The organism is Sporosarcina sp. Y1011 (assembly GCF_057669885.1).
In genome coordinates this window covers 291,587-349,257 of sequence record NZ_JBYHFP010000003.1, presented here as the reverse complement: position 1 = coordinate 349,257, position 57,671 = coordinate 291,587, and the positions used below count along the sequence as shown (strand labels likewise).

Here is a 57,671-nt window from a genome sequence, read left to right as displayed (position 1 = left end):
TCCGGCTCGCTTACGGCGAAATAATTACGACACTATTACCGAGGGGGCAAGTATGGCTAGAAGTGACTTCGTCACTTTTAGCCACACTCTTTTCGGTTTTCCTGTTGTGAATATTAGCCTGTCGCGTTCCTACAATATTCAAGTGAAAATTGCAGCTGCTTTGAAAAAAAGAATAGATGACTTTCTAATGAGGATGTAAGTGCCCGAAGATACAATTTCGGGCACTCTTGCATGCTATAGATTGTATTCTCTGCTTTGAACTATAAAAACGTGACACTTCCCTAAAATATAATAGAGAAACTATAGTAGAAGGCATGAGCGTCCAAAATTGTATCTTTGGACGCTTCTCTCCAGGTGAGAAGCAAGCCATTCTTTCGTTCCATTAAGCTTCGGTACTTCTTATAGCTGTGTTTTTGGAGAGCAACGGATGAACAACCACCATACGATTATCGAAAAAGTAAGTAGGGATGCGGCGAAGTCGCATCCCTACTTATCAAAAGATCTGGATAATGGTATAGAAGTTGTATAATCTAAAGCGAACCAAAAGCAATTCTACACGTAGTGCCCAGTGGGTGATCAAGTTATTTATCGTTTATTTTTGGTTAATCAACAGAAGCGATTTTACATATCAAAAAATCTGTCTGATCGATTTAACGATCAGACAGATTGGGCATTGCAGGGTAATAAAATTAATCTTCGTCACAGTCGATAAATACGTCCTTAACACACTGAATACCACAGAAACATTTTAAGTCCACAGTTATACATGAACCTGTTGCTTCAAAACGATCCACGTCACACAACGCATCCAAATCGATTTTTCCGTGCTTGATAAGGTTTACACCATGTCTACCTTTACGAGGTTCTAGTACTTCTAATGTAGCACAGCAATTATCAAATACGTTTTGAACTCTGAAAAAGACTGACCAACAGCCATCGTGATCCTTATCTTTATCTGATTGATTTGCACCTAAAGTATCTCTTCGTCTTCTGTTTTCCTTATTAAACATTGCTTTGAATGGATCGCCATCTTTAGTTAATAGCATAAATACACGTGTATTTGCACGTTGACGTGATGGGCTGACAAGAGCTCCAAGTGGAGTCAAGAAACAGTCGGTACTGCAATCGTCACAGTCCCGATCATCCCTAAGATCTTGCACCCGTTTAATTGCACGGACGACTTCACAAATACAATTATCGTCTCGACGATTATCATTACTATCATCATTTCTTCCACATCCCATTACTTCCACCTCCTTTTTTCAATTCTTTATACTTTATGCGACAAAGTTCGGAGTGTAAGGGCGCACCGGTATTATGAATAAAGATTAGAGTGAAAAGGCATACTGTAAGGAAATGGAGGGGACGCATATCCGTAGATTTGGTCAATTGCTACTCGCAGCTGTTTTACTATCAGGTTGTTCAGAAAATGGGTTTCGTATGGACAATCATTCTGACGAAGATGCTGCAAAAGCAGAAGAGGTCTTTAAAAGTGACGAACGACTCACTTCAGCTGTTACTGTTTTTCATGAAAATGATGTCATTGCCGGAGTTACACTTAAAACGTTTTCGAGATTCAAAAAAGAAACAATTGAAAAGGAACTTAAAGGGAAACTGGAGAAGCTATACCCTGATTTGGATGTAACAGTATCTGCAGATGGCAAAATATGGATGGAAACAAAAAAACTCATGAAATTGGAAAGTGAAAAGAAGAAAGGTGAAAAAATCAAAGAGTTAAAATCACTCATAAAGGAAGAGACATGATGGATGAAAAAAAGTATGCGAAATTAGAAAAAGAAATTTCACCTAAAACCCCTTTGTTGCGAAATATGATTTTTGCGTTCTTGACTGGAGGAACTATTTGTTTGGTGGGTCAATTTGTTTCATTATTTTATATGACGTATTTTGATTTTACGGAACGAACGTCCAGTAATCCAACTGTGGCTACAATGATATTCTTTGCGATGCTCCTAACGGGTTTTGGATTATATAAAAAAATTGCACAGTTCGGAGGGGCTGGAAGTGCAGTTCCGATAACTGGTTTCGGTAATGCAGTCATTTCCGCTTCTATCGAGCATAAGTCCGAAGGTTATGTCCTTGGGGTGGGCGGAAATATGTTTAAACTTGCGGGGTCCGTCATATTATTCGGTGTTTTTTCGGCGTTTGTGGTTGCTCTTATTAAAACGATTCTGGTTAAGTTTGGTGTCGTGTCATGGTAGGGCGCGGTCTGTTGACTTTCAAAACGACACCTTCCATTGCTGCGACAGGTGTAACAGTGGGACCTCTGGAAAGAAAAAGCCCTTTTGCGGATAAGTTCGATAAGATGTACGACGATGAACGTTGCGGTTTGAAGACGAATGAACATGCGAATGCAAAAATGATAGAAGACGCATGCATGATTGCTCTGAGTAAAGTTGAATCCATTCCTAGTGTTGCTGACTTTCTGTTAATTGGTGATCTGGTCAATCAAATGACGCCTTCAAATTTTGCAGCTGGTACATTAGGAATTCCATACATCGGTTTATTTTCAGCTTGTTCGACATCTGTATCCTCACTTTTACTCGCAGCATTGTTGACTGAGTCGGGGATGTCTACAATGGCCATTGCGGGAGCGTCTAGTCAACATAATGCGGTTGAACGCCAATTTCGCTACCCAGTTGAATACGGTGCGCAAAAACCCGAGACTGCTCAGTGGACTGTCACTGCCGCGGGGGTAGCGACTATCACGCCATATAAAAAAGGATTACCTTCTATAGAGTGCGGGACGATGGGATGTGTAATAGACCTCGGAATGACTGATCCATTGAATATGGGTGCTGCGATGGCACCCGCGGCGGCGGATACGCTATCACGCCATTTAAAAGGCCATGGGAAAGATGTAAGTGACTACGATGTCATAATGACTGGGGATCTTGGGAAAGTCGGATTTGAGTTATACAAAACGCTCGCAGGTAATCAGGGGATTGATGTATTTGAAAACTTTCGGGACGCAGGTAAAGAATTCTACGGTGATGACGCCTCCTTTTTAGCAGGGGCAAGTGGAGCCGGTTGTTCGGCAGCTATTTTTTTTACGGAAATAATCGATAAAATGGTGGCAGGTGAATATAAGCGTGTCCTTCTCATTGCGACTGGTGCGCTCTTATCTCCGTTATCATTCCAACAAGGAGATACGATTCCGTGTATCGCGCACGCAATCGAATTAACGATGAAATGAGTGTGGCTAATGGTTTCGATTTTTATTACCGCCTTTATTGTAGGGGGTCTTATCTGCGTTGTTGGACAGCTTTTATTCGACGTCGCAAAACTGACGCCTGCGCATACATTATGTATTTTGGTTGTGGCAGGTTCAGTATTAGACGGTTTTGGATTGTATGAGCCTTTTATCGATTTTGCCGGGGCAGGTGCAACTATACCGATTACATCGTTTGGCAACTCGTTGACACATGGAGCGATGGCGGAGGCTGAAAAACATGGTCTCATTGGTGTAATGACAGGAATGTTTGAAGTGACAAGTTCAGGAATTAGTTCTGCTATTCTGTTCGGTTTCATTGCTGCTATCATTTTTAAAGCAAAAGGAAAGGTTTAATAGTCATTTAGCCCTCTACCTTCTAGTTGTGTCCGCATAGGATATATAGAAAGGAAGGGGGTATATTTATGTTCGGATGCAATTCGCATGTAGGTGGTTATGGCGGCGGTGGTTGCGGCGGTTATGAAAGCGATAAAGGCGGTAATTATGGTGGTTCGACATTTGTCCTCATCGTAGTTCTCTTCATCTTGCTCATTATTGTGGGCCGCAGTTTTTATGTTTAAGAAAGGGGATATTAGATGAATGATTCATTTTTCCGGAAAATCGAATCAAAGACAGGCGTCCCGATGGAAGAAGTGTTTGCACTTGCAAATGCAATCCAGTATGCGGATTTCAGTGATGAACGGCAAGTAAGGAAGATCATACGAAAAGTGGGTAAACTCGCTAAAAAAGATGTTCCTCAAGCTACTGAAGATGAGCTTGTCAACTCTATCTTAAAGAATGGTAAAGCCGTAAATATTAAAGATATTCAAGATATGCTTGGGCGGCAATAAAATAAAAATACAGAAAAGTAGAATAATAGGTTTAACGGTTGCACTCTAAGGATATACTAATAGAAAATGTGGAAATGGGGTGTTAACAATGGGGTATATATTACCGATTCAGCCAATACAATCTCAAATGTACGCAAACCGATTGAATATGGATCTCCACGATTTCGCATTTATCGAAAAGGTCGGCAGGGTTAAGCTTGATTCGGATTTTTCGGATGAATTGAATGGATCCTTTTCTCAGGAACAAGAAAAGGATAAGGGAGATGTAAAAGGTAAGCCTATTGTTAAAATACCTCCATCATATCAAGGATTCGTCTATCCAAATCCTGTTAATCTGTCACCAATCATTGCTCAAGTTGTAGGAAAAAGTATATCGGTAAATGCATATATCTAATGAACAATAAGAAAAAGGTTCGCATTGCTATCTAGCAATGCGAACCTTTTATGATTCAATAATAATTTTCTCCATTGCACGGTGCGGAATGTCCGCATCCATAAACTCTGGTGAAGTAATAATATATCCTAATTTCTCATAGAAAGGAACAGCGTATGCTTGAGCATTCAAAGTTACTTTCTTCATATCTACGTTTATTGCATGCTCTTCAAGTGCATTCATTACGAGATTACCCAGATGTTTACCGCGGTAGTCTTTTAAAACACAAACCCTTTCGACCTTCCCGATTCCGTCACTGATTTCTCTGATTCGACCTGCTCCGATTGGTGTTTCGGCCGAATAGACGACGAAATGCACTGCAGTCTTGTCAAGAGGATCTAGTTCAAGATTGAGGGGTACTCCTTGTTCTTCCACGAATACTTTTCTTCTGACAAAAAATGCGTCTTCTCTTTCAAGGTCAGAAGTTGCGATTTTTACTTCGAACAACGGTCAGTTATCCTCATCGAGGCGGAATGTTTCGTAGACCGTCCAAGAGCCGTCTTCAAGCTGGTAAGTTAGGTGAAGTCGATCAATCGTTTCAGTATGATCGACACCAATCATTTTCAATTGACCTATGATATCGTCGTGCTCGCCGGAAGATAACTTTTGTGCAATCGTCACGTGGGGAACGAATGCATATTCAGGATCTTTACCGAAAAAGTTGAAATTCAAATCTTTATGCAATGCAGCCAATTCATCGTTTAGAGTGGCCTTGAAGTAAATCGTATTCGTAATAGGGGCAAAAGTACCCACTTTCGAAACATTTAATTCGAATGGACCGTGTTTTTTAGTTATTTCTTTGATGGCTTTAGAAACTTCATCAATTTCCTGGTCGTTCGCTTCGAAAACACCTTTAACCGTCAAATGTGGAGTAATTAGTGCGTAATGCGGGTCGTATCTTTTCCGATAGCCGTTCGCTAAATCTTGAAGTTTCTTGGATGGAAATGCAACAACGCCATAATTCAAAATGAAAACCTCCTAGGTAAAGTTATTGTTAAATGCTTCATATAATCGATTATAACAGAATATCCCGCAAATTGTCCGTTTAGACTGACTTAATGGCCAAAAACCATTTTTATAGCGCGTGGGATATCGGGTTGCCAATGCTTCCAAGTATGATTTCCGTCGAATTCTTCATAATAGTATGGAAACCCTTTTCGTACAATCAACTCGTTTAATGTCCGGTTGGGTGTAAGAAAGTCCTGGACACCGTCAACCTGCGTGGACACTTCATTCTCTCCTGTTCCAATCACATGATAAATCGAGAAACAAGAAGAATCTTTTGCAGCTTCCACTTTTTCCAGTACCAAATCATCGACATAAGGGGAATGGAGAAGTACTCTTCCGAATATATTAGGGTATTTCAAAGCAGTTAATAGTGAGATCGTAGCCGCAAGTGAATCTCCTATGAGTGCTCTGCCTGTGCCTATTTGATAAGTCGGGTAATTATCATCAATAAAAGGGACAAGCTCGTGGGCCAAAAATCGGATGTATGCTTCTCGTCGATCACCTTCAGGATGATACATGCGCCTTCGTTCCTGGACGCTCTTGTAAGGGACGCCAACGACAATCACGTTCTCTATTTCTTCTTTTTCAAGCAACCCATCGATGACTCGTCCAATTCGTCCATACTGAAAATAGTCTTTTCCATCGGATGCGATTAGAACTGAGTACTTATATAGTGGGGAATAGTTATGCGGTAAATGAATAAGTAACTGCATTTCCTCATCAAGTTCCTTACTATAGATTGTTATGTCCTCTATTTTACCGTTCTTCAAGATGAAACCTCCTAAAAATGCGTATATAGTGAAATTGTATCATATCGGCAAGGTCAGGTATAATGGTTGTGTTAAGTTTATATATTACTTACAAAAGGGGTTGAACAGTAATGCATGACGATAAAAAGGTAGTTCATTCAAAAGTTGTAACTGATGCAACGAAAGCAGCTTTGAACCGACGCGGTGTAACGCTTGAATCGGTTGCAGAAATTGTCTACGAAATGCAATATCCTTATAATAAAGGCCTCACAATGGATCACTGTATTGAATCTGTTGAAGGTGTACTCCGAAAACGTGAACTCCAACATGCAATCTTAGTGGGAATCGAGCTGGATGAACTTGCTGAACAAGGTAAGTTGTCCGCACCCTTACAACAAATTGTTGAATCGGATGAAGGACTCTTCGGAGTCGATGAAACAATCGCACTTGGTGCCGTATTTACATATGGATCCATTGCAGTAACGACATTCGGTCATCTTGACAAAAATAAAATAGGAATTATTAATGAACTGGATACAGTAAAAGGAAAAGCAATCCATACGTTCCTTGATGATCTCGTTGCCAGTATTGCTGCTTGTGCATCATCAAGAATTGCACACAGAACGCGTGATTTACAAGAAGCCGGCGAAACCTTCGAAGATATCAGACCTGATGAAACAATGCCTGAAACGAAAGTGAAAGGTGCACAAACATAACGAAATGTATATGAAAGCCCGAAAGGTTTAAACCAACATTTCGGGCTTTTTTGTATTAAGGAGGGTCATTCAATAGAATAAGATATAACTTTGAAAGTGTACTAATCGTGTTTTATTTTTATCGAATGTAACCGTTTTCAAAAAATCAAGTTGACAACTAAATTGTGAATAGATAGAATGGCATACATGCATGACAATTTAGAAATTGGAAATGATTCAATGAACTCAGTTCTTTTTGAGTTCGAAGTTGTTAGAAAGGGGTAAGGCATGATTTCATTTAAACAAGTCAATAAATATTATGGAGATTTTCAAGTTCTTAAAGATATTAATCTCACTATGAAAGATGGAGAAGTAGTTGTCATCATCGGTCCATCGGGCTCTGGTAAAAGTACGTTACTTAGATGCATAAATAGGCTTGAGACAATTACCGAAGGAACGCTTACCGTGAATGATACCGTAGTCAATGACAAGAAAACGGATATTAACAAATTAAGACGAAACATTGGAATGGTTTTCCAGCACTTTAATTTGTATCCACACAAAACTGTTCTTCAAAATATTACACTTGCCCCAATGAATGTCTTGAAGCAATCAGCAGAAGAGGCAAAAAAGACTGCGATGTATTACTTAGAAAAGGTAGGAATTCCTGACAAAGCATCTTCCTATCCATCGCAATTATCTGGAGGACAACAACAACGCGTCGCAATTGCGAGAGAACTTGCTATGAAACCGGACATCATGCTTTTTGATGAACCTACATCTGCTCTTGACCCGGAAATGGTCGGTGAAGTGCTGGATGTCATGAAAACGCTTGCAAAAGAAGGTATGACGATGGTCGTTGTCACACACGAAATGGGATTTGCCAAAGAAGTTGGAGATCGAATTGTCTTCATAGACCAAGGCAGAATCTTAGAAGAGGCACTTCCGGTTGAGTTTTTCGAAAATCCGCAAGAAGAAAGGGCTCAAGTCTTTCTCAGCCGTATATTAAATCATTAAAAACAAAAGGGGAGATGTTGATATGTTTAAAACGAAAAAGATTCTTTTATTAACGATAACTGCAATTATGTCAGTTATGCTTTTGGCAGCTTGTAATTCGGAGGACGACAATGCAGCGAGTGATGCAACAGAAGGGAAAAATGTACTAGATACAATTAAAGACCGCGATAAAATTGTGTTTGGTGTAAAATACGACACGAAATTATTTGGTTTAAAAGATCCAGCTACAGGAGAAGTTGAAGGTTTTGATATCGATGTTGCTAAGCAATTAGCAAAAGAAATTCTAGGCGATGAAACGAAAGTTGAATTTGTAGAAGTAACATCTAAAACAAGAATTCCATTATTGAATAAAGGCGATATCGATGCAATTATTGCGACAATGACAATTTCAGAAGAGCGTGCAAAAGAAGTTGATTTCTCAGACGTATACTTCAATGCAGGTCAATCTCTTCTTGTGAAAAAAGGAAGTCCTATTCAAAGTACTGACGACCTTACAAAAGATACAACTGTAATTGCTGTAAAAGGGTCTACTTCTACTGATAATATACGTGAAGCAGCTCCAGATGCACCCGTCTTAGAATTTGAAAACTATGCAGAAGCTTTCACTGCACTTAAAGCTGGAAAAGGTGAAGTGCTAACAACAGATGACTCAATCCTTGCAGGAATGGCTTCTGAAGATGATTCATTTGAATTAGTTGGCGAACAATTTACAGAAGAGCCTTATGGAATTGCTGTGAAAAAAGGTGAAAAAGAACTTGTAGATGCGCTTAACACTGCGCTTGAATCACTAAAATCGAACGGTGAATTCGATACTGTTTATAACAGTTGGTTTGAAGGTTTGTTGAAGTAAAAGGGTGTTTCTATATTGGCAATGTATAGTTTCACAAAATAGTTTGATCAATCAGGATGGGCATCTATTGCCCATCCTGATTGAATTAAGTGAGGTGGAAAGATTGTGGATTTCTCAATTCTAATAAATTATTTCGATATGTATTGGGATGGGTTTAAAGTTACGTTATTAATTAGTCTTATCGCATTAATTGGAAGCTTTTTGATTGGTGCTATCGTCGCGGTAATGAGAATTATTCCGTTTGCACCGCTTCGTTGGATAGCCACAGCTTATGTAGAGTTTTTCCGGAATATTCCACTACTCGTTATTGTGTTTTTCTTTTATTTTGGGACTCCGTCCTTGGGACTACAGCTCTCAGGATTTACTGCAGGAACAATTGGATTGACTATTTATACGTCTGCTTTTATCGCAGAAGCGATTCGTTCAGGTATTTTGTCTGTTCCCAAAGGGCAAATGGAAGCTGCAAGGTCGTCAGGTTTAAGCTATGCTCAAACAATGAGAATAATCATCCTACCTCAAGCTATTAAAATTGTAGTACCTCCTATTGGCAACCAATTTATTAATTTAGTGAAAAACTCATCTATTTTGGCGCTCATAGCCGGTACGGAACTGATGTATCAAGCAGACCTAATTTCGGCCAAAACTTATGTAGTCTTTGATGTGTACATATTTGTCGCTTTGTTTTATTTAATCATAACCATTCCATTAAGCTTAGGCGTATCTTATCTTGAAAAACGTCTTGCTAATAGCCATTAAGGAGGTGTCATAATGGATTTTTCAGGTGCATTTAGTCCAGATAATCTTAAATTTTTAATGGAAGGTTTTTATGTTACGTTAAAAGTTGCTTTTATTTCAATTTTTTTCAGTTTTATAATAGGTGGGGCAATCGGAACTTTACGATTTGCTAAAATACCTATCCTTTCAAAATTACTAGCGGTTGTTGTGGAAACAATCCGGAACTTGCCACTACTTCTGATCATATTATTTACTTATTTTGCACTGCCAGAGATGGGTATTAATCTCAGCATAACTGTTTCCGCTATTGTGGCATTGACTGTTTTTGAATCAGCGATGTTAGCTGAAATTGTCCGTGGTGGATTGAATTCTATTGAAAAAGGGCAAATGGAAGCAGCACGTTCATCAGGACTTACATATGTTCAAGCGTTGAGAACTGTTATTTTGCCGCAAGCACTTCGAAGAATGGTACCAAACCTTGTTAGTCAGTTTATATCACTTCTAAAGGATACATCGCTTGCAGTTGTTATAGCGCTTCCGGAGTTGCTTCATAATGCAAAAATCATTCAAGCACACTTTCCAAACGAAGTAATTCCAATCTTTATATTAATATCCCTTATGTACTTCGTTGTGAATTACGCTTTGTCTCTACTTGCACAAAGACTAGAATTGAAAACCACATAAATGTTTTTTTAAGTGGAAATCCCTTCGCTAATAGGCGAAGGGATTTTTTTGCGTTCGCAATCCAATTCTTCATTGGGTGAAAATTCCTTGTGTTTTTTGAAGATATTACCATCTGCGTTCAATCGATTTAATGCAGTGTTGTAGATATATTTCGGAATAGGAAAAGAATCGGGCGTGGAGCGGAAATGAATGAAATTATAGTGAATACGATAGTAATACAGGCCATATCTAACTCTCGTGTTAGTGGGTCTTAGAATTATAGGATAAAGGAGGTATTATAATGAATGCAGAAAAACTAAAACAGCTTGTCGCGTTATTCGGGGGATGGCTGTCAGCGTTACTCTTATATTTGGGTACTCTAAACGTCAAATTCGAATGGTTTGACCAGGAATCGATAACGGCACTTGAAACATTTCTAATGGCATCAATTCCATTTGCCATCGCATTATACGGTGTATACAAAAATAGCTATCGGTTAAGTAAGAAAGCGAAGAAGCAAGAGGAGACCTTAAAGAAAAATGGATTGAAATGATATAGTATAGAACTTTTTCAGTTCCCCAGAGGCATCCCTAAAGCGCTAAGCGATCTAAAATGTACACTCTGAATTACAGCTCTATCAATAATGGAAACTCTAGCGAAGGCGCGGCAAAGGGGTAGCCGAAGCCCTGAGACTGGATGCGAAGCGCTAATCCAGGCTCATGGCGAGAGGCATCCCCAAAGCGCCAAGCGATCTGCGAATTCACACTTCGAATTTTTCAATTCTCTCGATATCGAACTCCCCAGCGTGGGAAGCGGTCTACACTCCATACTCCATACTCCGAACCCGCCCCTATATATAAGGAAGAATTTAAATATTATTCTCAAACACAAAAAAACACCATCCAATGAAGGATGATGCTTTTAGAAAAACCTTTGTTCCTAAAGGTTTTTTTCGGGTTTAACACCCAATGGTCCCGACTGGGCTCGAACCAGCGACCCCTACCTTGTCGAGGTAGTGCTCTCCCAGCTGAGCTACGGAACCGGGAATTTAAGTAGTGCTTCTGCTTACTGCACAAGTTCTATTATAACCAATCTGTAGAGGAAGTCAATACTTTTTTGGAAACTATTTTACTAGCGTATAATGAACCTCCCACGACTGAAGACACGGGTTTCAGGGTTGGTGCTATCGCACATTGACCACTTGAGGCTGGGAACACACAGCCGCTATACCGTTAGCGAATGCTTTCGGCACTACTTTTCTTAGGATGTTTGCTGCACCGTTAACATCCGCATTTATTAAAAATTTATTTTTAGTACGGTAAATACCGCGTTTTAATCGTTTTCCACTGAAAATGTGATTTGCATTATTCCCCGATTTGTAGGTCGGAATAATGTCTTCATCTACAAAACTTGCCTGTGATGTGTAGCTTTCTTCAGTTACAATTACTGAAATACCCTCGGCATTCGCTTTGTAAGTAATTAATTCTATTAACAATGAGTGTGGTACTTGAACGAAGTTTTGATTATTTCTTTTCCCTAATTCGATTTTTTGTTTCCAACCCACATTTTTACCGATGACAATCGTATCAATGTTATTTTCCACCGCTATTCGCACGATATTGAAACTAACTTTATGGAAAAAGTCTTTGATTTGTCTGTGCCTTATGGAATCTAACTTCATCAATTTCTTCGAATGATAATGACCTTCTTTTGGCTTTTTTCCATTACGAAGAGCCGCATAGTAGTAAGCGCGCATTTTGTTGTACCATTGATTGATAGATTTAATTTTACCGCCTTTAAATAGGACCGGCTCATGTTCTGTATTAAAAACTAGCGCTGCAATGTTATCAAGTCCTAAATCAATGCTCATGCATCGTTCCGTTTTGTCGGATATTTGTTTTTTTAACTCGATTAAAAACACTAATTCAACAGTAAAACAATTGTGCTTGGGTATGATTCTCACTTGTTGAAACTTACCGTTGAAATTTGCTAACTTACCGATACTTATTTTTCTTTTAGTTTTTGGGAAGCTTAGATATTTACCGTCTTTAATTTTGCAAATTTGATTCGATAGAGTTGATTCTTTCCTGCTTCCTTTTGGTAGGTAACCAGGAATAGAAGGTCTTCCTTGATATTTCCCTGGATTCTTTTTGATGTCTTTCAAACTTGCGAAAAAACTAGTCCAATTTTGCACGACATTTTTAAGAACCTGTTGATTTATCTGACCTGGTAATGAATAATAGTCTTTTTGTTTAATTGTTTTAAATAAACAATCCAGAAAATTGTAACCTAAGAAGGACTTTTCTTTTGAAGGCAGCTCAAATAGATTTACCTTTATTTCTTTTTGTTCGTCTCTTGGTTTCATTTGTTCTTTTTCTATTTTTTTTAGATAAGCTTTTTGTTGATTGACATTCATTTTATTGATGTTATCAAGAATTACTTTTATTACTTCTTGTTGTAAAGGTTGTAATACACCTTCATTGTTTAAAGTAGTATAAAATTGCCTGATAAAGAAGTTTGTCGTGTTATATAGGTTGTTACTATTTAGACAAAGTTCATCGAAATAAGTATACATTTTATGGCCATTTTTAATGTTAATTTGAAAAGTTCGATATTCTTTATTGGGCTCCATAGTTTGTCACCTACCTTATTTAAGAATATTCTATCAAATGGAACAGGTGTTTGTATAGTGATATCACCTTAGAACAAAAAAAGAAAGCCAATTCATCCCACGACTGAAGTCACGGGTGTTCTTGGCTTAATAATAAACGATAGAATCATGAAGAAAGAGGTGTTTTTAATCGACGTTCAATTCTCATTGCCGTTCGTTTACGATTTTGATCGAGCAATTGCGCGACTGGCAAGGGACCCTGTAAATACGGTGGATTTGCATAGTTGTTCAGTTCGTATTCCCATGAAGGAAGGGAATATTATCCACTTACAAAGTACAGGCACAAAACAATTCCCTTCATTTAACATAGAAGATGCGATTGATGAAAATCAAGTTAAAACGGTTAAGTCGATTTTTCACTTTGATAAACCGCTGGATGCCATCGGAAATCATTTTGCAAATACGGACCTTGGAGCACTTTTCCTCGAATATGAAGGAACGCCGCTTATAAAAAGTTTTTCTTTGTACGAAACTTTAATGAAAAGTATTATTCATCAGCAACTAAACCTTTCCTTTGCGCATACATTGACCAAGCGTTTCGTGGAAACGTTTGGTAGTGAGTTGGATGGTGTCTGGCGCTATCCCACACCTGAACGTATTGCATCCCTAGATGTCTCCACTCTGCGTGAATTGCAGTTTAGTTCACGTAAGGCTGAATATGTCATCGGACTGTCGCAAGCGATTGCAGAGGGCAAGCTGGACCTTGAGCGATTTACCTTAATGGATGATGAAGAAGTGACATCGGAATTGGTTGCTTATCGTGGAGTGGGTCCATGGACGGCGCAAAGTTTTCTCATGTCGGGTCTTGGGCGTCCGAATTTATTCCCATTGGCGGATATTGGTCTACAAAATGCATTGAAAAAGTTATGGGGAATGGACCGCAAGCCTACGATCGAAGAAATGCTTGTTCATTTTCCTGATTGGACACCCTATTTAAGTTATGCTGCACTTTATCTATGGCACAGTATCGAGTAAATCATGTTTAAAAACAGCTTTCCCGGTAAATTACTGGAAAAGCTGTCGTATGGTCCATGTTAAATTAGTGTCATGAATTAGTATGTGGAATTCGTTATCAGTGTATGGGTTCTTCGATCTGTTGCACCTCATCAAAATAAAGGAAATTTTCTTCTTCAAGTTCAACCAGACGTTCTTTATTTATTCCCGATGAAAGATTACCTTCAAAGATTGTTTCCCACCAAGTATCAGTTGTTGTCATGTCCATTTCCTCCTTTAGATTCTTTGCTGTTTAAATTTTCTATTCCCTTCATTGCTGTCATTCAAAACGTGAAGGTGTGTAAAGGAATCCTAAGACCTATTTATATTAGCTTTGTAATATCGAACTTTCAAAAAGGGGTTGTCTAGATGAATAAGACTACATTTGCAATCGTCGGCACAGGAATTGTCGGTGAACGGATTATTAATCAACTGCGTAACAATGATGCGGCCCTAATTGTTGCGCTGTTCGATGAAAATGACAAACGTCTTCAAGAAATGGCGAATACATTCGGGCTTTATGCGGCATCCTCTTATGAAGAGGTACTCGCATTGAAACCGAACTGGATCTATATTGGGACTCCGCCTGTATCACATGCTGCACTAAGTACGGAAGCGCTTGCAAAAGGTTTGAATGTTCTTTGTGAAAAACCGCTTGCACACAACGTTGCTGATGGATTGGTTATGTCTTCAGCCGCGGCGGACAAGTCGATTCAAACAGCAATGCATTTTCCGCTGATCTACAGTCCGTCAGTCAGACATATGATGAAACTTGTTGATGAAGGTGAAATTGGTGAAATCGTTCGAATTGAGCTGCAAACCTATTTTCCACATTGGCCACGCATTTGGCAGCAAAATCCATGGATTGCTTCACGTGAACAAGGTGGCTTTACACGAGAAGTATTCCCGCATTATCTTCAGCTTATGTACAGGATGTTTGGTGAACTGGAAATCATCTCCCACCAGACCACTTATCCTATAGATGAAACGCTTGCGGAAACGAGCGTCATTGCATTTGGTGATACGGCAGGCGACATTCCATTCCTCCTGAACGGCATTTCAGGAATCGGCCAACAAGAAGAACTGTCTTATACAGTATATGGAGATAAAGGTGTTCTGAAACTGCGCAATTGGTCGGAACTTAGCATGGCATCAAAAGACAGTCCTTTTGAGATATTGACTTCTTCTGAATCAGTGAAAACGCTTGTAGATGAATGTATTGCAGCCGTAAATGGGGAAGATGCGTTGCTTGTTTCATTCGAAGAAGGTCTTGAGATACAAAAAGTGATTGATATTCTTTTAGCATAATGATTGCAACCTCTATCTATTATATTTAAGATTATAAGAAATAGAATATGGAGGGATAACATGAATTTTACTGCACAAGACGTAGAATCGATGATAACTTCCCAGCGCTCATTTTATTTTACTGGGAAGACACGGAGCGCTGCATTCCGAAAAGAAATGCTCGGTAAGCTGAAGGAAGCGATTACCGCCAATGAAGTAGAAATCACGGAAGCTTTGCATAGAGATTTGCGTAAAAGTTCTTTTGAATCCTATGTAACGGAAATTGGATTCGTCCTATCGAGTATTACTTATATGATTAAACACTTAGAAGACTGGATGGAAGAGGAATCAGTCAAAACGCCTGTCCACCATCAACCTGCGAAAAGCTTCATCGTTCACGAGCCTTATGGATCCGTCCTTATTATTGGACCTTTCAACTATCCATTTCAGCTCGTTATGGAGCCGCTTATCGGAGCGATTGCAGGCGGGAATTGCGCCATCGTTAAACCTTCTGAGACATCTGTTCATACTGCGCATGTCGTTAATAAAATACTGACGGAAACATTTGCGCCGGATTATATTCGAGTCGTAGAAGGAGAACAGGAAGAAACGTCAGCACTCATCCACGCTTCATTCGATTATATTTTCTTTACGGGAAGTGTGGCCATTGGGAAAGTTATTATGAAAGCTGCGGCGGAAAGGTTAACGCCAATTACGCTTGAACTCGGCGGGAAAAGTCCGGCGCTTGTTGATCAGACAGCTGATTTACAAAAAGCGGCTGAGCGAATTGTTTGGGGTAAATTTTTGAATACTGGACAGACATGTGTTGCACCGGATTATCTTCTCGTCCATCATACTGTCAAAGAACAACTAATTAAAAAAATTCAATCATCTATTCGTAAATTTTACGGAAAAGATATTTCGCAAAGTCCAGATTACGGAAGAATCGTCAGTGAAAAACACTTCAACCGACTCGCCGGAATTATTGATGCGGACCGAAATCATGTAATAAGCGGAGGGAATTCTGACCGTTCTGACTTATTCATTGAACCGACACTTCTTGATGATATATCTTGGAATAGTGCTTCAATGGAGGATGAAATTTTTGGGCCAATTTTACCGATTTTGACATATGATAACCTTGACGATGCGCTTCAACGGATTCGTCAATTGCCGAAACCACTGGCCGCATATTTCTTTACTGAGAATAGTCGAGCTGCTGACTACTTCATTGAAAACCTTCCGTTCGGCGGTGGATGCATCAATGACACAATTGCGCATGTTGGAAACATCAACTTACCATTTGGCGGAGTCGGTACTTCCGGTGTGAGTTCGTATCATGGAAAAGCTAGTTTTGATACATTTACGCATGCCAAGTCTATGATGAAAAAAAGTACAACCATTCCAATGTCACTTGCATTTCCACCATACGGCAATAAGCTGAAAATAGTAAAACCGCTCATCCGATAATGGATAGCGGTTTTCTATTCTTTAAGGTGTGAGAAACGGCAACAATCAAATGTTAGCTATTGACTATGAATGGTACTATGAATTGAGAAAAGTAAGAACAAAAGTATTCCATTAGGCACCTCGGTAAATCTACATTATACTTAAAATACATGATTCAAAACTTCGAAAAGCCGACTACTTTTGAAGGGGAAGAAAGGGGACTTGAAAATGCAAACTGTATTTGATGAAAAACAGATTGTTACGCTACTTAAAAGACTTGTTGAAACACCTAGTCCATCGGGATATACACAAAAAGTGATGGAGCTAATTGAGCAAGAACTGAGCGATATCGGGGTATCCTACAAGAAGACAAATAAAGGAGCTATTATCGCAACGATTGAAGGTTCTAATACTTCACGTCATCGCCTGCTCACAGCACATACGGACACGCTTGGCGCAATGGTTAAAGAAATTAAAAGCGATGGTCGTTTGAAACTGGATATGATTGGCGGATTCAAATGGAATGCAGTGGAAGGGGAATATTGTCTCATCCATACAGCTTCAGGGAAAGAAGTACGGGGAACGATTCTAATGCACCAAACCACTGTGCATGTGTATAAAAATGCCGGAACAGCTGAACGAAGCGCAGATAATATCGAAATACGTATAGATGAAAAAGTGACGAAAGCAGATGGAACACGTGCACTGGGTATCGAAGTTGGCGATTTTGTTTCATTTGACCCGCGTTTTGAAACGACAGTAAGTGGATTCATTAAATCACGTCATCTTGACGACAAAGCGAGTACAGCTCTCTTGCTTGGATTGATTCGTTCATTAAAAGAAGAAAAAGTACAACTTCCGCATACGACGCATTTTTATATTTCCAATAATGAAGAAATCGGCTATGGCGGAAACTCTAATATTCCAGAAGAAACGGTTGAGTACATAGCGGTCGATATGGGCGCAATTGGAGACGGTCAAACTTCAGATGAATATACGGTTTCAATTTGTGCGAAAGATTCAAGCGGACCGTATCATTATGCATTGACACAACACTTATCGAACTTGTGTAAAGTAGGGGATATTCCGTTCAAACTCGATATTTACCCGTATTACGGATCAGACGCGTCTGCTGCAATTCGTGCGGGATTCGACGTTAAGCATGCGTTATTCGGTCCAGGAATCGAATCATCTCATGCTTTAGAACGGACACATACCGATTCACTGAAAGCGTCTGCGCAGTTGCTACGAGCATACGTGACTTCAGCAATGATAGATTAAATGGAGGGTTTTTATGAATACAAAAAATTTACTATCAATCTTACCTATTAAACAAATAACAGGGACACTCCCACCAACTGTGACGGATATTGCGGTAGATTCACGTTCGGTAAGTGCGGGAGGGGTTTTCATCTGTATCGAAGGGTTCACGGTGGATGGTCATAAGTTTGTGGATAAAGCCATTGAAAATGGAGCACGCGTTATCGTTGCTTCGAAACCCGTCAACGTCGATTTGACTAAAGTTGCTTGCGTCATGGTTGAAAATACATCACGGGCTATCAGTTTGTTGGCACCACGGTTTTACGGCTATCCTTCAAAACGGCTGACGATGATTGGTGTAACAGGGACGAACGGAAAGACTAGCGTGAGCGGCATCATACAAGCAATACTCCAGCAAGCAGGTGAAGGTTCAGCAGTTTCTGGAACAATCGGCTTTGAGTTGAATGGAACACTATATGAAACTGAAAATACAACAGCAGACGTACTGACGACACAAGGAATGATTGCCCGTGCAGTGGAAGAAGGCTGTACAACAATGACGATGGAAGTTTCCTCACACGGACTAGTAGAAGGTCGTTTAGCAGGAACGGAATTCGATATTGCTGTTTTCACAAACCTAACGCATGACCATCTCGATTTCCATGGCACGATGGATCACTACGGTTATGCAAAAGGTTTATTGTTTTCACAACTAGGACAAGACATGGAAAAACGAAAATTTGCAGTCATTAACGCGGATGACGAATGGTCCAATAAGCTACTGGAAATGACTTCTTACCCAGCCTTTACATATGGCATTCAAAATGAAGCAGTATTTCGTGGATCGGATATCGAGCTTGCAGCAAACGGAACGGTATTTAAGCTAACTTCACCTGATGGGGAGTTCCGGGTTGCTATGAATTTGATAGGCGAATTCAGCGTCTACAATGCATTGGCTGTAATTGCTGCTTTATACGCTAAAGGAATGGTTATAGAGGATATCCTAAATTACCTAGGGAAGATTTCAGCCGTCAAAGGTAGGATGGAACAAGTACCGACACAATTGCCGTTAACGATGTATGTCGACTACGCACATTCGCCGGATGCGATTGAAAAAGCGATTGCTGCAGTCCTCCCATATAAGAAGGAAGGAAGCCGTCTTATCTTCGTCATAGGGACAGGAGGCAACCGCGATCGGATAAAACGTCCAATCATGGCGGAAAAAGCATCTGTTGCTGATTATGTTGTCTTAACGACTGACGATCCGAGAGATGAGCCGTACGAGTCAATCCTGTCTGAATTGGAAGCTGGCATGCTGCATAAGCAGTATGCATGTATCGGTGATCGACCAACTGCTGTGCGCCACGCAGTTTCAGTCGCAAATTCTGAAGACATCATCATATTTGCAGGAAAAGGGCATGAGGACTTTCAAATTATCGGCTCTATAAAATATCCGCATTCAGATGCAGAAATCGCGCTAGAAGAAGCGGAAAAGAAGTTTGGTACAGGGTTATTTATTAATTAATTGAAAGTTAGCTTGGTCCTGACTTTAGGAACTTTTTTTGCACTACCATCTCATTGGAACGTCCATCCGGGCGTTCTTTTTGTTTAAGCAATAGAAAAGTGATAGGCGGCTTTGAGAATATTTACAAAACATTTACGCTCAATTAAAAATAGCTTAATAAAAGCGTGTTAATCTTTAATTGTACCAATACTCTAGGAATAGGATGTGGTAATATGAAAATTAAAGATATGAAATTTAAAGTTGTCATCTCTTTTCTTGTGATTATGTTTCATACCCATCTGGCGTAGCGTATTGAACTATTAATAGTTATATCATTAAACGCTTCGGCGTTATTTTTTTATCTAAAATTGAACGTTTCTTAAAGATCGTTCATATAAATAGTGATCGTAACTAAAAAACATCTCTCACAAGATGCTTTTTATTTGCTTGTAAAGCGAACGTACATTCTTTATAATGAATGAAAAGGGGGAACGAATGTGCGTGGTCAATTATTGAAGTCAATGGAGTACAACGAGTCACTGGATATGATGTACATGGCTAAAGATGGTTCAATCAGTAAGCGAAGAATCAAAGTCCTACAGGTTGGTGAGGTATCCTTCCGAGCCTATTGTCATCTTCGAGGATCCAAACGTACTTTTATTATTGATAATGTACTGGCACTTGTTCCTATCATTCGTAAAGAGAGTAGGGTAATCTAATGGCGTTTATTCCATCAGATGCATTACCGCATTTTGAAAATATGATTTACTTACCAATGGTTATAACAATTTTAGAGAGAGACCGAGCTAGAATTGAAAGAGGCTCATTTAAATTGAAAAAGCCTTATGTAGAAATTATTGAAAGTGCACTAAATATCGTCCGAGCCGAATTAAAAGAAACGAATCTCTATGCCCGAAGTGAACATTTAAATTTAATTAAACAAGAGAAAGACGACACGTTTACTGAGTATGCCTTTTTCCATGGTGGCTATGAAGACAAAAGACGCTACATGAACATGCGGCTGCGCAACAGGACGGAAGAGCTAATATCTATTTACTTTGCAATGGTAGGAAATCAGAGCAGTAAAGGAGTGGCTACGAAGTGATAGATCAGAGCGCTGAGAAGCACGCTATGTCGCTGTTGTTTCGAGAACATTTAGCAGAATTAAGCTGGTATAAAAAAGTCGATGAAAGTGACGGCAATACGGAAACCACTAAATTTAAAAATAACGAATGCACAAGGCCCGAAGCTAACCGAAGTTGACTGATTATGAAAGTGGTTATAGATTTGTTGGTTTTTAAACAAAAGAAATACGACTAAGGAAGACGCGCGGATGGGGAAACAAGACATTTATGATTGCGTGCCAATGGCGATGATGTTAAAATCAAAAGTAATAGTATCGTGGTGATGGAGGAATAAAACGACCAATCCAATTACGGAAAGGTCGTTTTATTTTGTGTATTTTTGAGTGCGGGCCAGTTTAAACCTTTTATCTTTATTCAGCAGAAGACTCTCACCTCCATAGGTGGGAGATGAATGCGGTTTTTTTCCTGTTCAGCGGGTGTCCAAACGCCCGCTGAACAAAGATAAAGCCTCCGGCGGATGTCACAGATTTTGAAAGGAGTTAATCGAGCAAGCTCGATTCAAAATATGGACGCAATTACGCCGAGGCGTAATTGATCCAGGAAACGGTATAATAAACTTTAATACACTGGTTTTTTGTTGAATGCCTCTAGACCTGGATGCAACGGCATTTATTCAAATGATCTACCGCGGTTTACACTATGATAAACTTATGCTAAGAAAAGCAGAACAGAAGGAGATGCTATATAATGGACAAACCTATAAATGAAGAAATTGCGTCTCGTCGTACCTTTGCAATCATTTCTCACCCGGATGCCGGGAAAACGACAATTACAGAAAAACTTCTCTATTTTGGCGGCGCAATTCGTGATGCTGGAACAGTAAAAGGGAAAAAATCTGGTAAATTTGCAACATCTGACTGGATGGAAATTGAAAAACAGCGTGGGATTTCGGTCACTTCATCAGTTATGCAATTCGATTATGATGGAAAGCGCGTTAATATTTTGGATACACCCGGGCACGAGGATTTCAGTGAAGATACTTACCGTACGCTTATGGCAGTTGATGCAGCGGTTATGATGGTCGACTCGGCGAAAGGAATTGAGCCGCAGACGATTAAACTATTCAAAGTATGTCGTATGCGTGGAATTCCGATTTTTACATTTATCAACAAAATGGACCGCTTAGGGAAAGAACCGCTTGAATTAATGGAAGAGTTGGAAGAAGTTCTTGGCATACAGTCTTACGCCATGAACTGGCCAATTGGGATGGGCAAAGAGTTCCTAGGTATCTATGATCGTTTTAATCAGCGTATTGAACAGGTTCGTGTCAACGATGAAAACCGTTTCCTTGCTATAAATGACGAGGGTGGCCTCGTAGAACCGCATCCGATGATGGAAACTTCGTATTACAAGCAAGCAATCGAAGATGTCCTTCTGTTAAATGAAGCAGGAAATGATTTCGATGAAGAGAAAATTGCAATTGGCGAATTAACGCCAGTATTTTTTGGCAGCGCACTTACAAATTTCGGTGTGCAAACATTTTTAGAAACATTTTTACAATTTTCACCGCCTCCACAACCGCGAATAACAAAAGATAAAACAGAAATCGATCCGTATTCAGAGGAGTTTTCAGGGTTTATCTTTAAGATTCAAGCGAATATGAACCCAATGCACCGAGACCGTATCGCATTCGTCCGTATTGTTTCAGGTAAATTCGAACGTGGAATGAACGTAACAGTTCCGCGAATTTCGAGGACATTCAAACTTACACAGACAACACAGTTTCTTGCAGATGATCGTGAAATTGTGGATGAAGCAGTTGCCGGAGATATTATTGGGCTCCATGATACAGGTAACTACCAAATCGGGGATACAGTAATTGGCGGTAAATCCAACTTCATTTTTGATGCGCTTCCACAATTTACACCGGAGCTTTTCGTACGGGTAACCGCAAAAAACGTCATGAAGTCCAAGCATTTCCATAAAGGGATTCTCCAGCTTGTGCAAGAAGGGGCAATTCAATATTACCGGACGCTCCACACCGAGGATGTACTTTTAGGGGCAGTTGGTCAGCTTCAATTCGAAGTATTCGAGCATCGGATGAAGAATGAGTATAATGTCGAGGTACGTATGGAGCACGTCGGTTCAAAAGTTGCGCGCTGGATTGTTAATGAAAGTGAAGTCAAAGAATCAATGGCGGGTCAACGTGCAATGCTCGTAAAAGACCGCCACGATAAATTAGTATTCCTGTTTGAAAACGACTTTGCGATGCGGTGGTTCCACGATAAGTATCCAGATATTGAGTTATATAGTCTATTATAATCCGCTAATCCGGCAGGACGGTCTTTCCGTTTTGTCGGTTTTTTTTATGGATAGGAAACGATAAGTTGAAATTGAGCGTTTCTAGTTCAAGACCTCGGGTACCTAGAGGTTCGACCTTTTGATGATTAAAGAGAAGAGGATAGTTGCTCTCGTTTGAAGTAGTGTCCATCTTTAACTATGATTAAAGTAAAGAGTTATTTAGGAAGAGGGAAATGTAAATGAAAATCAGTGACTTTTCTATTAAAAGGCCTGTATTTACAATTGTGACAATGTTTCTAATCATCATTCTCGGAGCTGTGTCATTTTTTCGCATTCCAGTAACACTAATTCCGGAATTGAACCCGCCAATTGCAGTCGTAGTTTCTAGTTATCCAGGCGCATCTCCGGCTGAAGTGAGCGAGAAATTAACTAAACCGCTTGAAGCAAGTCTTTCAACTTCACCTGGTTTGAAATCAATGCAGTCTACTTCCCAGGAAGGGGCAAATTTCATCCTACTCATGTTTGACTGGTCGACGAACATTGATGAAGTCCAACTCGATATCATGCAGCGGGTCGATCAAGTTCCGGTTCCTGACGGGGCAAATAAACCCAGATTCATGAAGTTTGACCCGGCCCAGTTTCCGGTAATTCAATTGTCTTTGCATGCTACTACGGAAGACATTGATGTCCGAAAGATTGCCGAACAGTTGGAAACAGAATTAAGGAGAACAAAAGGAGTAGCGAGTGTTTCTGTTTCAGGTCAACTTATGGAAGAAGTCCAAATTATTCTAGATCAGAACAAAATTGTGGCAAATGGACTTGACCAAGCAGGTATCGTGCAAATGATCCAGGCAAATAATGTATCGATGCCGGGTGAACCAATCGAGACTAGAGACGGAAAGTTATTGACAACACGTATTGTCAGCACGCTCACGTCCATTTCGGATATCCGTGGCGTCACAGTAGGAACAAATCCACTCAGTGGCAAAAAGATAAAAATAGCCGATGTGGCGGACGTAGCACTTGTAGAGTCTGAGACCGGAACAGAAACCCGTGCAAATGATCAGCAGGCAGTTTTAATGTCCGTATTGCAAGAATCAGGTGCAAATACTGCGGAAGTATCTACAGCTTTTAAAACAGCGCTTGACAAGCTTTTGGAGAAAGAAGAATTCAATGGAGTCGAGTCAGATATTTTGTTTGACCAAGGAGATTATGTGAAACTTGCCATCGGAAATATTGGCCAATCTCTAATACTAGGCGGTATTTTTGCGATGCTCGTTTTATTCTTTTTCCTTCGAGGCATCAAGAGTCCAATTATTATTGGAATTGCAATTCCATATTCAGTCATTGTCACTTTCGTTCTCATGTATTTTGCGAACTTCTCTCTAAATATAATGACACTGGGTGCACTTGCGTTAGGCATCGGAATGCTCGTCGATAATGCGATTATCGTTATTGAAAACATTGAACGGCACCTCACTATGGGGAAAACGCCAAAGCAGGCTGCATCTGAAGGGACGAAGGAAATTGGCGGTGCGATTATAGCGTCGACTTTAACGACGTTAGCTGTATTTGTACCGGTTGTTTTCATCAGTGGTTTGATCGGACAGATATTTACTGAATTCGCTTTAACAATTTCCTTTAGCTTATTTGCATCGCTCATTGTTGCTTTAACAGTTGTACCAATGATGGCAAGTCGTTTACTCAAGAAACCGAAGGCCGACATGGAAGCGAGAAGACGTCGATCTAAAAAATTGAACAACTTTGAACGCTCGGTAAAATGGTCGTTGAAATATCGTTCTGTTGTTCTGGTATTTACAGTAGTCGTTCTACTACTAAGCGTTTTAGCCTTGACCAAAGTCGGAACAGAATTCCTGCCTTCAACAGATGAAGGATTTGTAAGTGTTTCGGTGAAGCTGCCGAATGGTTCATCTGCAACTGCGACGGATGAAGTTGTGAAGCGAATCGAAACACAATTGAAAAAGGAAAGTGACGTAGAGGTATATGTCAGTCTGGTTGGCGGAACGCAACAGGATATAGCTCAAGGCACATCAAAAGCAGATCGTGCAGAAATATCTGTAAAACTGTTACCTCTCGCAGATCGTGAACGTTCTGTTTTCGAATTCGTCGATGATGTACAGCCTGAGGTATTGAAGGAAATCGGTGATGATGCGAAAGTTAGCTTTAACTTGCAGACCGCCGCGGGCTCAAGTCCGAACACATTGACATTTTCATTGAAAGATACAAATGAAGAACGACTCAATGATGCAGTATTGAAGTTGAATCGTAAATTGGCCGACCTCGACTCGATAACTGAAGTAACAAATAATCTTCAAGATACCGTGGAAGAGATTCAAATCGAAGTGAACCCAGATAAAGCATCTGAAAAAGGATTAGCACCTTATCAAATTGCACAAACGGTGAACGACGTTACGCGTGGTTCATTAGCAACCCAAATTATTGGGGAAAACGAAGAAGTTTACGGTGTCTATGTTAGATACGACAAGAAATTCCGTAATAGCATAGAACGGTTGAAAAATATAAAAATGCGAACGCCAGCTGGAACTTTTGTGTCGCTAGGTGAAGTTGCTAAAATTAAGATTGCAGAAGGACCTGTTTCCATACAGCGAGTCGACCAGGCGCACTCTGTTACATTCAATGTGAAATATATATCGTCCCAGTCGCTTGGGGATATGACTGAAAAAGTAAATAATACGATTGATACCCTTAAGTTACCTGAAGAGATTGATGTTTCATTCGGCGGTGACAGGGAGTTATTTGAAGGTGCCATTGATGATATGATTATGGCAATCCTGCTAGCTGTTGTCCTCGTTTATATTGTAATGGCGGCACAATTTGAATCATTTAAGTATCCATTTGTGATTATGTTCTCCGTACCACTTATGATTATTGGTGTAGGACTTGGATTGTTTTTGACGAATACGCCAATTAGTGTAACAGCGGTTATTGGTATACTCGTTCTTGTCGGGATTGTCGTTAATAATGGGATTGTCCTTGTTGAATATATTAATCAGCGAAAAGAAGCGGGGCTAAGCTCATATGATGCTATCGTTGTTTCTGTCAGGGACCGGGTTAGACCAATCCTAATGACTGCACTAACGACCATTCTTGGCCTGCTGCCACTGGCACTAGGTATAGGCGAAGGGACCGAAATGAACCAACCGATGGGAATTGTAGTAATTGGTGGTTTACTGAGCTCGACATTGCTGACGCTATATGTTGTACCCATCATCTACAGCCTATTTGATCGACAAACGAGAAAACGAGCGGTAGAAAAGAAATAATGGAAATGTCTCCTTTTCGAAGGAGGCATTTTTTTGAGGCAATAAACGCGAACTAGGAATGTTGGACATGAACGCATTTACCGCTATCATAATTACTTGTCAGACTATTCCTCCAATTATTTTTACTCAATGCTATACTAATAAAATAAAAGGGGGCTCATAGAATGCGAACACATTTTTTTACAGGATTTCCAGGATTCATAGCTACGCAATTGATCAAAGAATTAGTACGTTTGGGGAATGTAGAAAAAGTAATTGCCGTCGTCCATACCAGCCAGGCCGAACGTGCTCGAGAAATAGCAACTTCAATTATGAATGAAATGGATGTGGTTATTCCATTTAAAATTCTTGTAGGTGATATTACGAAACCGGCACTAGGAATGGAACCGCAAATAATTGCCGATTTGGCGCAAGATACATTAACGATATGGCATCTTGCTGCAATATACGATCTGGCTGTGAAGGAAGAAGTCGCTTGGGAAGTCAATGTTGAGGGGACAATTCAAGTGAATCAATTCGTTCGAAATCATCCTTCGATTGAGCGCTTTATTTACTTCAGTACAGCGTATGTCGCAGGTAAACGTGAAGGGATGTTACTCGAAACAGAACTGATTCGCCCGATTTCTTTTAAAAATCATTACGAAGAAACAAAGTTTGAAGCGGAGCTGCTTGTAGAGGAATTAAAGAAGGATGTAGCAGTAACAATCATTCGTCCAGGCATTGTGCGAGGCCATTCCAAAACAGGCGTGACTGTCAAATTTGACGGGCCCTACTTTTTTATGAATATGATAGACAGATTGCGTTGGATGCCAATGATTCCATATGTAGGAAAAACTGATGCATGCATTAATGTAGTACCCATTGATTATATTATTGAGGGAGCAGTGTATTTATCAAATCTTAAGGAAGTGGTGGGGCAAACTGTTCACTTAACGGATCCGGCTCCTCACCCAATCGAGGAAATTTACTGTGCGATGGTTGTCGAACTGACAGGGAAAAAGCCAAAAGGGAGATTACCTCGAATCGTAGCTAAAAAAGGCCTTTCATCAATCCGATTACAAAAAAGCTTGGGCGTCGAAGCAGAAACCCTTGATTATATGATGTGGAATGCAACATTCGATACAGCGGTTGCAGAGAGGCTCCTGGATGGCAGTGGTATAAATTGCGCAGATTTTCTAGAGTCGATTCCCTCTATGACAGCATTTTATGAAAAGAATAAGAAAAATAATGATTTTCATATAAAGATTGGGTGATTTAAAATTTACTTTTAGTCGAACTATGCTATAATAAATCAAAAGCACCCGAACTTAATAACTTTTGACTTTTTGTCAAGGGGGAGTAGCTATAGGGAAACCTATTTCATAGTCGTCAATACGTGGCTTGCGCCATCGGTTATGATAGCTGGATTTTTACAAGACTAAAATTCCGACTTAGCGAGACCTTTGCCTTTTATTAGGTGAGGGTCTTTTTTATTCGTGAAAAATTAGGAGGAATCGATTTGGACGCAATATTATTGGAATACGCATGGGTACTCGTTGTACTTATCGTATTAGAAGGATTACTAGCAGCAGATAACGCGGTTGTTATGGCAGTTATGGTTAAGCACTTACCACGCGAACAACAAAAGAAAGCACTCTTCTACGGGTTATTTGGTGCATTTGTCTTCCGTTTTGCAGCATTGTTCATGATTACAATCCTTGTGAACTATTGGCAAATTCAAGCACTTGGAGCAGCATATCTTTTATTCATCTCGATTAAAAGCCTTATTGATCAGCGAAAAGATGAAGATCCACATCCCGATGCGAAAGTACGCAAAAAATCCGGTTTCTGGATGACGGTTGTGAAAGTTGAACTTGCGGATATTGCATTTGCACTTGATTCAATGCTCGCGGCGGTTGCACTTGCTGTAACGTTGCCTGAGCTTGGGAACTTCCAAGTTGGTGGTATTAATGGTGGACAGTTCACTGTTATGCTATTAGGTGGACTTATCGGGTTAGTCATCATGCGATTTGCAGCACGTCAATTCGTTACTCTGTTAGAAAAATTCCCTTCATTAGAAACAGCAGCATTTCTTATCGTTGGATGGGTCGGTGTCAAATTACTTGTTCTTACATTGGCGCATCCAGGCGTGGGTATCCTTGCTGAAAGCTTCCCACATTCAACATTGTGGAAAACAACGTTCTGGATTGTCCTCGTTGGAATTGCAGTTTTTGGTTACTTGGCCGGGGTTCGAAGTAATAAGAAAAAGGCTTAAGTTTAGGGGCAGCCGTGCAATTGCACGGCTGTTTTTTTTGTTTATATAAAGTTCGTTCTTTCTTTTTTTGTGCAACTTCTCTAAAATAGATACGACACCTCTACAATGGTGAAAGGAACGGTGATAAGTGTGAAATTCAATCGCGAGAATTTACGCAGGTTCACACCTGCCCAAGTTATTGTGTTTTATTATTTTCTGGCCATTGCATTCTCATTATTACTTCTGAATCTTCCTGGCGTTTATTTGCCTGGCGTAAAGGTGAGTTTTATTGATAGTTTGTTTACCGCCGTCAGTGCAGTAAGTGTTACTGGACTGACAACCATCAGTATTGCTGATACATATTCAGTTTTCGGGATTTGTATGCTAATGTTGGTTTTGCAAATTGGTGGAATAGGAATTATGTCGATAGGCACGTTTTTTTGGCTCCTCGTCAAAAAAAAGATAGGTTTGCGTGAAAGACAGCTGATTATGGTTGAACATAATCAATACAACCTAGCCGGACTCGTTCATCTCATAAGGGAAATTGTGAAAATAATAATTTTAATTGAAATTATTGGCGGACTCATTTTTACAATGTATATCATGCGTTATTATGATTCGTTCAGCGAAGCGTTTTTAAACGGCATGTTTATGTCTGTTTCAGCAACCACAAATGCTGGTTTTGATATAACAGGAACTTCGTTAACAGGGTATTTCAATGATTACTTCATTCAATCATTGACGATGATTTTGATAATACTAGGTGCAATCGGATTTCCTGTTCTTATGGAAATCAAAAGCTACTTCTCTAAAAAAGTTCCTCATTTCCGTTTTTCATTGTTTACCAAGATAACGACGATGACATTTGGCATTTTGCTCGTTTTTGGTGCGTTAATGATTTTCATATTGGAATCTGTACACTCATTCAAAGGGATGGCGTGGCATGAGAAATTATTTACCGCGTTATTCCATTCAGTGTCATCGAGATCCGGGGGAATGACAACGTATGATATAACGAAATTCAGTGAAGCGACCGATATTTTCATCAGTTCGTTGATGTTCATCGGCGCATCACCGAGTTCCGTAGGTGGTGGAATCCGCACAACGACATTCGCGGTTGCACTCCTGTTTCTCATCAACTTTGCACGTGGAAATCAGGTCATTAATGTCTTTCATCGGCAAATTAAACTAATCGATATCTTCCGTTCATTTGCTGTAATTATTTTAGCATTGGCAATGGTTATGACAGCACTTCTTATACTGCTAATTACAGAACCAGGCGTCCCAGTTGTTGCTTTGTTGTTTGAAATAACCTCTGCATTTGGAACGTGTGGAATGTCGCTAGGGATTACGTCGGATCTCTCTGTAGTTGGGAAAGGGATTATTATGATTCTTATGTTCATCGGACGAGTAGGGCTTATATCGTTCCTCTACACATTAGGAGGAAAAACGAAAAGTTTGCATTATCAGTTCCCGAAAGAACGGGTCATTATCGGATGAAAATAAAAGCGTTAAAAGCAAAAAAAACATCAAATTAGCTTCCCACAGTGTAAGAAAAAAAGGCTGTCCCATATCAAGATGGGGCAGCCTTTATTCAATGGACCAGTGACTTTTCTAAAAACATGAGTAGCGGTGTATCATCATGTCTGAAGACAGTTATGAGATATCCAGTAGCATTCTGGACAACACCAATTTCAACGTCTTCAGGTTGGACTGCTATAGGTGTGATGAAAGTTTGTTTTCGTATATTTCTTGCATTCAAGCCTAAAGAACTAAACGAATCTCCTAGTAAAGCAGGGTTTTCTAGAAGGAGTTGTTCAATGGAAGATCGTTCCTCAATCGGCATATCATCTTGCCACCATATTTTTCGCGGTTGGAACTTATGATGAGCAAGGTAGTCCATTTTTAGAAGACTTCGTGCGATATCCATGTCTGCACTGCCATCTTCCATAAGGAAATCATGCAATCGAATGAATAAATCCTCCAATTGATGTCCAATTCTTGACCAGCCCCGATTCTCCCAATAGGATCCGAACTGTTGGAAGAAGTCGAATGGTGTTTCGAAGACTTCAGAGACAACATATTCGACTGTTCTTGGTAAACGGTTGTCGTTCCAATATTTCTCAAGGACGTCCTCGGTTTGTTTGATACGTAAGATATCATCGAACGTCAATACGTTATTTGAAAAGATCTCATAGGGTGCTTCATCGATAAAGTCGTAGCCAAACTGTTCGGCTTGGATACGCAATCCGGTTCCACGTAGCAGTTTAAGGAACCCGAGTTGCAATTCCTCTGGACGCATGGCGAAAACTTCATTGAAGGTGTTGCGGAAAGATTGATAATCTTCCTCAGGCAGTCCGGCGATTAAGTCCAGATGCTGTTCGATTTTTCCACCCGCTTTCACCATATTGACTGTTCGTGAAAGTTTTTCGAAGTTTTGTCGCCGTTGTACTAACTCGTTTGTTAAATCATTAGTGGACTGAACGCCAATTTCGAATCTGAATAGTCCTGCGGGTGCGTTTTCATTGAGAAAATCAATAACTTCGGGACGCATGATGTCGCCCGTAATTTCAAACTGAAAGACGGTACCCGGTTTATGTTCATCAATCAAAAATTGAAATATATCCATTGCATAGCTTCTGCTAATATTGAACGTGCGGTCGACAAACTTTATTGTTTTAGCACCATGTTCCATCAAATAGCGTATGTCATCCTTAATCGACTCGCGGTTAAAATAGCGGACACCTACTTCAATGGATGATAGACAAAATTGACAAGAAAAAGGACATCCTCGGCTCGTTTCTATATAGGTCATTCTTTTACCAAGGTCAGATATGTCCTCGTTGAACTTGAAAGGTGAAGGGAGTTCGCGCAAGTCCAGTTTTGGACCGGGTGCCGTGATTTTCAGCTGCTCATTTTGTCTATAAGCAATACCCTGGACTGCGGTTATTTCGTCTTTTCCAGCAAAGACATCCATTAGATGTTTAAAAGTTCTTTCTCCTTCACCAATGGCGATGACATCAATTTCGGGAACACGCTCCAGCCAATAATCATAATCATAGGTCACCTCAGGTCCGCCTGCGATAATTTTCACATCAGGTTTGACCTTTTTTAACATGCGTATCACTTTAATGGTTTCTTCGATGTTCCATATATAAAGACTAAATCCAACAATGTCCGGATTTTTTTGATATAAATCTGATACAATATTCATTGTAGGATCTTTAATGGTATATTCTGCAATAACCGAATTGTACTCAGGCATTGCAAATGCCTTCAAGCAACGTATGGCCAGATTAGTATGGATATATTTTGCGTTTAACGTTGACAATATAATATTCATAATCAAACTCCTTCTTTCTATCTACTATAATATTTAGTTCGAAAAATTACAAATATAGGTACAAAGTTCCATTTTCATTACACCCTGAATATGGAATAATCCAAGTAAGGTGATTATTGTAAAAATTTGATATCTTAGCATGAACCATTGTCATATTTCATATTGTTTTGAAACGGGAACAGGGGGCGTACACTTGAGCTGTAAAAAGGGAAAAGTAATGAAACACATAACTTTCATGTTGGATAATGCAAACAGACCGGGTACAGTTTTTGATAATAAGGGTTTGCTTTTATATGCAAATCAATCATTCAGGGAAAACTTTGGCACTAGTAAAAAGAATAATATTCGTGATTATCTTGATGGTCTGACTAATGAGTTGTGGGACAATACAACAAATCTTGTTACTGAATTTAAGGATAAGACAATAAACTTAAATATTCGATTAGTAGGCAGAATTTGTACTGTTAAAATGCATCTGATGTATCTTGAAGATGACCAACAAACGATTGCACTTTTCGATATTCCACAGAGTTTTCCGGATATTGCAGAAAAAACATATATTAATGCTTTCCGCAGTTCTGACAACTTTTTGATTTTCACGGACATTCAAGGAGCAATCTGTGACGTAAATGAGATGCACACTGAATTTTTTAATTTACCAAGGGACTACTTTGTAGGAAAGTCGGCTAAAGTGGTTTTAGAATTATTGAATGTAGATAATGATATACTGATTGATTACTTTAAAAGTTTAAAACTTTATAGCTACGCGGAAATTACAGTTGAGTATGAACGTTCACTTCGTGATCGTAGATACTATAATATTATTACTTCATTCGACAGTGAGACTCAAACGTATCTGATACGGATGAGAGATCATACAGAAAAGGTTGCTATAGAACAACATTTGGTGCATTCAGAATCATTATCGACTCTTGGTGGGCTAGCGGCTAGCATCGCTCACGAAATTAGGAACCCAATGACGACCATGAAGGGTTTTATTCAATTACTTAAGATTTCAGCAACATCTGACACGATGAAATACTTAAATGTCATTGATGAAGAAGTTCTAAGGATGGAATCGATATTGACAGAAATGCTTATCCTTTCAAAACCCAGTACGAACAAGAAGATGACCTTCTGCTTGGAACTCCTGGTTGCGGATATGATTGAGGTTATCCAACCGAAAGCTTTAATGGATGGCATCACTATATCGCAACAAATAGTGTCTATTCCAGAGTCATTGATTTATGGTGAACCCGATAAAATTAAGCAAGTTCTCCTGAATCTGTTTAAAAATGCACTCGAAGCAATGACTCCTGGAGGCATACTTACAACTTCCTTGAATTTGGATAGCTCAGGAAAAGTAATTTTAAAGGTTACCGACACTGGAAAAGGAATGGATACGATGCAAGTGAAGCAGGTTTTCTTGTCGTTTTTCACTTCCAAATCGAATGGAACAGGACTTGGGCTGCCATTTGTTCTGAAAATAATCGAAGAACATGGTGGAATGATTGCTGTCGAAAGTGAAGTTGGAAAGGGTACGACCTTTATACTAACATTTCCTCCAGCAATTGCACATGGAACTGAGAAGGTTTTAAATGATAAGAGTGTATTGTTGACGCAATAAGCTAACGACTTTCATGCCTTTTGACATCAATGCGTTCTAACCGCTATAATGAAGGCAACAATGGAACGGGATATAGAAGGTGGCACTGAATAATGACAAAAGATACAGAACGGGCATTAAAACTATTTATCGTTTTATCTAGAGCAAGCAAAGTAATATTGGAAGAGGCACATAGGACAAGTGAAAAACATGGGCTTAACCCTACTGAATTTGCTGTTCTTGAACTACTGCATCATACTGGGAGACAGCCGATTCAAAAGATTGGACAAAAAATTTTACTGCGTAGTGGTTCAATGACATACGTGGTTGATAAACTTGAAAAAAGAGGTTTATTGGAACGCGTTAATTGTGAGGCGGATAAGCGTGTGACGTATATGGCCATTACAACTGCGGGTGAGGAACTCATGATATCCATATTTCCGGAACACGCAGCTAATATTAAATCGATTATGACATCACTTACAATCGAAGAACAAGATCAGGCAATCGAATTGTTACGGAAGCTAGGTCTATCCGTAAAAAATCTATCGTAAAATCCGATTGTATGCTGATAGAATCAGTGCAGTCGAAGGAAGAAATAGAAAAGCGCCAAATGGATACGTTCCATTTGGCGCTTTTGTTGTTCTGTTATTTAGCAACAATTGTTTCGCTCATACGTAGAAAACTTTCAAAATGGTCTTCGTTCAGGGAATCATAAATTGTTAAGCGAACAATCATATCTCCGCGTTCGAAGAGAATTCCTGTAACTGATGTGGTTTCAGCTTTGACAGAAAGAACTTTTGCGTTCTCGATGCCTTCACCGACTGGAATTGACGTTTCGTCAGTAACTTCAACAGGAGTGCCGCCATCACTGGATGCTTCTAGCACAGCGCCCATATTTTCAAGTAAGTAATCATAAGTACCTTCTTCTACTGGCATGGTTTCAATACGCATGAATACAGATTCGTCTTCTGTAGCCATAAGAACGTCCTTGCCGGGCTCTTCACTTGTTAATGTATACTTCGGAAGAACAGAAATAGAGTAATTTTGTTCATCGCTATCTGTCAATTTGCTATCTTTCATGAAATCTTCTTTGGCGTCATTGCTTGTCGTCTCATCTTCTACTCCTGTTTCTTCTTGTACAACATCTTTTGATTCTTCTTGTACAACATCTTCTGATTCTTCTTCGACAACTTCATCTGAACTTTCATCTTCAACGACTTTATCTGTCTCTTCGACTACATCCGTTGAACCATTTGTTGTATCCTCGCCAGCATCGGGATTTGTACCGCATGCTGTCAGAAGTAAAGTGGTCGCGACTGCTACTAGCAGTAAATTCCATTTTAATTTCATCGTAAATCCCTCCTTATTTAATTTAGACGCATGAAACTCATAAATGTTGCATAACTCTTTATACTTTACTAGTTTGCCTTATTAAGAGCAGAACGTAAAGTGATATCCATCAGTTGCTTTTTTCTTTGTCACTTTTCAAAGTTGACGGAATCTGATGGTGATTTATTATCATTTTAGAAGAGTATTGCTGTATAATAATATTTTAACTATCTTTTATATTTGGAGGGATCATCTTGGAATGGAGTCTTGAAGAAAAAATTGAAATGATGCGTGAAGAGATGATTGAACGAGCGTTGAAAAAAGGACTGAATGCTGACGAAACGATAGTACTTAGCAATGAACTTGATTATCTCATGAATCAGTATGAAGAAGAAAAAAATAACTTTTGAGCAATGAAAAGATTTAGCACATATAACTCTATCTGTTACGGAAGAAGAAGGAATCACATTTTTAGATGACCTAGAAAAAATATTTTACAAACAATGTTTAATAACCTTGGAAAAGGGGGAAATTAAGGTAGAACACAGCAACATTCTCATTTCCCCCTTTTGAGGACGGAACCCTATTCACAGGGTCCGTCCTCCTTTTTTTGAAAATTTAAATGAATGATGGAAAAAATGATTTTCTTTGATACGATAAATAGTGCTACTACTAATTAGGGGGAATCGTATTGAAAATAGAAAAGGTGGCATTTATCGGGACAGGTGTAATGGGTGCCAGTGTTATTAAACACTTACTGAAGAACAATTATAGAGTGAACATCTACACACGTACAAAAGAAAAGGCGGAGCCACTCATTGAGGCAGGTGCAACCTGGTCGGATACAATCGGGGAAACTGTGAAGGGTGCAGACCTGGTCTTCACGATGGTCGGCTATCCGACAGATGTAGAAGAAATCTATTTTGGTGAGAATGGGATTTTTAAAAATGGCAGGGCGGGACAGATCCTTATAGATATGACGACATCTAGTCCTGCGCTAGCGAAACGGATTGCAGAACGAGGGGGCAACCTGCAAATGTCTGCAATTGACGCACCTGTTTCAGGTGGGGACATCGGTGCAAGGAATGGAACGTTGTCGATTATGTGTGGTGGTGACGAAAAAACGTTTAATGCAGTTCTTCCGATTCTATCAAACTTTGGAGAACAAATTGTTTATCAAGGAACGGCCGGTGCTGGACAGCACGCTAAAATGTGCAATCAGATTGCAATTGCTTCAAATATGATCGGTGTTTGTGAAGCACTAGCGTATGCTGAAAAAGCAGGGTTAAATACTGAAACAGTCCTGAAATCCATTTCTACTGGGGCAGCGGGTTCATGGTCACTGTCGAACTTGGCACCGCGTATGCTAAAAGGAGACTTTGAACCAGGTTTTTATGTTAAACATTTTTTGAAAGACATGAATATCGCTTTGATAGAAGCGGAAGAAATGAATTTACCACTTCCGGGTTTACAACTTGCGCGTGAAATGTACGAGCAGCTTGAACAGAAAGGCTTCGCGGAAAAAGGGACACAAGTTCTTTATAAAAGATATGAATAAACCTCAATAATAGCTAAAATAGACCGAAAATAGACCTAAGGAATGAATCTAATCAATAACGATCATCAATAGGTGGGAGATGGACATATGAACACGATAAAATCCGATGAAGTCACATATGAAGTTTTTGAATTTGTAGAGTTTCAAGTCGGACAAAGTAATTTTGGACTGAGTATTCAACATGTTCGTGAAATTATTCAACCTGTTCCAGTAACTGTATTGCCACATGCCCATCCATTTATCGAAGGAATTATACAATTACGGGGCGAAGTGCTTCCGGTCATTGATTTAAGGAAGGTAACAGGAAATACAGATTTTAATGACACGGAGGAATCGAAGTACATCGTAGCGGAATTCGATGGCACAACAGTTGTTCTGGATGTGACGAGTGTCACACAGATTCAACGCATTAATTTCACTGATATTGAACCTGCTTCAGACATGTATATGGGTGATAAAGTACCCGTTTCAGGCGTTATCAAACGAGACAATGGCATGACGCTCCTCGTCGATTTTGAAAAAGTGATTGCGGAACAATTTAAATAAATGAACATGGAATAGTTCAGGTGAATTTGAATAAACTGACTGAATCCTAATGATCAAGATAGGATTCAGTCAGTTTCATTTTCCGTCTAAATAAGAGGAGCGAAAACTTTGAGTGTTTTGCATCGTATGGATTGATTTTTTTGGAGGAACCTTTTTCTTCTCGCGTGTTTTCTGCTGAAGTGGTTCTACATAATTGGAAAGAATTTCACGAGCTGTTTTAAGACTCATTCGTTCTTGTGGGTTACGAGATGTCGGATCTTGTTGTCCGAGGTGTGGAAGTGTGTTGAAGTCTTCTTTTTCTGGGAGTGTGTGAAAGAGGAATTCGTCACAACGAACGAGGACCGTGGAATGCTGCTTGCTAAATTTCGGATTATCGACAAAGTGTAATCCGATTTTTTCTGCGTTGCCTGAACGAATCAGTTTATCAATCGCCATTTTTTTAAATGCATAAAGTTGTTTATTATCAGGAGCAGTTTTAGCGTGTCGATTTACTGTATAGATGGCAATCGCCAATTGACGGATTGAATGTTTATGTTTCAAAATAAGCCTCCTTTATAAATGATTGTGTGATTGCATATGTTTCGATAATACCAAGAATGATAAGAGTTGTATACCTCCTTACACAAATAGTTGTGAAATCATGGAAAATTAAATTAGTACCCTTATGGATACATGGTCTTCTGTAAATGGTACAAACTATTCTTGAAGTACAAACAAAAGAATTGAATAGATTGTTGTTCGGTGAATCTTTAAGCATACAGACTATAAATGGAGGCACTCATGAGAAAAACTGAAGCAGAAGACCAGATAGATAAAATAGTAGAATCCTCTATTTTTAATCATTCTTTCAAAATGTCCATACTAATTAGGAAAAATGAAAAAGAGGGGTTTGAAGTACTTTATGCTAATGCATTAGCTTTGCAATACTTTGCTAGAGAAGTCCCGTTATCAGCACAAGAATTTTTTGGAGATATGTGGGAATCGTTCATACAAATTATACATAAATATCATAATCACTTCGATTTTGCGACTGAAATTCTAGTAATGCAAAACGGACTGAAGGGATTATTCGAATTGGATTTCCACTTCCATACTAAAGAGTATGAAAGTGAGTATATCTATGTTGAATTACGTGAACGAATGGATATCGCCGCGGAAAGAGAATTACAAACAGAATTGCAAAACAAATATAACTCTGTTATTGACCACAATATAGATCCGATTATAACCATTAATCAAAGCATGAAAATTATCGATGCCAACCGTGCAGTTCATTTAGCATTCGGTTATCGTTTTAAAGAACTTTCCGGCCGTACATTCATTGATCTGCTAGGTGAGGATAAAATAGCTGAGTTTCAACAAATCCTGCACCGTGCCCTATCTGGCGAATCAGTGGAGATGGAAAGTTCGACCTTTTTCCACAAACGAGGCCACTTATTACCTACTTATATGAAGCTGATTCCTGTCTTCGTGTTTGAAGAAGTAAAAGAAATTCACCTGATACTACGGGATACTTCTGCCAATCAAAGAAATAATGAAAAACTTTTTTATTTATCTTATCATGACCATATGACAGGTCTATGGAATCGCCGTGCGATGAAGGAGCATTTTACTGAAGACGCCACCTATGCCTTGAAAAGTGATGAACGACTATCATTCATACACCTTGGCCTAGATCGTTTTAAGATGATTAATGAATCGCTTGGACATAATGGTGCAGATGAAATTTTGAAAATCGTTGCAGAACGCTTAAAAGTAATTTGTCCCTCATCGGGAAGATTATACCGAAATGGAGGAGATGAATTTATCGTCTCCTTGCAAAATCATTCTGTTTCAAAAACGGAGAAGTTTGCGCAAAAGTTATTAAATGATTTTGGAAAACCTTTTTACTTCAACCATCAAGAATATTTCATATCTGCGTCCATAGGCATTGCTGTGTATCCAGAGGATGGGAAAACGCTGGAAGATTTGTTGCGGAAGTCAGAACATGCCCTTACCTTTGTGAAAGATCGCGGTCGTTCTCATTATCGTTTCTTTCGTGAAGAGATGAATTCAACTTTCCCTGATGAAGCATTGATGGAATCGCATTTACGTAGATCGATTGAACTGGAAGAATTGGCAATCCATTATCAGCCCCAAGTCGATTTGAAAACAGGCCATATTAGCAGTTTCGAAGCACTTCTTAGGTGGAATAACCGTAAATTCGGATTTGTTTCACCCGCACTATTCATCCCGATTGCAGAAGAATCGGGTCTCATACATGGGATAGGTGATTGGGTATTGAATCAGGTATGCAGTCAGTTGAAAGAATGGCAGGACAAAAGGTTCAAGGCGGCACGGATTGCTGTAAATATTTCACCAAAGCAGTTTAGAATGGAAGATTTTTCGGAAAAATTAAAAAGTAAAATTTTAAGTTATGGCATTGTACCTTCTTCCTTGGAAGTGGAAATTACAGAAAGTGCATTGACAGAAATGACTGAAACGCTTAGAACACTCAATGACCTGAAGGAGATTGGTGTAATAATTTCTGTCGATGATTTCGGCACAGGTTATTCGTCACTTAGTTATTTGAATCAGTATCCAATCGACATCATTAAAATCGATCGTTCTTTTATCAAAGATATTGAAACAGATGTGAAAAATGAAGCAATCGCGAAGACAATTATTAATCTGGCTCATAACTTGGGAATGGAAGTTGTTGCTGAAGGGGTTGAAAGGGATTTGCAGGCTCAGATTCTCCTGGAGGCCAAGTGTCAGAAAGCACAAGGGTTTTTATACAGCAAAGCGATACCTATCGAGGAAATCGTTGAAAAATATTTTGAATAGTCAACAGAAAACGGATAACTGGGAAAATGAGTTGTCCGTTTCTGTTACTATATGTTGAACCCAATATATTTAGATTGAATCAAAATTCCTGCTAATACCGCTTCTGCGCTTTGTGGATGCCTCCCGCGATAAGCCAGAAAGGAGATCGCTTTCAGTCTTATCGCTTCGGCTACCACGAAGTCGCGCCTTCGCTGGATAGGTCAATGTAAGAAAGCGTATTTCGTTATTAGGGATGAGATTTGCAACTTGTACTGCCATAAACCGGGTGAATGTGATTAACATCAGTTGCGATACATGGAATGAATTAGAATCCCTGCTAATACCGCTTCTGCGCTTTGTGGATGCCTCCCGCGATAAGCCGGAGGAGAGCACTTTCAGTCTTATCGCTCCGGCTACCACGTAGACGCGCCTGCGCTGGATATTCTATGTATGAAGGCACATTTCGTTGTCGGGGATTAAAATTGCAATCTGTAGTCTGTCTTTCATCAGTGTAATTTGAATCAAATAGTACTCACATTATAATTTCATTCCTTACATCTCGAATTTACTTTCAATAATGGAACAACCCCAGCGCAGGCGCGGCAAAGGGGTAGCCGAAGCTCTGAGACTGGATGCGAAGCGTTAATCCAGGCTCATGGCGAGAGGTATCCCCAGAGCGCCAAGCGATCTACAACCCACACTCCGAATCACAACTCACTCTCGATAATGTACACCCCAGCGCAGGCGCGGCAAAGGGGTCGCCGAAGCCCTGAGACTGGATGCGAAGCGTCAATCCAGGCTCATGGCGAGAGGCATCCCCAAAGCGCCAAGCGATTTTTAACCCACACTCCAGCGGATTCGATGGGTTTCTTTATTTCAACTTAAATAGGCACATTTTTTACTGTCAACCCAATCCTATTAATCTCGTCATATAGCAAATAAAATGATACAATAATGAGTGAATATTCATTCATTATGAGGGGGAATGGAAATGTTTGAAGGAAAGGTATTTATTGTCACTGGTGGATCGAATGGAATGGGGAAATATATGGCGAAGAAATTTGCTGCTGAAGGTGCCCAAGTTGTTATAACAGGCAGGGATATGGATAGATTGAAACTAGCGCAAGAAGAAATTGGCGATCATGCCCACGTCTTCCAGATGGATGTACGAAAAGTAGAAAATGTGGATGCATTAGTTGCTTTCACTGATGAAAAGTTTGGTAGAATCGATGGTCTCGTTAATAATGCAGCGGGAAATTTTATTGTTAAAGCAGAAGATTTATCGCCAAATGGCTGGAATACTGTAATTGAGATCGTCTTAAATGGAACATTTTACTGTTCAAGGGCTGTCGGGAAATATTGGATTGAAAAAGGTCAAAAAGGATCGATTATAAATATGCTTGCAACATATGCGTGGGATGCAGGAGCAGGTGTTGTTCATTCCGCAGCAGCCAAAGCAGGCGTAATGTCGTTAACAAGGACGCTAGCGGTTGAATGGGGTACACAATACGGAATTAGGGTGAATGGGATAGCTCCGGGTCCAATCGAGCGCACAGGAGGCGCAGGCAAACTCTGGGAATCAGAAAAAGCTGCGAAACGTACATTGGCTTCAATTCCTTTAGGTCGCCTCGGACAGCCGGAAGAAGTCGCAGAACTGGCTGCATTCATCATGTCTGATAAAGCATCTTATATGAATGGAGAAATTGTTACGCTTGATGGTGGCCAATGGTTAAAAAGTTATCCGTTTTGATGATTAACTATTTATAAATAGTGCATCCTACCTTCGAAAGGAGAGATGTACGCTTGGAAATTTGGACAGTACCATTTGTCATCGTTGTTTTGATCATCATCTCGATTAGTGTTGTTTCCGTATGGAAATGGAACAAGGCGTTTGCAGTTATAAGTGGACAAGATATCCAGACTGCTGCAGAGAACGAAGATCATCCGTTTACTTTGAATCCAATTATTTGGATTTCTCTCACCGCTGCATTCTTCATTTTAATTGTCATTTTCTATTATGCAACCTCTTCTTAATCGGAGAGGTTTTCTTTGTCAAATTGAGGAAAGAATGCCCTTCTTATGATATGATAGATATGTAGTTTTTAGGTGAATAGCAAAGCTACAGAAGGAGCAGATTTACATGATATCTATTAATAATAGGGATTTTCTTTTTACACCAATCGCGGAATTTATCATATCGTCTGAAAAAGTTGCCCACGTGCAGGTTGGTAATAATGCGGAGCACGCTCTCCTTGTTCTGACAAAAACAGGTTATTCAGCTATACCGGTCCTTGATGCGAAATATCATCTCAAAGGGTTGCTTAGTATGGGAATGATAACAGATTCGATTTTGGGTCTTGAACGTATCGAATATGAACTTCTAGCAAACTTAAAAGTAGATGCAATTATGCAGACTGATTTACCAACTATAAAAACGAGTGATCGGTTCCAAAAAGGACTTGATCTTTTAATTGACCATACTTTCCTATGTGTTACTGAAGAGGACGGTACATTTGCCGGTATTTTAACGCGAAGGGTGATAATGAAACAATTTAAAAAATTCATTTATTCAGCTCAATAAGAATTTGTGGTTTAACGACTGGCTCCTTGGCGGGGCCTTTTTCTGTTTGAAAGGAGACTGTATGGCAGTGAAGACCATTAAAAAAACGAATCGTCCATTGGTACTAATTTCGGTTATGCTGGCTATGTTTGTCGGGGCGGTAGAAGCAACTATTGTATCAACGGCAATGCCCGCAATAGCTTCAGATCTCGGAGGGTTTTCAAGATATAGTTGGGTTTTTTCTTCTTACTTACTGATGAGTACGGTAACTGTTCTTGTCTATGGTAAACTTGCGGACATATTTGGTCGTAAGCCAATATTGTTTATTGGGTTGTCCATTTTCATTATTGGTTCCATTTTATGCGGTTTTGCCGTTTCAATGGAGCAGTTAATTGTTTTCAGGTTATTACAAGGTATTGGCGCAGGAGCTGTTATGCCGATTGCAACGACTATCGTCGGTGATATTTATACGACTGAAGAACGCGCAAAAGTCCAAGGGTATTTATCGAGTGTCTGGGGGATTTCTGCGGTATCCGGTCCTGTCATCGGCGGGCTGATTGTCCAATATATGGATTGGAAATTTATCTTTTGGGTAAACGTGCCACTAGGCATTCTTGCTATGGTCGGTATCTACTTGTTTTTACACGAACCTCAGCGTTCGAAAAAAGTGTCAATTGATTATAAAGGGGCCATACTTCTTACATTATCATTATCCACAATCCTCTTTTGGCTCGTTGAAGGCGGTCAGTCATTTGGTCGACTGTCATTTTACAGCATTACTCTTATTGTGGTGGGGTTCGGAGCGCTGGCATTATTCGTCAGAGTTGAGAGAAAAGCAGTGAATCCCGTCATGCCATTCGCAATGTGGAAGAATCCTGTTATTTTGTATGCGAATCTCGTATCACTTACGACAGGTATCATATTAATTGGTATTTCATCCTATTTACCAACATATGTGACGGGTGTCATGGAGCAACCTGCGATTATTGCTGGATTCACCTTGACGGCAATGTCCATAGGCTGGCCGATTGCGTCGTCTGTCGCGGGGCATTTATTGATCCGCTTTGGTCCGTTTACGGTCTCTTTTGTAGGGGGCATATCACTTGTTCTAGGGACATCTTTGTTTGTTATGATGAATGCAGCGTCTGGACCGTGGTGGGCTGCCATGTCCAGCTTCTTTGTTGGTATCGGTATGGGATTGACGAGTACAGCTTTCACTGTAACAATCCAAGGGGCGGTTTCAAGAGAGATGCGAGGTTCTGCGACTGCTGCTAATATGTTCATGAGAAACTTTGGAAATACAGTAGGAGCCGCACTCTTTGGAGCTATTTTAAACGGTATGATAATGGCGGGTTTCAAAAAAGAGAACCTAGATTACAGTTTAGATGATATTAATCTTCTTCTAACCGAAAAGCTGAGGCAAACATTACCAAACTCAAATTTGAATTTGTTACAAAATATCCTCGATGGATCTTTAGAATGGGTGTACATTGCTGTAGCTGCTTTTGCTGTAATCAGTTTGCTTTTGATATTGAAAATCCCGCGTGGAAAGGAGTTTCTTCATGACGACGACAGAACTTGAAATCATCAAAGCACTTGCTGAAGAAGGGAATATGCGAAAAGCGGCGGAGCGCCTTTTTTTATCGCAACCTGCGCTTTCCCAGCGTTTGCAGTCAATTGAAAAAGAATGGGGAACAATATTGTTTCTTCGCTCTCAGAAAGGACTTGAGCCAACACCTGCAGGAGAACTTGTCATCGCTTATGCACATGAAGCAATCGTTAAGAGGGAAGAAACGTTTGAAATGATTGCTTCGATGGCTGACAGGGTGCACGGTACTTTGAAGATAGCATGTGCCTCTATTGTAGGTCAGACTTGGTTGCCACAAATATTACAAGAGTATGTGGAAAGGTATCCCGATGCAAAAATCTCGCTGATAACGGGTTGGAGTTCAGAAATTGTTAAAGCGTTATATGAGGGTGAGGCACATGTGGGTATCGTGCGTGGTCAGGTTGATTGGAAGAGCAGAAAAACCTATTTATTTCGGGATCGTCTCTATTTAGTGGATCGTGAAATTAAATCAATTGATGAATTAAAAGACACGAAAAGGCCATTCATCCAATTTAAAAGTGATTCAAACTACCATATGGAAATCCAGCGGTGGTGGCAGCGTCATTTTCATCAAAATCCTGGACGTCAGATTACAGTAGATCAGATTGAGACGTGCAAGCAACTCGCGATAAACGGTATCGGTTATGCGATTTTGCCTTCGATTACGCTTACTGGGGATGAGAATGTCAATAAAATACCTCTTTTAAATAGCGAAGAAGAGTTCGAATTGACGCGGGATACATGGCTGATAGGATACGAATCTTCGTTCGCGTTGAAACAAGTTGATGCGTTCACACAAATTGTACAGGAACACGCAAAGAAATTACAAAATGATTATAACTTTTAAGGGGTTTTAACGACTCTAGTGGAGTCCGGATCGAGCATTGCGTAATTTAATGAGAAAATCCCTATCACGCCGGAATAATAGCCGGTATGATAGGGATTTTTACTTGAATGAATAGGTGACTGTGGATTTGTGTTATAGCTTTGCTAATAATTCTCCGTTTCGTTTTGACCAAAAGCTGGCGAGGGCAAAACAGATGAGCAGGATGATTGTTCCGATGATGTATGGGTAGATAATATTAACATCGAACAATACGCCTGCGAGTGCCGGTCCAATCATGTTTCCTAAGCTCATGTAAGCAGACATCATCCCTGCTGCATAGCCTTGTTCGCTGCCAGCAAGTTTGGAAACGAGGGTGTTGACGGCTGGTCTTAGAAGAGATGTGGCTGTAAAGAAAATAGTTGCAACGAAAAGAATAGTGAAAAATGAATCGACGAACAAAATACCAATCATCCCTAGTGCCGCGATGATAAGATTAACTAGAATGACACGCATTTCACCAAATCTTTTAAACAGTTTATTGATAACGAATGTCTGAGCGATAACTCCTACAAAACCTCCAATTGTAATAATGACGGCGATTTGAGAAGGCGTATAGCCATATTTGTGATCAACGTAAAGAGAAATGGTTGATTGGAAATTAGCGAGTCCAAAAGAAAAGACGAACATTACAATTAACATGACAAAGTAAGGCGTTGTGGTAGATCGTTTCATCTGTTTGAATAGATTTTCACTCTTTTTTTCACTTCCAGGTTCAACAGCACTGCTAGTGGCTGGATTCGGCAAAGCAAAAACTGAGATAACCGCTGCAATTAAAGCTGCTCCTGTGGAGAAGTAAAAAGGGAATTCTAAACTAATTTTTGAAAGGGCGCCGCCGATTGCAGGGCCAATCATGAATCCAAAAGACATTGAGGCACCCAGCAGACCCATCCCTCGACCTCTTTCTTTGTACGTAGTGATATCGGCAACAAACGCCATCATTGGAGGGATCATGAAGGCAGCACCGAGTCCAGAGAAGAATCGTGCGACGTAAAGCATCCATAATTCTGTGGCTAAACCGAATGCGAGTTGGGACAGACCCATAATAATCAAACCAATAATGATCAATTTTTTTCGACCATGTTTATCAGATAAATCACCGGCAAGCGGAGAAAAGATAAATTGTGAGAATGAAAATATTGCAATTAAAAAACCGAGTGCTTGACCAGCAACCCCGAACGTTCCGAGATATTCCGGCATGATAGGAATGATAAGACCGAATCCTGCCATGGCTATAAACATATTGAACATTAAAACATATAAAGCGAAATTATTAGACTTGTTTGTCAGAAATACCACCGCTTTCTAAACTACTTCTGTAACTAAACTATAATACCATAAGCTTCATTTGAATACATATTAATACAATATTTAATTAATGAAGACGACCTAAGTAGAAAACAAAGGTCGTCAATCATACATTCATTTCATATCCATTTTGAATTCCAAGAATAACTCATTGTAATGTCCAAGCATTTCAAGTCCAAGATTGCGATAGACTTCAAGATGTCCTCGTGTTTCTTTGTCTGGGTAGAAGCGCTCGTCTTCTGTCACTTCAGGATCCAAAATATCCATAGCAGCTATATTCGGGGTAGAGTAACCAACATAATCAGCATTTTGTGCCGCGACTTCGGCATCGAGCATAAAGTTGATAAACGCATGTGCACCTTCGATGTTGGTAGAGGTACGCGGTATTACCATATTATCAAACCAAAGATTTGAACCTACTTCGGGAACAATATAATTGATATCCTCGTTTTCATACATCATGTCTGCGGCTTGACCGGACCATGTTAGTGAAATCGCTGCCTCACCGTTAATCATCAGTTGAGTTACTTCATCTCCGATAACCGCTTTAACATTAGGACTTAAGGTTTTCAGCTTATCAGTCGCTTCTCTCAATTCGTTTAAATCAGTGGAGTTCAATGAATAGCCTAATGAATTCAGACTCATTCCTATGGTTTCTCTTGCGCTGTCGACTAGTATAACTTGCTGTTTTAGAGATGGATCCCATAATTTATCCCAGCTATCAAATGTTTGACCATCCAACAGCTCGGGATTATAAGCGATTCCAAGTGTCCCCCAAAAATAAGGAAGAGAATATTTATTGTCAGGATCAAAAGGCAAGTCTAGGAAATAGGGGTCAATGTTTTTTATGTTTGGAATTTGACTGTAATCGAGCGGGACTAACAAATCTGCATCGCGCATCATTTCAATCATATATTCCGAAGGCATTGAAATATCGTATGCTGTCCCGCCTTGTTCGATTTTTCCCATCATCCCTTCATTCGAATCAAATGTTTCGTAGGATACTTTAATTCCAGTTTCTTTTTCAAATTGTTTCAGCAAATCAGGATCAATGTATTCACCCCAGTTATAAACGGTGATGGAATCCTTACTGGAACGTGCACCTCCGTCATTCAATTTCGAATTGACGAAAAGCAGGACTGCGGAAACAATAAGAATTATTACTGCACCACGTATAATGTCTTTCATTTCCTCACCCCCGAAAGTGGAGTTTTAGTTTTGCGGCTTATCGCATAGTAACCAAGTACAAGTCCGACTGTCACTATGAAGATAAGCCCGGACAATGCATTGATTGTCAGTGTTATTCCTGAGCGTGCCATTGAATAAATTTCAACGGAAAGTGTGGAGAATCCGTTACCTGTAACGAAAAATGTTACCGCAAAATCATCAAGGGAATATGTCAACGCAAGGAAAAATCCTGCTAATATGCCTGGTTTAATGAACGGAATGATGACGCGTGTCAAAACATCTCGTTTGGTAGCACCTAAATCGAGTGCCGCGTCGATAAGTGTGGGACTCATCTCTTGCAGTTTCGGCAGCACCATAATTACGACAATAGGGATGCTGAAAGCAATATGTGAAATTAGTACAGAAGCGAAACCAAGTTTCACACCAATTAGTGTGAATAGGATGAGGAACGAAGCACCGATGATGACATCCGGGCTGACAATTAATATATTATTGAGTGACAGTACGGCTTTGCGCATTGCTTTGTTGCGCATGAAAACAATTGACAGTGCACCCAGTACACCGATTGCTGTAGAAACAAGCGCTGATAAAAGTGCGACAATAATCGTGTTAAGTAGAATGACAATTAACCTCGTATCCTCAAAGACAGCCGAATAATGTTTAAGGGTGAACGATTCGAAATTCGACATTCCGCCGCCCGAATTGAACGAGTAAAAAATTAAATAAAATATAGGGGCATATAAAATGATGAAAACGGCAATCAAATAGATTTTAGGGAGTTTATTTAATTTTTCCATTGATTGTCGACCCCCTATCATTGCTGCTTGTAATCAACATAATGAGAAACATGAATAAAATCAGGAATACGGCGATGGTGGAACCCATACCCCAGTTTTGTGTAACAAGGAATTGTTGTTCAATTGCAGTTCCTAGTGTAATAACTTTATTTCCAGCAATCAGTCGAGTAATCATGAATAACGACAGGGCAGGGATGAAGACGACCTGAATTCCCGACTTAACCCCATTTAAAGTAAGTGGCCAAATTACTCGTCTGATAGTTGTCCATGAATTTGCTCCAAGGTCGCGGGATGCTTCGATGAGCACAGGATTCAATTTATCGAGTGAATTGAAAATCGGTAAAATCATGAATGGGATAAAAATATAAACGGAAACAAAAACAAAACTAAAATCGGTGAATAGAATTTGTTGTTTGCCGATCCCTACCGTTTCCATTAATGCATTTATGGGGCCATAGAGACCGAGAAGACCAATGAATGCATACGTTTTTAAGAGAAGATTAATCCAAGATGGAATAATGATTAACAAAAGCCAAAGTTGCTTATGCTTCGTCTTCGTCAGGAAATAAGCAGTCGGGTATGAAAAGAGCAATGTGAACAAAGTGATTAGAAACGCATACCAGAACGAATTGATGGTCAGTTTTAAATAAACCGATGAGAAAAAGTTGATATAGTTGTCAAATGTAAAATTGCCACTTAAATCAAAAAAAGAATAGTAAAGAATAAGTGCAATCGGTGCAATGACGAATAGTAAAATCCAAGTGGCATAAGGGATTGTATAAAATGGACGCAATGGTTTATTGTCCATCGACCAATACCCCATATGCCTCAAGTCTGGCATCAAATTCTTCTTCAGTTTCATTCAATCGCATAACATGAATGTCTTCCGGATCAAAATCAAGTCCAACGACTACGCCAACTTCCGCTTTTTTAGTGGAATGAACAAGCCATTCGTTGCCGTCTTTATCGTAAGTGGATAGTTCATAGTGAACACCACGAAATAATTGGGTATCTACTGTAACGTTTAGTTTCCCCTTATCCACCGTTGTCAGTTCTAAATCTTCCGGACGGATGACGATATCCACTTTTTCATTGGGATTTAGTCCTTTATCAACACATTCAAATGTTTGTCCTGTAAATTGGACTACAAAGTCTTCAATCATCTTCCCTGGTACGATATTAGATTCGCCAATGAAGTCAGCAACAAATCGGTTAATGGGTTCATCATAAATATCTAAAGGCGTTCCTGATTGCTGTATTTCGCCAGTGTTCAGAACAAATATTTCATCAGACATCGCCAAAGCTTCTTCCTGGTCATGGGTAACGAATACGAATGTTTTCCCCAGTCTCTGTTGCAGTTCTCGAAGTTCATATTGCATTTCAGAACGCAATTTTAAATCGAGGGCCGATAGCGGTTCATCGAGTAAAATAACTTCCGGATCATTGATGATTGCGCGTGCTATAGCTACACGTTGACGCTGTCCGCCTGACATCTCCGCAATTTCCCGATTTTCATAACCTTCTAGATTGACAAATTTTAGTGCTTCAATGACGCGACGTTTGACTTCAGCTTGTTTTACCTTTTTAATGCGCAGACCAAATGCGACATTTTCGAAAACGTTTAAATGGGGAAACAAAGCGTAATCCTGAAAAACAGTGTTAACTTGACGTTCATTGGCAGGTATATTGTTGATCTTTTTGCCGTTGAAGTAAATTGTACCTTCCGTTGGTTCGATGAAACCTGCAATGAGTCTTAGAATCGTCGTTTTACCACAACCGGAAGGACCTAGAAGTGTATAAAACTTTCCACGTTCCATTTCGAATGATACACCGTCCAATACGGTTGTATCATTACTGTATTTTTTTGTAACATTTTCAAAACGGATAATCGGTTGAGTCGTCATGTAGACACCCCTTTTTCTAATAGTGAAAGTTCTGTATGGTCTAGTCTTGCCGCATTTCGTTTTATAAATAAGATTCCGTCACAACAAGTAGTATCTCACTCGATCCATTGTATGCGTTTAATAAGCGGTGATGCTCCGATGCTTCATAATAAACAGCATCTCCCTTAGTGGCAAAATGGTGTGAATCTCCAATTTCAATACGTATTTTGCCTTTTAAAACATAGATAAACGTTTCAGCTGGTGAAGGATCGAATCTCTTGAACTCTCCCATTTCATGAAAAGTTAGGAGAACCGGTTCTAATTCATTTTCATTGGAACGTGGCACCAACCAACGAATATCATATTTCAGTTCGTCATCGACGAAGATTGTCTGATCTTCAGCGGAAAATACGACTTTCACATTTTTTGTGGGTTCATCGAAAAACTCTTTTGGTGTCGTACCGAGCACCTCCAACAAAGCAAAAAGTGTTTCAATGGAAGGGGAGTTTAGATTCCGTTCTACTTGTGATATATGTCCTTTTGTTAAATTTGTCCGTACTGCAAGTTCTTCCTGTGTCAGTCTTTTTTTTAGACGTAGGCTTTTTATTTTACTTCCAATCTTCATGGACATTCCTCCCCAATTATTATGGAGTTTAGTGATAGTATACTCGAAGTTTACTAAAAACCCTTTTAATTATACAAAATCTAGGTCGGAAATCAAGAACTATTATTTATAAAATATAACCGGAAGACCCTTTTTGTGAACGAAGGGTTCCGGTCATAATCATTCGTGCGTATTTGATTTCTTTTGTCGCAGTTTACCTAACACCATCTTTCCGATAGTTGTGAAAGTTAAGTACACAGATAGAGCAATTCCGCTCAACGCAGTAACAAGGGATATCCATTCAAAAATAGTATACGTAGAAAGTGCTTTCCAGCCTGAAGGAGACGCCCAATCATCTATGACTAAGTTCATTCCGTAAATTCCTGAAACGACGGTAAAAATAGTAAGGATGAGTAGGAGCATGTTCATCCTGTCAGAAGCAATGTTTTCCTGGCTTTTATAAAGTTCCTGCAAAGTCTTATTTACTTCTTTAAATAAGCTGTCTATAGCAAAGGATTGCCGGAATCTCATTGAAAGTTCTTTACCTTCCGAGCGCGTACTGATTTCTTGAAAATAATACCAGGAAGTAAAAAGAGTAATGAGTTTGATGAGTGATTTGACGTATTCCTCGTCTTTTTTCCAATTGATTTCACTATAATTGAACGATACTTGTAAGAGCATGACTTTATAAAAGTAGTGTAGAAGAAAATTATAGTAATGGGTCCCCATGTATTGTGAAAGCTCCCTGGACATATCTTTAGGAAGATGATTCGTTACGGTGATACACGCATGTTCAGTTGCAATGGTATAGGTATCCGGAGCCCATCTATCGTGCAGCGAATTGCCCAAAGAACGGTGGATGTATTCAGGGTTCTTTGCAGATATGAATGGCTTTCCATCAGGTGACCGTCCATCCAAGGCGCCCATCCGATACAATTGATCCTCAGTTATTTGTGAATCTTCCCGACTGAAAAGAAATGCAGAAGCGTACATTCTCTCATCCTCATAGTAAGGCAGTGAACCGAAATAGCCGTTCAGATTTTTATCCTGGAGAAGGAAATCTGTCAAAAATGGACAGAGGTGAACAAAAAGCAATTCGTGTATGGATAAGCCATCTCCATAGATAGGAGAACTAATTGTCATTCCCCGCTCCTCTACCAACTTTTGATCGATTGTCCTGAAATGATGCATAAAATCAAGGACGTCTGAGAGATCCGATTCTTCATTGTCTAATTGGACTCTAATTGATAGAAAGGCCAGGCCGAATGGTGCTACGACGATATCTATACTGTGGATGATGAAGGGCAGACTTGTATCTCTGACTCTGTATATGAAGCGTTCTTGTATAGATTTAGTAAACCTATGGAAACCGTTCTCCTTCAGCGATGTAGGAAAAATTTTACGTTCGATATAGGGTAAAAAGTATTGTTCAAGTTCCTTTCCGTCTACCGTAATTCCTTCTCCGTAATAGTTTGCCTTCTCAGCGTTGTCGTTCAACTGGAAATAGGAAAAGGCGTTTTTATTCATAGCTAAGAATAGCTCATCTTTTTTACTACTGTCATAACCTAAAGGTAGAATGAATGACATATGTGATCGGAGAATATCAAGTTTAGTGATAGTTACTGATGTCTTCAACTGAATTCACCCTCGGCAATTGAAATTTTGTCTTTTCATGGTACAATATAGCGAATAAAGGGGGGACTTTGATTGGGAAAAAAGAAAGTTTTCTATTTGGACCCTAATGATCGAAAATGGACGATGAGAGATCTAGGATTCGGCTGGGATTCACTAGAAACTCTAATAACGAATAAAAAAGGATTCGAGGGTATTTACTATACGAAAAATCGGAAAATCCTCCGTATACATGAGCTAGCCAATCACTGTAAAGTTTGTCTTGATGCATTGGATTATAATGACGAACACGATTCCATCTTCTGCCCGGCGTGCGATGAATGGCGGGAAGACTCTTGCAGCGATCCAGGTTGTGAGTATTGTTTAGCACGCCCACCAAAACCATCTAATTGTAAATGACACTTACACACCTCTTCCCTAAATAGGGAAGAGGCTAAACATACTAATTGTATAATCGTCATGGATTTGCCACATATTGAGTAGAGTGTAGTTTGGACAAGCCACTCTATTTGAATTAGGGCATTTTTTTTGTTATTCTTGAAAAGGATTGTGCGGGTGAGATGACCTAGCACAAAAGAATTAGTGGAGGGGTTATTTAATGATTAATCGTATGGTAGGTAAGCAAGCTCCAAGATTTACATTGGATGCAGTACTTGCAGATAAGTCTTTTGGTAAAGTAAGCCTTGAGGAAAACATGAAAAATGATAAATGGACAGTATTGTTCTTCTATCCAATGGACTTCACATTTGTGTGCCCAACGGAAATAACAGCAATGTCTGACCGTTATGATGAGTTCGAAGATTTGGATACAGAAATTATTGGACTTTCAACAGATACAATTCATACTCACCTGGCGTGGATTAACACTGATCGTAAAGATAATGGTCTTGAGCAATTGAAATACCCACTTGCTGCAGATACAAACCACAAAACGTCAAGCGATTATGGTGTTTTGATTGAAGAAGAAGGCGTAGCGTTACGCGGTCTATTCATCATTAACCCAGAAGGTGAACTGCAGTATCAAACTGTATTCCACAACAATATCGGCCGTGATGTAGATGAAACACTACGAGTTCTACAAGCTCTTCAAACGGGTGGACTTTGCCCGGCTAACTGGAGACCTGGTCAGAAGACACTTTAAGATAAAGTTCAAATCTTACTAAATGAAATCCCCGTGCATATATTACGCAGTGGGGATTTTTTTGAAAAATGAAGGAGGATATAGATATGAAATTACGTGATCAATTACCTGAACTTGAAGGTGCGACAGCATGGTTAAATGGAGAATTAGTGAAGACGGATTTGGTCGGTGAAAAGCCGACGCTGATTCACTTTTGGTCAGTCAGCTGCCACCTTTGTAAAGAAGCAATGCCTGAAGTTAACCAATTTAGAGACAAATATAGCGAGGACTTAAATGTCGTCGCAGTTCATATGCCGCGCTCGGAAGATGATCTGGACTTAGATCAAATTAAATCAGTTGCAGCTGAACATGATATTACTCAACCAATATTCGTTGACAGTGAAGCGAAACTTACCGACAAATTTGATAACCAATATGTTCCGGCATACTATGTGTTTGATAAAGACGGTCAGCTGCGTCATTTCCAGGCGGGCGGCGGAGGCATGAAGATGCTTGAGAAACGTGTTAACCGTGTACTAGATGAAATGAAAAAAGAGTAGGATTTGGCCCGATTTCGCATTTGCGGCATCGGGTTTTTTAAAACAGAAGAATGTTTAAGGATTACCGAAGTTGATAGGCGATTTGTTATTGTTGTTTAGCTCCGGGCGCCTTCTGCTTTTCTTAAATATGATAAACTATTCGCATCCGGTTAGTGGATAGGGAGGGGTGCTATATGAAAAAGGAATTTGCAGTGATTGGATTGGGCCGATTTGGAGGCAGTATCGTCAGAGAATTGATCGAACTCGATGCTGACGTCATGGCGATTGATATATCACCTGAAAGAGTGGATCAGTATGCCCAATTGGCAACGCAAGCAGTAGCTGCTGATACTACTGATGAATCGGTTCTTCGATCACTTGGCATCCGAAACTTTGAACACGTTGTTGTTGCGATTGGCGAAAATATACAAGCTAGCATTTTGACAACGCTGATGTTAAAAGAAATTGGTGTAAAAAAGATAACGGTGAAAGCACAAAATGATTCGCATGAGAAAGTTTTGCGGAAAATTGGTGCCGACCAGGTTGTCCATCCCGAACGTGATATGGGTATCAGAATTGCGAATAATATGGTATCAAACAATATACTCGATTACCTCGAATTGTCGGACGAGTTTTCAATTGCAGAAATAAAGGCAAATGATAAACTTGTTGGATTTACACTAATTGATCTTGATATTAGAGCGAGATATGGTGTGAATATCGTCGCTATTAAACGAGGTAAGCAAATTCTTGTATCCCCTCAGGCAATTGAAAAGATCAGGCTTGAAGACATCTTAATTGTAATTGGATCGGATGAAGAAATACACAAGTTTGAAAAGAAAGCACTTCATTAAACGACCGTAAAAAACCTTAAATGCACTCAGCTATGAAATAATAAGCCAACTAACATCGAATTAGAACGATAGTCAGCACTGCCATTGGCGGTGCTATTTGTATTTCCGCTAACAAGACAATTTGACGGTTTTCGCGGCATATTCAAAATGAATATATCCTTTGTCAGGCCATCCCTAGTGTGTTCATTATTGACAGAGTATGGGATTGAGAGTGTGGATTGTAGACCGCTTGGCGCTTTGGGGATGCCTCTCGCCCTGAGCCTGGATTAGCGCTTCGCATCCAGTCTCTTGGCTTCGGCTACCCCTTTGCCGCGCCTGCGCTGGTGTGTCCATTATTTAGTGAGTTGTGATTTTGAGATTTATGGACTGAGATTATAAGGTGATTACTATTTGATACTAATTTCATTGAAGATAGAAGTACTATAGATTGCAATTCTAATCCCCAATAACGAAATATGCTTTCCTCTTACATAGACCTTCCAGCGAAGGCGCGACTTCGCGGGAGGCATCGAGGCCACTGAAAAAGTTCTTTAATATAATAAGAACTAGTTGATTGTAGTGGAGAGCGGCGACTCCAGCGGGAACAGCGCGAGCGGAAGACCCCACAGGAACGCAGTGACGAGGAGGCTGAAGCCGTGCCCGCGGAAAGCGTCCGCTCGGAACGGAAATCGACGGGATTGAAGGGAATCGGACTTTTTCAGTGCCCTCTGAGGCATCCGCAAAGCGGCGAAGCGTTATTAGTAGGAATTCTACATCACTCGATGTATTGCGACTTTTATTAAACGCACTCACTTAATTGAAGCAAACCGTATTCCTAGTTGTACTTTAGCCGCAAGTTCTGACATATAGGAAAAAGTAAAGAGCCCAATTCATATGTGAATTGGGCTCTTTTTGTGTGTTAATTTAGTTTTGTACCAGTGCAATGAACAAGTAAGCATTCAGTGTTATAACATTCCTTTTGAAATGCAATAATTACTCAATTGTGTTCTTAAATCAATTAAACTTCCATAATGACAGGAAGAACCATTGGCTTACGTTTTGTCTTATCGTATAGATAAGGTCCGAGGACATCGATGACTTCACTTTTTAGTGCGTCGAAATCTGATGGTGAATTGGCGAGCTTCCGCTGCATTTGTTTCGAAAGCATCTGTTGTGCTTCATGAATCATTGCACCAGATTCGCGCATATAAACGAATCCACGGGAAATGATATCTGGACCTGAAACTACGCGATTGCGTTTCAAGTCTACTGTTGCAACAACAATGACGAGTCCGTCTTCAGATAGAATTCTGCGATCACGCAATACGACGCTTCCAATATCACCTATCCCGCTTCCGTCGATATATACATCGCCAGAGGGGATACGGCCTGCAAGGTGTGCTTCGTCTTGTGTAAGAGCCAGTACGTCACCGTTACCCATAATGAACGTATTCTCTCGTGGGATATCGCAAGAGACGGCAAGGTCGGTATGCATTTTTAACATTCGGTATTCACCGTGTATCGGCATGAAGAATTTTGGTTTAATCAGTCGAAGCATTAATTTCTGTTCTTCTTGAGAACCGTGTCCGGAAGTATGAATGTTGTTTAGAGTACCATGCAGTACATCTGCACCCGCGCGGAACAATGCATTAATCGTTTTATTGACGCTAAGCGTATTACCCGGAATTGGAGATGAAGAGAAGATAACCGTATCACCGGGATGGATTTGAACTTGACGATGTGTACCATTAGCAATACGTGAAAGTGCTGCCATTGGCTCACCCTGACTACCAGTACAAAGAATCATTACTTTATTTGCAGGCAATTTATTAAGTGATTGCGTATCTACAAATAATTCTTTAGGCGCATCAATGTAACCGAGTTCACGTCCAATTGTGATGGCGTTATCCATGCTGCGTCCAAATACCGCAATTTTACGTCCAAATACTTGAGCTGATTCAATGACTTGCTGCAATCTATGGATATTCGAAGCAAATGTCGCAAAGATAATTCGACCTTCAACTTTTCTGAATATCTCATTCAAGCTGTCGCCAACTTTTCGTTCAGACATTGTGAAATTAGGGATTTCCGCATTCGTACTATCAGATAGCAGGCATAGAACACCTTCGCTTCCGATTTTTGCCATTTTAGTCAAGTTTGCGGGTTCACCAACTGGAGTGAAGTCAAACTTGAAGTCGCCTGTATGAACAATGTTACCTGACGGTGTCTTAACTACAACACCGAAAGCATCTGGAATACTGTGTGTTGTCCGGAAAAATGATACTGCCGTTTTCCGAAACTTGAATACATCATCCTCGCCGAATGGAATCAGCTTTGTAGTTCGTAACAGACCGTGCTCTTCAAGTTTGTTTCTCAATAGTCCAAGTGCAAGCTTACCGCCATAAACAGGGACATTAATTTTACGAAGTAGATAAGGAATACCGCCAATATGGTCTTCATGACCATGAGTAATAAATAGGCCTTTAATCTTGTCCACATTTTTTTCGAGATACGTGTAATCAGGAATGACATAGTCGATTCCTAGTAACTCATCGTCAGGGAATTTTATCCCTGCGTCAATTAAGATAATTTCGTCTTGAAATTGCACACCATATGTGTTTTTACCGATTTCCCCTAGTCCGCCTAAAGCGAAAACGGCAGTTTCATTGTTTTTAATAGATTTCATCCTTAAACCTCTTCGAGCTCGAAATAGGGTGCAGCCTGCTCATGTTCTAGATGAACACCTTCAAGCAATTGGATGAATTCGATATTATAGCCACGATCTTTTAACTTTTGGCGGACTGACCTCTCCGAGTCCGCTTCGATGTACATGCTTTTAGTGTTTTCACGGACTGGTACTTGAAGTGTAGTTTCTTGGTAATATACTTTATAAATCATCGTTTGCTCTCCTTTTTACGTTCGTTTGAACTGATTCTCTTTATAGTAGCATGACACTTCTTTAAAATAAAGAAAAGCCCACCAATTTCATGGCAGGCTAATATGTTTAAGCAATAGTTTTCTTTCCGAGTATGCCATTTAGCCGTTTCAACAATTTGCGTTTTAGGCGTTTATACATGGCTATATCACTCCTCGAAATCATTATACCAAATTCAGAACCTTCTGTCAAGTGGGATTTTCAGCAAAGCTGAAAGATCCTTCATTTATCTCGGTCTTCTTGATTTTCAGCAAAGCTGAAAGATCCATCAT

The 57,671-nt window shown here is 39.8% G+C and carries 59 protein-coding genes and 1 tRNA gene; 41 read left to right on the top strand and 19 right to left on the bottom strand.

All coding sequences use genetic code 11. The annotated features are described in order from the left end of the window. Positions 1 to 52: 52 nt before the first annotated feature. Positions 53 to 199, top strand: coding sequence for a hypothetical protein (locus AC25Y5_RS05965; RefSeq protein WP_488139517.1), 147 nt, complete (start codon positions 53 to 55; stop codon positions 197 to 199). A 490-nt stretch (positions 200 to 689) separates the two neighbouring features. Here AC25Y5_RS05965 and AC25Y5_RS05960 read toward each other — a convergent pair whose 3' ends face one another. Continuing rightward, positions 690 to 1,244: a CotY/CotZ family spore coat protein gene (locus AC25Y5_RS05960; RefSeq protein WP_488139516.1), complete on the bottom strand. Its 555-nt coding sequence runs from the start codon at positions 1,242 to 1,244 to the stop codon at positions 690 to 692. 112 nt (positions 1,245 to 1,356) lie between these two features. Between AC25Y5_RS05960 and AC25Y5_RS05955 the strand changes: the two genes are divergently transcribed. The 7 genes from AC25Y5_RS05955 to AC25Y5_RS05925 all read left to right on the top strand — a co-directional run bounded on the left by AC25Y5_RS05955 (position 1,357) and on the right by AC25Y5_RS05925 (position 4,474). Then, complete coding sequence (locus tag AC25Y5_RS05955; RefSeq protein WP_488139515.1) at positions 1,357 to 1,764, top strand: hypothetical protein; 408 nt, start codon at positions 1,357 to 1,359, stop codon at positions 1,762 to 1,764. Beyond that, positions 1,764 to 2,219, top strand: a complete 456-nt coding sequence (spoVAC, locus tag AC25Y5_RS05950) for a stage V sporulation protein AC (RefSeq protein WP_482100249.1) — start codon at positions 1,764 to 1,766, stop codon at positions 2,217 to 2,219. Before AC25Y5_RS05955 ends, spoVAC begins: the two co-directional genes overlap by 1 nt. Then, positions 2,213 to 3,214 (top strand): stage V sporulation protein AD, encoded by a 1,002-nt coding sequence (locus AC25Y5_RS05945; RefSeq protein WP_488139514.1) that lies wholly within the window; start codon positions 2,213 to 2,215, stop codon positions 3,212 to 3,214. Before spoVAC ends, AC25Y5_RS05945 begins: the two co-directional genes overlap by 7 nt. A gap of 9 nt (positions 3,215 to 3,223) precedes the next feature. Beyond that, positions 3,224 to 3,586 (top strand): stage V sporulation protein AE, encoded by a 363-nt coding sequence (gene spoVAE / locus AC25Y5_RS05940; protein ID WP_482100251.1) that lies wholly within the window; start codon positions 3,224 to 3,226, stop codon positions 3,584 to 3,586. A gap of 68 nt (positions 3,587 to 3,654) precedes the next feature. Then, positions 3,655 to 3,810, top strand: a complete 156-nt coding sequence (locus AC25Y5_RS05935) for a YjcZ family sporulation protein (protein ID WP_488139513.1) — start codon at positions 3,655 to 3,657, stop codon at positions 3,808 to 3,810. A 15-nt stretch (positions 3,811 to 3,825) separates the two neighbouring features. Then, on the top strand, positions 3,826 to 4,080 hold the full coding sequence (locus AC25Y5_RS05930) for a stage VI sporulation protein F (protein ID WP_482100253.1): 255 nt from the start codon (positions 3,826 to 3,828) through the stop codon (positions 4,078 to 4,080). 88 nt (positions 4,081 to 4,168) lie between these two features. Further along, positions 4,169 to 4,474 carry a hypothetical protein gene (locus AC25Y5_RS05925; protein WP_488139512.1) on the top strand — a complete coding sequence of 102 codons (306 nt, stop codon included), beginning with the start codon at positions 4,169 to 4,171 and terminating at the stop codon, positions 4,472 to 4,474. A gap of 48 nt (positions 4,475 to 4,522) precedes the next feature. Here AC25Y5_RS05925 and AC25Y5_RS05920 read toward each other — a convergent pair whose 3' ends face one another. The 3 genes from AC25Y5_RS05920 to AC25Y5_RS05910 all read right to left on the bottom strand — a co-directional run bounded on the left by AC25Y5_RS05920 (position 4,523) and on the right by AC25Y5_RS05910 (position 6,291). After that, positions 4,523 to 4,960: a GNAT family N-acetyltransferase gene (locus AC25Y5_RS05920; RefSeq protein WP_482103827.1), complete on the bottom strand. Its 438-nt coding sequence runs from the start codon at positions 4,958 to 4,960 to the stop codon at positions 4,523 to 4,525. Between the two features lie 3 nt (positions 4,961 to 4,963). Continuing rightward, positions 4,964 to 5,479, bottom strand: coding sequence for a YjcG family protein (locus AC25Y5_RS05915; protein WP_482100256.1), 516 nt, complete (start codon positions 5,477 to 5,479; stop codon positions 4,964 to 4,966). 89 nt (positions 5,480 to 5,568) lie between these two features. Beyond that, positions 5,569 to 6,291 (bottom strand): alpha/beta hydrolase, encoded by a 723-nt coding sequence (locus AC25Y5_RS05910; protein WP_488139511.1) that lies wholly within the window; start codon positions 6,289 to 6,291, stop codon positions 5,569 to 5,571. Between the two features lie 110 nt (positions 6,292 to 6,401). Here AC25Y5_RS05910 and AC25Y5_RS05905 point away from each other — a divergent pair, with 110 nt between their 5' ends. The 6 genes from AC25Y5_RS05905 to AC25Y5_RS05880 all read left to right on the top strand — a co-directional run bounded on the left by AC25Y5_RS05905 (position 6,402) and on the right by AC25Y5_RS05880 (position 10,783). Further along, complete coding sequence (locus AC25Y5_RS05905; RefSeq protein WP_482100258.1) at positions 6,402 to 6,986, top strand: phosphatidylglycerophosphatase A family protein; 585 nt, start codon at positions 6,402 to 6,404, stop codon at positions 6,984 to 6,986. Positions 6,987 to 7,253: 267 nt separating this feature from the next. Next, positions 7,254 to 7,982, top strand: a complete 729-nt coding sequence (locus AC25Y5_RS05900; RefSeq protein WP_488139510.1) for an amino acid ABC transporter ATP-binding protein — start codon at positions 7,254 to 7,256, stop codon at positions 7,980 to 7,982. A 22-nt stretch (positions 7,983 to 8,004) separates the two neighbouring features. Beyond that, positions 8,005 to 8,832: a transporter substrate-binding domain-containing protein gene (locus tag AC25Y5_RS05895; protein WP_488139509.1), complete on the top strand. Its 828-nt coding sequence runs from the start codon at positions 8,005 to 8,007 to the stop codon at positions 8,830 to 8,832. A gap of 105 nt (positions 8,833 to 8,937) precedes the next feature. Beyond that, complete coding sequence (locus tag AC25Y5_RS05890; protein WP_488139508.1) at positions 8,938 to 9,588, top strand: amino acid ABC transporter permease; 651 nt, start codon at positions 8,938 to 8,940, stop codon at positions 9,586 to 9,588. A gap of 12 nt (positions 9,589 to 9,600) precedes the next feature. Further along, complete coding sequence (locus AC25Y5_RS05885) at positions 9,601 to 10,251, top strand: amino acid ABC transporter permease (protein WP_482100262.1); 651 nt, start codon at positions 9,601 to 9,603, stop codon at positions 10,249 to 10,251. 280 nt (positions 10,252 to 10,531) lie between these two features. Beyond that, positions 10,532 to 10,783 carry a phage holin gene (locus AC25Y5_RS05880; protein ID WP_488139507.1) on the top strand — a complete coding sequence of 84 codons (252 nt, stop codon included), beginning with the start codon at positions 10,532 to 10,534 and terminating at the stop codon, positions 10,781 to 10,783. Between the two features lie 416 nt (positions 10,784 to 11,199). On the opposite strand, the gene AC25Y5_RS05875 is transcribed toward AC25Y5_RS05880, so the two are convergent. Beyond that, positions 11,200 to 11,272, bottom strand: a tRNA-Val gene (locus tag AC25Y5_RS05875). A 141-nt stretch (positions 11,273 to 11,413) separates the two neighbouring features. Continuing rightward, entirely contained in the window at positions 11,414 to 12,862 is a 1,449-nt protein-coding gene (locus tag AC25Y5_RS05870; RefSeq protein WP_488139506.1) for an RNA-guided endonuclease InsQ/TnpB family protein, read from the bottom strand. A gap of 147 nt (positions 12,863 to 13,009) precedes the next feature. Between AC25Y5_RS05870 and AC25Y5_RS05865 the strand changes: the two genes are divergently transcribed. Continuing rightward, positions 13,010 to 13,876, top strand: coding sequence for a DNA-3-methyladenine glycosylase family protein (locus AC25Y5_RS05865; RefSeq protein WP_488139505.1), 867 nt, complete (start codon positions 13,010 to 13,012; stop codon positions 13,874 to 13,876). A 97-nt stretch (positions 13,877 to 13,973) separates the two neighbouring features. On the opposite strand, the gene AC25Y5_RS05860 is transcribed toward AC25Y5_RS05865, so the two are convergent. Continuing rightward, the gene (locus AC25Y5_RS05860) at positions 13,974 to 14,117 is read right to left on the bottom strand and encodes a hypothetical protein (protein WP_482100265.1); all 144 of its coding nucleotides are present in this window, start codon (positions 14,115 to 14,117) and stop codon (positions 13,974 to 13,976) included. A 146-nt stretch (positions 14,118 to 14,263) separates the two neighbouring features. On the opposite strand from AC25Y5_RS05860, the gene AC25Y5_RS05855 reads away from it, so the two are divergent. From AC25Y5_RS05855 to AC25Y5_RS05805, 11 genes are all read left to right on the top strand, one after another. Next, entirely contained in the window at positions 14,264 to 15,202 is a 939-nt protein-coding gene (locus AC25Y5_RS05855) for a Gfo/Idh/MocA family protein (RefSeq protein WP_488139504.1), read from the top strand. 60 nt (positions 15,203 to 15,262) lie between these two features. Next, positions 15,263 to 16,651 carry an aldehyde dehydrogenase gene (locus AC25Y5_RS05850; protein WP_488139503.1) on the top strand — a complete coding sequence of 463 codons (1,389 nt, stop codon included), beginning with the start codon at positions 15,263 to 15,265 and terminating at the stop codon, positions 16,649 to 16,651. Between the two features lie 207 nt (positions 16,652 to 16,858). Continuing rightward, positions 16,859 to 17,911, top strand: a complete 1,053-nt coding sequence (locus AC25Y5_RS05845) for a M42 family metallopeptidase (protein ID WP_488139502.1) — start codon at positions 16,859 to 16,861, stop codon at positions 17,909 to 17,911. A 13-nt stretch (positions 17,912 to 17,924) separates the two neighbouring features. Continuing rightward, positions 17,925 to 19,415: a UDP-N-acetylmuramoyl-L-alanyl-D-glutamate--2,6-diaminopimelate ligase gene (locus AC25Y5_RS05840; protein ID WP_488139501.1), complete on the top strand. Its 1,491-nt coding sequence runs from the start codon at positions 17,925 to 17,927 to the stop codon at positions 19,413 to 19,415. A gap of 476 nt (positions 19,416 to 19,891) precedes the next feature. Beyond that, a complete protein-coding gene (locus tag AC25Y5_RS05835) occupies positions 19,892 to 20,113 on the top strand; it encodes a transcriptional regulator (protein ID WP_488139500.1) in 222 nt (73 codons plus the stop codon). Continuing rightward, positions 20,113 to 20,499: a YhjD family protein gene (locus AC25Y5_RS05830; protein ID WP_488139499.1), complete on the top strand. Its 387-nt coding sequence runs from the start codon at positions 20,113 to 20,115 to the stop codon at positions 20,497 to 20,499. Before AC25Y5_RS05835 ends, AC25Y5_RS05830 begins: the two co-directional genes overlap by 1 nt. A gap of 727 nt (positions 20,500 to 21,226) precedes the next feature. Further along, positions 21,227 to 22,801 (top strand): peptide chain release factor 3, encoded by a 1,575-nt coding sequence (locus tag AC25Y5_RS05825; protein ID WP_488139498.1) that lies wholly within the window; start codon positions 21,227 to 21,229, stop codon positions 22,799 to 22,801. A gap of 218 nt (positions 22,802 to 23,019) precedes the next feature. Beyond that, positions 23,020 to 26,085: an efflux RND transporter permease subunit gene (locus AC25Y5_RS05820; protein WP_488139497.1), complete on the top strand. Its 3,066-nt coding sequence runs from the start codon at positions 23,020 to 23,022 to the stop codon at positions 26,083 to 26,085. A gap of 164 nt (positions 26,086 to 26,249) precedes the next feature. Further along, a complete protein-coding gene (locus tag AC25Y5_RS05815; RefSeq protein WP_488139496.1) occupies positions 26,250 to 27,338 on the top strand; it encodes an SDR family oxidoreductase in 1,089 nt (362 codons plus the stop codon). 245 nt (positions 27,339 to 27,583) lie between these two features. Further along, positions 27,584 to 28,339 carry a TerC family protein gene (locus tag AC25Y5_RS05810; protein WP_488139495.1) on the top strand — a complete coding sequence of 252 codons (756 nt, stop codon included), beginning with the start codon at positions 27,584 to 27,586 and terminating at the stop codon, positions 28,337 to 28,339. Positions 28,340 to 28,468: 129 nt separating this feature from the next. Continuing rightward, a complete protein-coding gene (locus tag AC25Y5_RS05805) occupies positions 28,469 to 29,818 on the top strand; it encodes a TrkH family potassium uptake protein (RefSeq protein ID WP_488139564.1) in 1,350 nt (449 codons plus the stop codon). A 94-nt stretch (positions 29,819 to 29,912) separates the two neighbouring features. On the opposite strand, the gene AC25Y5_RS05800 is transcribed toward AC25Y5_RS05805, so the two are convergent. Then, positions 29,913 to 31,661, bottom strand: a complete 1,749-nt coding sequence (locus AC25Y5_RS05800) for a B12-binding domain-containing radical SAM protein (RefSeq protein WP_488139494.1) — start codon at positions 31,659 to 31,661, stop codon at positions 29,913 to 29,915. A gap of 193 nt (positions 31,662 to 31,854) precedes the next feature. On the opposite strand from AC25Y5_RS05800, the gene AC25Y5_RS05795 reads away from it, so the two are divergent. Both AC25Y5_RS05795 and AC25Y5_RS05790 read left to right on the top strand, forming a co-directional pair. Continuing rightward, entirely contained in the window at positions 31,855 to 33,288 is a 1,434-nt protein-coding gene (locus tag AC25Y5_RS05795) for an ATP-binding protein (protein WP_488139493.1), read from the top strand. Positions 33,289 to 33,377: 89 nt separating this feature from the next. Continuing rightward, positions 33,378 to 33,821: a MarR family winged helix-turn-helix transcriptional regulator gene (locus tag AC25Y5_RS05790; protein WP_488139563.1), complete on the top strand. Its 444-nt coding sequence runs from the start codon at positions 33,378 to 33,380 to the stop codon at positions 33,819 to 33,821. 94 nt (positions 33,822 to 33,915) lie between these two features. On the opposite strand, the gene AC25Y5_RS05785 is transcribed toward AC25Y5_RS05790, so the two are convergent. Next, positions 33,916 to 34,620 carry a hypothetical protein gene (locus tag AC25Y5_RS05785; RefSeq protein WP_488139492.1) on the bottom strand — a complete coding sequence of 235 codons (705 nt, stop codon included), beginning with the start codon at positions 34,618 to 34,620 and terminating at the stop codon, positions 33,916 to 33,918. Between the two features lie 233 nt (positions 34,621 to 34,853). Between AC25Y5_RS05785 and AC25Y5_RS05780 the strand changes: the two genes are divergently transcribed. The 3 genes from AC25Y5_RS05780 to AC25Y5_RS05770 all read left to right on the top strand — a co-directional run bounded on the left by AC25Y5_RS05780 (position 34,854) and on the right by AC25Y5_RS05770 (position 36,703). After that, complete coding sequence (locus tag AC25Y5_RS05780) at positions 34,854 to 35,009, top strand: Spo0E family sporulation regulatory protein-aspartic acid phosphatase (RefSeq protein ID WP_482103846.1); 156 nt, start codon at positions 34,854 to 34,856, stop codon at positions 35,007 to 35,009. A 281-nt stretch (positions 35,010 to 35,290) separates the two neighbouring features. After that, complete coding sequence (locus AC25Y5_RS05775) at positions 35,291 to 36,157, top strand: NAD(P)-dependent oxidoreductase (RefSeq protein WP_488139491.1); 867 nt, start codon at positions 35,291 to 35,293, stop codon at positions 36,155 to 36,157. A gap of 87 nt (positions 36,158 to 36,244) precedes the next feature. After that, the gene (locus tag AC25Y5_RS05770) at positions 36,245 to 36,703 is read left to right on the top strand and encodes a chemotaxis protein CheW (RefSeq protein WP_488139490.1); all 459 of its coding nucleotides are present in this window, start codon (positions 36,245 to 36,247) and stop codon (positions 36,701 to 36,703) included. Between the two features lie 75 nt (positions 36,704 to 36,778). Here AC25Y5_RS05770 and AC25Y5_RS05765 read toward each other — a convergent pair whose 3' ends face one another. Next, positions 36,779 to 37,243: a YkyB family protein gene (locus AC25Y5_RS05765; protein WP_482100283.1), complete on the bottom strand. Its 465-nt coding sequence runs from the start codon at positions 37,241 to 37,243 to the stop codon at positions 36,779 to 36,781. A 240-nt stretch (positions 37,244 to 37,483) separates the two neighbouring features. Between AC25Y5_RS05765 and AC25Y5_RS05760 the strand changes: the two genes are divergently transcribed. From AC25Y5_RS05760 to ccpC, 6 genes are all read left to right on the top strand, one after another. Next, on the top strand, positions 37,484 to 39,529 hold the full coding sequence (locus AC25Y5_RS05760) for a putative bifunctional diguanylate cyclase/phosphodiesterase (protein WP_488139489.1): 2,046 nt from the start codon (positions 37,484 to 37,486) through the stop codon (positions 39,527 to 39,529). 970 nt (positions 39,530 to 40,499) lie between these two features. After that, positions 40,500 to 41,258: a 2,4-dienoyl-CoA reductase gene (gene fadH, locus AC25Y5_RS05755; RefSeq protein WP_488139488.1), complete on the top strand. Its 759-nt coding sequence runs from the start codon at positions 40,500 to 40,502 to the stop codon at positions 41,256 to 41,258. 53 nt (positions 41,259 to 41,311) lie between these two features. Beyond that, a complete protein-coding gene (locus AC25Y5_RS05750; protein WP_488139487.1) occupies positions 41,312 to 41,542 on the top strand; it encodes a hypothetical protein in 231 nt (76 codons plus the stop codon). A 106-nt stretch (positions 41,543 to 41,648) separates the two neighbouring features. Continuing rightward, positions 41,649 to 42,089 carry a cyclic-di-AMP-binding protein CbpB gene (gene cbpB, locus AC25Y5_RS05745; RefSeq protein WP_488139486.1) on the top strand — a complete coding sequence of 147 codons (441 nt, stop codon included), beginning with the start codon at positions 41,649 to 41,651 and terminating at the stop codon, positions 42,087 to 42,089. Between the two features lie 61 nt (positions 42,090 to 42,150). Beyond that, positions 42,151 to 43,650, top strand: coding sequence for an MDR family MFS transporter (locus tag AC25Y5_RS05740; RefSeq protein ID WP_488139485.1), 1,500 nt, complete (start codon positions 42,151 to 42,153; stop codon positions 43,648 to 43,650). Beyond that, on the top strand, positions 43,631 to 44,524 hold the full coding sequence (gene ccpC, locus AC25Y5_RS05735; RefSeq protein ID WP_488139484.1) for a transcriptional regulator CcpC: 894 nt from the start codon (positions 43,631 to 43,633) through the stop codon (positions 44,522 to 44,524). Before AC25Y5_RS05740 ends, ccpC begins: the two co-directional genes overlap by 20 nt. 132 nt (positions 44,525 to 44,656) lie before the next feature. Here ccpC and AC25Y5_RS05730 read toward each other — a convergent pair whose 3' ends face one another. The 7 genes from AC25Y5_RS05730 to AC25Y5_RS05700 form a co-directional block, all read right to left on the bottom strand. Then, complete coding sequence (locus AC25Y5_RS05730; protein WP_488139562.1) at positions 44,657 to 45,850, bottom strand: MFS transporter; 1,194 nt, start codon at positions 45,848 to 45,850, stop codon at positions 44,657 to 44,659. A gap of 132 nt (positions 45,851 to 45,982) precedes the next feature. Continuing rightward, on the bottom strand, positions 45,983 to 47,056 hold the full coding sequence (locus AC25Y5_RS05725) for an ABC transporter substrate-binding protein (RefSeq protein WP_488139483.1): 1,074 nt from the start codon (positions 47,054 to 47,056) through the stop codon (positions 45,983 to 45,985). Next, the gene (locus AC25Y5_RS05720) at positions 47,053 to 47,853 is read right to left on the bottom strand and encodes an ABC transporter permease (protein WP_488139482.1); all 801 of its coding nucleotides are present in this window, start codon (positions 47,851 to 47,853) and stop codon (positions 47,053 to 47,055) included. The genes AC25Y5_RS05725 and AC25Y5_RS05720 overlap by 4 nt, the downstream gene beginning before the upstream one ends. Then, positions 47,837 to 48,661 carry an ABC transporter permease gene (locus AC25Y5_RS05715; protein ID WP_488139481.1) on the bottom strand — a complete coding sequence of 275 codons (825 nt, stop codon included), beginning with the start codon at positions 48,659 to 48,661 and terminating at the stop codon, positions 47,837 to 47,839. The genes AC25Y5_RS05720 and AC25Y5_RS05715 overlap by 17 nt, the downstream gene beginning before the upstream one ends. Then, positions 48,651 to 49,757, bottom strand: coding sequence for an ABC transporter ATP-binding protein (locus AC25Y5_RS05710; RefSeq protein WP_488139480.1), 1,107 nt, complete (start codon positions 49,755 to 49,757; stop codon positions 48,651 to 48,653). The genes AC25Y5_RS05715 and AC25Y5_RS05710 overlap by 11 nt, the downstream gene beginning before the upstream one ends. Positions 49,758 to 49,818: 61 nt before the next feature. Continuing rightward, a complete protein-coding gene (locus tag AC25Y5_RS05705; RefSeq protein WP_488139479.1) occupies positions 49,819 to 50,361 on the bottom strand; it encodes a helix-turn-helix domain-containing protein in 543 nt (180 codons plus the stop codon). A 159-nt stretch (positions 50,362 to 50,520) separates the two neighbouring features. Beyond that, positions 50,521 to 51,975, bottom strand: coding sequence for a hypothetical protein (locus AC25Y5_RS05700; RefSeq protein WP_488139478.1), 1,455 nt, complete (start codon positions 51,973 to 51,975; stop codon positions 50,521 to 50,523). Between the two features lie 72 nt (positions 51,976 to 52,047). Here AC25Y5_RS05700 and AC25Y5_RS05695 point away from each other — a divergent pair, with 72 nt between their 5' ends. From AC25Y5_RS05695 to AC25Y5_RS05680, 4 genes are all read left to right on the top strand, one after another. After that, positions 52,048 to 52,371 (top strand): hypothetical protein, encoded by a 324-nt coding sequence (locus tag AC25Y5_RS05695; protein WP_488139477.1) that lies wholly within the window; start codon positions 52,048 to 52,050, stop codon positions 52,369 to 52,371. Between the two features lie 199 nt (positions 52,372 to 52,570). Further along, positions 52,571 to 53,113 (top strand): peroxiredoxin, encoded by a 543-nt coding sequence (locus AC25Y5_RS05690; protein ID WP_482100296.1) that lies wholly within the window; start codon positions 52,571 to 52,573, stop codon positions 53,111 to 53,113. Between the two features lie 86 nt (positions 53,114 to 53,199). Further along, on the top strand, positions 53,200 to 53,652 hold the full coding sequence (locus AC25Y5_RS05685; protein WP_482100297.1) for a TlpA family protein disulfide reductase: 453 nt from the start codon (positions 53,200 to 53,202) through the stop codon (positions 53,650 to 53,652). 173 nt (positions 53,653 to 53,825) lie between these two features. Continuing rightward, positions 53,826 to 54,485: a potassium channel family protein gene (locus tag AC25Y5_RS05680; protein WP_488139476.1), complete on the top strand. Its 660-nt coding sequence runs from the start codon at positions 53,826 to 53,828 to the stop codon at positions 54,483 to 54,485. A 997-nt stretch (positions 54,486 to 55,482) separates the two neighbouring features. On the opposite strand, the gene rnjA is transcribed toward AC25Y5_RS05680, so the two are convergent. Together rnjA and AC25Y5_RS05670 are read right to left on the bottom strand one after the other, a co-directional pair. Further along, the gene (rnjA, locus tag AC25Y5_RS05675; protein ID WP_488139475.1) at positions 55,483 to 57,150 is read right to left on the bottom strand and encodes a ribonuclease J1; all 1,668 of its coding nucleotides are present in this window, start codon (positions 57,148 to 57,150) and stop codon (positions 55,483 to 55,485) included. Between the two features lie 2 nt (positions 57,151 to 57,152). Next, a complete protein-coding gene (locus AC25Y5_RS05670) occupies positions 57,153 to 57,362 on the bottom strand; it encodes a DNA-dependent RNA polymerase subunit epsilon (RefSeq protein ID WP_488139474.1) in 210 nt (69 codons plus the stop codon). Positions 57,363 to 57,671: the final 309 nt, after the last annotated feature.

What these genes read in the sequence shown, in the direction of transcription:
- AC25Y5_RS05965 (WP_488139517.1), top strand. Translation starts at nt 53, where the DNA reads ATGGCTAGAAGTGACTTCGTCACTTTTAGCCACACTCTTTTCGGTTTT.
- AC25Y5_RS05960 (WP_488139516.1), bottom strand. Translation starts at nt 1,244, where the DNA reads ATGGGATGTGGAAGAAATGATGATAGTAATGATAATCGTCGAGACGAT.
- AC25Y5_RS05955 (WP_488139515.1), top strand. Translation starts at nt 1,357, where the DNA reads ATGGAGGGGACGCATATCCGTAGATTTGGTCAATTGCTACTCGCAGCT.
- spoVAC (WP_482100249.1), top strand. Translation starts at nt 1,764, where the DNA reads ATGGATGAAAAAAAGTATGCGAAATTAGAAAAAGAAATTTCACCTAAA.
- AC25Y5_RS05945 (WP_488139514.1), top strand. Translation starts at nt 2,213, where the DNA reads ATGGTAGGGCGCGGTCTGTTGACTTTCAAAACGACACCTTCCATTGCT.
- spoVAE (WP_482100251.1), top strand. Translation starts at nt 3,224, where the DNA reads ATGGTTTCGATTTTTATTACCGCCTTTATTGTAGGGGGTCTTATCTGC.
- AC25Y5_RS05935 (WP_488139513.1), top strand. Translation starts at nt 3,655, where the DNA reads ATGTTCGGATGCAATTCGCATGTAGGTGGTTATGGCGGCGGTGGTTGC.
- AC25Y5_RS05930 (WP_482100253.1), top strand. Translation starts at nt 3,826, where the DNA reads ATGAATGATTCATTTTTCCGGAAAATCGAATCAAAGACAGGCGTCCCG.
- AC25Y5_RS05925 (WP_488139512.1), top strand. Translation starts at nt 4,169, where the DNA reads ATGGGGTATATATTACCGATTCAGCCAATACAATCTCAAATGTACGCA.
- AC25Y5_RS05905 (WP_482100258.1), top strand. Translation starts at nt 6,402, where the DNA reads ATGCATGACGATAAAAAGGTAGTTCATTCAAAAGTTGTAACTGATGCA.
- AC25Y5_RS05900 (WP_488139510.1), top strand. Translation starts at nt 7,254, where the DNA reads ATGATTTCATTTAAACAAGTCAATAAATATTATGGAGATTTTCAAGTT.
- AC25Y5_RS05895 (WP_488139509.1), top strand. Translation starts at nt 8,005, where the DNA reads ATGTTTAAAACGAAAAAGATTCTTTTATTAACGATAACTGCAATTATG.
- AC25Y5_RS05885 (WP_482100262.1), top strand. Translation starts at nt 9,601, where the DNA reads ATGGATTTTTCAGGTGCATTTAGTCCAGATAATCTTAAATTTTTAATG.
- AC25Y5_RS05880 (WP_488139507.1), top strand. Translation starts at nt 10,532, where the DNA reads ATGAATGCAGAAAAACTAAAACAGCTTGTCGCGTTATTCGGGGGATGG.
- AC25Y5_RS05870 (WP_488139506.1), bottom strand. Translation starts at nt 12,862, where the DNA reads ATGGAGCCCAATAAAGAATATCGAACTTTTCAAATTAACATTAAAAAT.
- AC25Y5_RS05865 (WP_488139505.1), top strand. Translation starts at nt 13,010, where the DNA reads ATGAAGAAAGAGGTGTTTTTAATCGACGTTCAATTCTCATTGCCGTTC.
- AC25Y5_RS05860 (WP_482100265.1), bottom strand. Translation starts at nt 14,117, where the DNA reads ATGACAACAACTGATACTTGGTGGGAAACAATCTTTGAAGGTAATCTT.
- AC25Y5_RS05855 (WP_488139504.1), top strand. Translation starts at nt 14,264, where the DNA reads ATGAATAAGACTACATTTGCAATCGTCGGCACAGGAATTGTCGGTGAA.
- AC25Y5_RS05850 (WP_488139503.1), top strand. Translation starts at nt 15,263, where the DNA reads ATGAATTTTACTGCACAAGACGTAGAATCGATGATAACTTCCCAGCGC.
- AC25Y5_RS05845 (WP_488139502.1), top strand. Translation starts at nt 16,859, where the DNA reads ATGCAAACTGTATTTGATGAAAAACAGATTGTTACGCTACTTAAAAGA.
- AC25Y5_RS05840 (WP_488139501.1), top strand. Translation starts at nt 17,925, where the DNA reads ATGAATACAAAAAATTTACTATCAATCTTACCTATTAAACAAATAACA.
- AC25Y5_RS05830 (WP_488139499.1), top strand. Translation starts at nt 20,113, where the DNA reads ATGGCGTTTATTCCATCAGATGCATTACCGCATTTTGAAAATATGATT.
- AC25Y5_RS05825 (WP_488139498.1), top strand. Translation starts at nt 21,227, where the DNA reads ATGGACAAACCTATAAATGAAGAAATTGCGTCTCGTCGTACCTTTGCA.
- AC25Y5_RS05820 (WP_488139497.1), top strand. Translation starts at nt 23,020, where the DNA reads ATGAAAATCAGTGACTTTTCTATTAAAAGGCCTGTATTTACAATTGTG.
- AC25Y5_RS05815 (WP_488139496.1), top strand. Translation starts at nt 26,250, where the DNA reads ATGCGAACACATTTTTTTACAGGATTTCCAGGATTCATAGCTACGCAA.
- AC25Y5_RS05800 (WP_488139494.1), bottom strand. Translation starts at nt 31,661, where the DNA reads ATGAATATTATATTGTCAACGTTAAACGCAAAATATATCCATACTAAT.
- AC25Y5_RS05785 (WP_488139492.1), bottom strand. Translation starts at nt 34,620, where the DNA reads ATGAAATTAAAATGGAATTTACTGCTAGTAGCAGTCGCGACCACTTTA.
- AC25Y5_RS05770 (WP_488139490.1), top strand. Translation starts at nt 36,245, where the DNA reads ATGAACACGATAAAATCCGATGAAGTCACATATGAAGTTTTTGAATTT.
- AC25Y5_RS05760 (WP_488139489.1), top strand. Translation starts at nt 37,484, where the DNA reads ATGAGAAAAACTGAAGCAGAAGACCAGATAGATAAAATAGTAGAATCC.
- fadH (WP_488139488.1), top strand. Translation starts at nt 40,500, where the DNA reads ATGTTTGAAGGAAAGGTATTTATTGTCACTGGTGGATCGAATGGAATG.
- cbpB (WP_488139486.1), top strand. Translation starts at nt 41,649, where the DNA reads ATGATATCTATTAATAATAGGGATTTTCTTTTTACACCAATCGCGGAA.
- AC25Y5_RS05740 (WP_488139485.1), top strand. Translation starts at nt 42,151, where the DNA reads ATGGCAGTGAAGACCATTAAAAAAACGAATCGTCCATTGGTACTAATT.
- ccpC (WP_488139484.1), top strand. Translation starts at nt 43,631, where the DNA reads ATGACGACGACAGAACTTGAAATCATCAAAGCACTTGCTGAAGAAGGG.
- AC25Y5_RS05725 (WP_488139483.1), bottom strand. Translation starts at nt 47,056, where the DNA reads ATGAAAGACATTATACGTGGTGCAGTAATAATTCTTATTGTTTCCGCA.
- AC25Y5_RS05720 (WP_488139482.1), bottom strand. Translation starts at nt 47,853, where the DNA reads ATGGAAAAATTAAATAAACTCCCTAAAATCTATTTGATTGCCGTTTTC.
- AC25Y5_RS05715 (WP_488139481.1), bottom strand. Translation starts at nt 48,661, where the DNA reads ATGGACAATAAACCATTGCGTCCATTTTATACAATCCCTTATGCCACT.
- AC25Y5_RS05710 (WP_488139480.1), bottom strand. Translation starts at nt 49,757, where the DNA reads ATGACGACTCAACCGATTATCCGTTTTGAAAATGTTACAAAAAAATAC.
- AC25Y5_RS05705 (WP_488139479.1), bottom strand. Translation starts at nt 50,361, where the DNA reads ATGAAGATTGGAAGTAAAATAAAAAGCCTACGTCTAAAAAAAAGACTG.
- AC25Y5_RS05690 (WP_482100296.1), top strand. Translation starts at nt 52,571, where the DNA reads ATGATTAATCGTATGGTAGGTAAGCAAGCTCCAAGATTTACATTGGAT.
- AC25Y5_RS05685 (WP_482100297.1), top strand. Translation starts at nt 53,200, where the DNA reads ATGAAATTACGTGATCAATTACCTGAACTTGAAGGTGCGACAGCATGG.
- AC25Y5_RS05680 (WP_488139476.1), top strand. Translation starts at nt 53,826, where the DNA reads ATGAAAAAGGAATTTGCAGTGATTGGATTGGGCCGATTTGGAGGCAGT.
- rnjA (WP_488139475.1), bottom strand. Translation starts at nt 57,150, where the DNA reads ATGAAATCTATTAAAAACAATGAAACTGCCGTTTTCGCTTTAGGCGGA.
- AC25Y5_RS05670 (WP_488139474.1), bottom strand. Translation starts at nt 57,362, where the DNA reads ATGATTTATAAAGTATATTACCAAGAAACTACACTTCAAGTACCAGTC.